Source organism: Kitasatospora sp. NPDC028961 (assembly GCF_055564815.1).
In genome coordinates this window covers 1-57,105 of the sequence record NZ_JBVHVO010000037.1, presented here as the reverse complement: position 1 = coordinate 57,105, position 57,105 = coordinate 1, and the positions used below count along the sequence as shown (strand labels likewise).

Here is a 57,105-nt window from a genome sequence, read left to right as displayed (position 1 = left end):
GGTTCGACGGTTGGATTCCCAAACCCACTCCCCTCTAGTGAGTTCGGCTTTCCAACTACCCTCGTGCCCCGGGCCCGACCGCCCGGAGCCCCTCGCAGAGGAAGGCGGCCGTCATGCGTGACGCCGTAATCGTCGAAGCTGTCCGCACCCCCATCGGCAAGGGCAAACCGGGGGGCTCGCTCTCCGCCGTCCACCCGGTGGAACTGCTCGCGCACACCCTCCGGACCCTGGTCGGACGCAGCGGGATCGACCCGGCCCTGGTCGACGACGTGATCGGCGGCTGCGTCGACCAGGTCGGCGAGCAGGCCATGAACACCACCCGCTACGCCTGGTTGGCGGCCGGCCTGCCGGAGTCCGTCCCGGCGACCACCGTGGACCGGCAGTGCGGCTCCTCCCAGCAGGCCGTCCACTTCGCCGCCCAGGGCGTGATCGCGGGCGCGTACGACCTGGTGGTGGCCTGCGGCGTCGAGTCGATGAGCCGGGTGCCGATGTGGTCCAACGTGCCGCCCGGCGCGGACCCGTTCAGCGCCGCGATCAACGCCCGCTACCCCGGCGGGCTGATCCCGCAGGGCGTCAGCGCCGAGCTGATCGCCGCCAAGTGGTCCGTCACCCGGGAGGCGATGGACGCCTTCGCCCTCGACTCGCACGCCAAGGCCGCGCACGCCCACGCCGCCGGCTGGTTCGAGGCGGAGCTGGCCCCGGTGCCGACGCCCGCCGGGATCGTCACGAGGGACGAGTCGGTGCGTCCGGGCAGCACACCCGAGGTGCTCGCCGGACTGCGGCCCTCCTTCACCGACCCCGCCATGGCCGAGCGGTACCCGCAGATCCAGTGGTCGGTGACGCCCGGCAACAGCAGCCCGATCAACGACGGCGCCTCGGCGGTGCTGATCACCAGCAGCGAGACGGCCGCCCGGCTGGGCCTGCGCCCGCTGGCCCGGCTGCACTCCTTCGCGGTGACCGGTTCGGACCCGCTGCTGATGCTCACCGGCGTGCTCCCCGCCACCGAGAAGGTGCTGCGGCGGTCCGGGCTCTCGCCGGCGGACATCGACCTGTTCGAGGTGAACGAGGCGTTCGCCTCGGTGGTGCTGGCCTGGCTCCAGGAGACCGGGGTCGAGCCGGCCAAGGTCAACGTGAACGGCGGCGCGATCGCGCTCGGCCACCCGCTCGGGGCGAGCGGCACCCGGCTGATGACCACCCTGGTGCACGCGATGCGCCGGCGCGGCGCGCGCTACGCCCTGCAGACCATGTGCGAGGCGGGCGGCCTGGCCAACGCCACCGTCCTGGAGGCGCTGGACTGACCTCGCGGGACCGACCGCGGTGGCGCGCCCCCGTCCCGCCCCGAGCGGCCGGGGCAGGGCGGGCGGCAGCGCCCCGGCGGAGTGCGCGGGGCGGGGGTGCGGGGGCCGTGGGAAGATGGCAGGGCTGGCAGAAACGATCTCCGGGCGGTTCTCTGGCCATGGTGAACGAGCAACGTGATACCGGCGGCTCCGAGGGGCCGCGCCCGGGCGCCGGGGGGTCGCGTCAGGACGCCCTGCTGATGGTCCCGATCGCGACCGCCCTGATCGAGGCGGACGGGCGGATCCTGCACTGGAGCAGTGACGCCGAGGCCTTGCTCGGTTACAGCGCCGAGGAGGCGATCGGCTCGCTGGCCGCGCAGCTGCTGGCCACCGACGACCAGCGGCCCGAGGTCCTGGAGCTCTTCCAGGAGATCGTGGACGGGCGCGGCTGGTCGGGCGTCTTCCCGGTCCGGCACCGGGACGGCCACTACGTGAACCTGGAGTTCCGCACCCACCCGATCTCCGGCCCCGGCGGCAGTCCGCTGGTGCTGGCCGTCGCGTCCGACGTCACGACGCTGCGCCGGATCCAGGCGGACCTCGCCGTCCTGGACGGGTTCTTCACGCAGTCCCCCGTCGGCATGGCCGTGTACGACAGCCGGCTGGCCTTCGTCCGGCTGAACGACGCACTGGCCCGGGTCAACGGCCTGCCCGCCGAGGCGCACCTGGGCCACCGCCTCACCGAACTGCTGCCCGGCATCAACGGCGCCGAGAGCGAGGAGGTGATGCGGCAGGTGCTGGAGAGCGGGGATCCGGTCGTGGACGCCCGCTCGCACGGCCGCACCCCCGGCGACCCGACGCACGACCACGCCTGGTCGGCCTCCTACTTCCGGCTGGAGGACCCGGGCGGCGAGGTCCTCGGGGTCAGCTCGACGCTCATCGACATCACCGAACGGTTCCGCGCGGACGCCCGGGCCGCCCGCGCCCAGGAGCGGCTGGCGCTGCTCGTCGACGCCACCGCCTCCATCGGCACCACCCTGGACCTGCGGCAGACCGCCCGGGAGCTGGCCGACGCGATGGTGCCCAGGGTCGCCGACATCAGCGGGGTGTTCGCGCTGGAGGCCCTGGTCGCCGGGCGCACCGTGGAGCCGCTCGACCCGTCCGTCCCGCACCTGGTCCGGCGGCTGGCGCTCGCCACCACCGACCCGCTCTACCCCGCCGAGGCGCTGCCGGTGGACTCGGTGTACGAGCTGTCGCCGGACTCCCCGTACGGGAGGGCGCTGGCGACCGGGCGGACGGTGGTGACGCCGTCCTGGGAGCTGCCGCCGCTCAGTTCGGCGATCACCGAGAGCCGCCGACAGGCCTACCTCGGCGACCGGCCCCGCTCGGTGCGGATCACCCCGCTGGTGGCGCGCGGCACCACGCTCGGCATGGTGGTGTACTCCCGGCGCGGCGAGCGGGAGGCGTTCGCCGAGGCGGACATCACGCTCGGTGACGAGCTGGCCTCGCGAGCCGCCGTCGCCATCGACAACGCCCGGCTCTACCTGCGCCAGCACCAGACGGTGCTCGCCCGCCAGCAGGCGCTGCGCGAGGCGAAGGCCGCGCAGGAACGGCTGGCCCTGGTCAACGTCGCCTCGGCGCGGATCGGCACCACCCTCGACCTGGCGCAGACCGCGAAGGAGCTGGCCGAGGTCGCGACGCCGCGGCTGGCCGACACCGTGGTGGTGGAGGTGCTGGACGACCTGGTGCGCGGCGAGCGCGAGGTCCGCGCCCCGGCGGACGGCTCCGCCGTGCTGCGCCGGATGGCGTTCCACTCGGCGCACGGCTCGACGCTGGAGCCGATCGACCGCACCGGCGGGGTGCAGCGGTTCGCGCCCGGCTCGCCGTACGCGTGGAGCCTCGCCCACCGCAAGCCGGTGCTGGTGCCGCGGATGGACGAGGAGGGGATGGCCTGGTTCGCCGACGACCCCGTCCGCACCGCGGCCGCGCGGGAGCAGAACGTCCTCTCGTTCATGGTGGTGCCGCTGATCGCCCGCGGCTCGCCGGTCGGCGTCGCCGCCTTCTACCGGACGGTGGTCGAACGACCCTACGAGGACGACGACCTGGCGCTCGCCGGGGAGCTGGCGGTCCGGGCGGCCGTCTCGATCGACAACGCGCTGCTGTTCACCCGGGAGCGCGACGCGGCCGCCGCCCGCCAGCGCGCCCTGGACGAGGCCTGGGCGGCCCAGCAGCGGCTCTCCCTGCTCAACGAGGCCAGCACCCGGATCGGCACCACGCTCGATCTGCACCGCACCGCCGAGGAGTTGGTGGAGGTGGTGATCCCGCGGTTCGCCGACTTCGTCACCGTCGACCTGCGCGACGCGGTGCTCGGCGGCGAGGACCCGAGCCCGGTGCCGGACGACGGCTCCGTCCTGATGCGGGCGGTCGCCGTCGGCGAGGCCGGCCCGGACGGCACCATGGCGGCCGCCGCCGACCAGGTGGGCGCCACCTCGCAGTCCGCCCAGGTGTACGCGCAGAGCCTGCGCACCGGCCGGTCGATCCTGGTCTCGGAGGTGGACGAGACGGCGCTGCGCGGAATCGTGGCCGCGCCGGACCGGGTGCAGCCGGGCCTGGACGCCGGGGTGCACTCCTATCTGATGGTGCCGCTGCTGGCCCGCGGGATGGTGCTGGGCGGCGCGGAGTTCCTGCGGACCAGGAACCCGGTGCCGTACGGGCCGGCGGACCGCGCCCTCGCCGAGGAGCTGGCCGCGCGGACGGCGCTCGCGATGGACAACGCCCGGCTCTACCGCCGCGAACGGGACACCGCACTCACCCTGCAGCGCAGCCTGCTGCCGCAGGAGATCCACCGCGCGATCGGCCTGGAGATCGCCTACCGCTACCTGCCCAGCAGCGTGGTCAGCGAGGTCGGCGGCGACTGGTTCGACATCGTCCCGCTCTCCTCCGGCCGGGTCGCGCTGGTGGTCGGCGACGTGATGGGCCACGGCATCCGGGCCGCCGCCACGATGGGCCAGCTGCGCACCGTGGCACGGACGTTGATCACCCTCGACCTCGACCCGGAACGGGTGATGCACCGGCTCGACGAGGCCACCGCGGAGATCGGCGAGGGCCAGTTCGCCACCTGCGTCTGCGTGATCTACGACCCGGTGGACCGGCGCTGCACCGCCGCCTGCGCGGGCCACCTGCCGCCGGTGGTGGCCGACGCCGACGGCCGGGCCCAGCTGGTCGAACTGCCCCCGGGCGCGCCGCTCGGCGTCGGCGGGGTCCCCTTCGAGAGCATCGAGTTCACGCTCCCGGAGGACGGCATCCTGGCGCTCTACACGGACGGCCTGGTCGAGCGCCGGGGCCGCGACCTCGACGAGGGCCTGGACCTGCTCTGCCGGACCGTCGGCGACCGGCACCGCACGCTGGAGCAGACCTGCGACGCCGTGCTCGCCCAACTCACCGGCCGCACCAGCGAGGACGACATCGCGATCATCCTGGCCCAGGCCCGGCCGACCGGCACCGACCGGATCGCCACCCTCTCGCTCAGCGACGACCACGCGATGGTCGCGCACTCCCGCCGCTTCACCCGAGAGACGCTGACCGGCTGGGGCCTGGGCGCGCTCGCCGACTGGACCGAACTGCTCACCAGCGAGCTGATCACCAACGCGCTGGTGCACGCCGGATCCCCCGTCCAGCTGCGGCTGTTCCACAACCGGGTGCTCACCGTGGAGGTCGCCGACCGGGACAGCGAGTCGCCGCGGATCCGCCGCGCCCAGGAGGAGGACGAGGGCGGGCGCGGCATGCACCTGGTCAACGAACTCGCGCACCGCTGGGGCACCCGCCGCACCCGGGAGGGCAAGGTGGTCTGGTTCGAGCTGGAGCTGCCGCCCGGCAGCCGGCCCTGGTAGCTCCTCCCCCGGCCGCGCACCTGCCCCGGCCTGGTACGACAACCGATCCTTGTCGCCGCCCTCACCGGGTTGTTGGCCCGCCCGGCGGCCGGGCGGTTGGCTTGGTCCCACAGGACGGCGCGGCCGGGCGAGGGGCCCGGCGACCGTCCCGGACCGCAACCCGAGGAGCCGTCGTGAACCGAGCCGTCGTGAACCGAGCCGTCGTGAACCCGCTGGACCCCCGCGCCGTCGTGGAGCGCTACGTCAGCGCCATCGCCGAGGGCGACCTGCCCACCGCGGCGGCCTCGTTCGCCGAGGACGCCACCTGGTCCTACCCGGGCGACCTGCCGCTGTCCGGGGTCTGGCGCGGCCGGACCGCCATCCTCGACGACTTCCTCGGCTCGGTGGGCACGCTGTTCGCGCCCGGCACCCCGCTGGAGGTGACGCTGACCGGTCTGCTCGCCGACGGCCCGCAGGTGGTCGCCGAGTGGACCGCGCGGGGGACGGCGGCCAACGGCGCCGCGTACCACAACCGGTGCCTGGGCGTCTTCACCGTCGAGAACGGCCTGATCACCGCCGTCCGCGAGTACCTCGACACCGACCACGCGGCGCGCACGCTCTTCGCGCCCGCGACCGGCTGACGGCCGGCCGCCGCCCGGCCGGGCCTAGTCCGGCAGCAGCAGGTTGACGTCGCCGAACTCGTGCCACAGGTAGCGCTCGTGGACGGCCGCCGCGTAGCAGCGTTCGAGCAGCGGCCGGCCGGCCACCGCGGCGAGCATCAGCAGATGGGACGCCCGGGGCTCGTGCCAGCCGGTGAGCAGGCCGTCCACCGCGCGCACCCCGCGCTCGGGGGTGACCACCAGTTCGGTCCAGCCCTCGGCCTCCCGGACGCTCCCGTCCGGCCCGACCGCCGACTCCAGGGCCCGGACGGCGGTGGTGCCGACCGCGATCACCCGCCCGCCACCGGCCCGGACGTGGCCGACCAGCCGGGCCGTGGCGGCCGGTACCCGGAACCACTCGGCGTACGGCGCCTCGTGCGCCTCCGGCGAGGCGACACCGGTGTGCAGCGTGATCGGCGCGACCAGCACGCCCCGCCCGGCCAGCCGGGCCACCACCCCGGCGGTGAACGGCCGGGCGGCGCTGGGCATCTCGCTGCTGCCCGGAACGGTGGCGAAGACCGTCTGATAGGCCTCGATCGGCCAGTCCCGGTCCACGTAGCCGTACCGGATCGCCTTGCCGTGGCGGCCCAGGTAGGCCACCAGCGGTTCGGGCAGGGCGAGTCGGGCGTGCCAGAGCCGGGGCGTGAACGCCTCGACCAGGTCGGCCGCGGCGCCGCCCGGCAGCCCCACCCGTAGCCCCGGCCGGGCCGGGGACTCCTCCGGCGGCCAGAAGGCGGCCGCCGCGCCGGGGGCGGGGCGGCGCAGCTCGACCAGGAAGGCCCCGCGCCGGTCCGGCCGGGCCGAGGAGAGGTGCAGCGCCACGGGGGTGCCGTCGGCCAGCCGGCCGGGCAGCGCGGCGGGCAGGGTCGCCGAGTTGTTCACCACCAGGAGGTCCCCGGGGCGCAGCACCTCGGGCAGCTCGGTGAAGCGGCGGTGCCCGACGGCCGGCCCGCTCCGGCGGCCGACCAGCATCCGCACGCCGTCGCGGGCGGTGCCGCGCGCCTCCGCCGGGGCCCGGGCGGAGAGTTCGGGCGGGACGGTGACGTCGATCCCGGGGTCCGCGGCGGCGGTCATCGCGCGGCCCGCGCACCTGCCGGGAGGTGCGCGGCACGGTAGCGGCCGGAGGGCCGGCTGCCGCCCACCAGGGCGAGCAGCGCGGGCACCACGGTCTCGGGGAGCGGCTCGCCGGAGATGTCCTCGCCCGGGCAGGCGTCCTGGTACATCCGGGTGCGCATGCTGCCCGGGTCCACCGCCCAGACCCGCACCGCCTCCTCCTCCCGGGCCAGCACGGCGGAGGCCTGGTCCATTGCCGCCTTGCTGGCGCCGTAGCCGCCCCACCCGGGATAGGCCTCGACGGCCGCGTCCGAGCTGATGTTCAGGACGGCCCCGCCGTGCCGGCGCAGCTGGGGCAGCACGAGCTGGGTGAGCGCGATCGGCGCCAGGGCGTTGACCTCGAAGGTCTCCAGCAGATCGGGCAGCGGGACGTCGGCGAGGCGGGGCAGCGGGACGTCGGTCGTGTCGGAGCCGTTGAGCGTGCCGGCGTTGTTGACCAGGAGCCGTGCTCCGCCGAGGCCGGCGGCCGCCTCGGCGAGGCGGGCCCGGTGGCCGTCGTCGACGACCGAGCCGGCCGGTGCGACCACCGTGGTGACGGCGGCGAGTTCGGCCTCGACGGCGGAGAGTTCGGCCGCGTCGCGGGCGGTGATCACCAGCTGCCAGCCGTCGGCGGCGAGCGCCCGGGCCAGCGCCCGGCCGAGGCCGCGCGAGGCACCGGTGACCACGGCGACGGGGGCGGCGGATCCTGCGGTGTGCTGAGGTGCGTTCATGGCACCACGATCGCTCCGGGGCGGTCCGGTGCGGATCGGCCCGCAGGCCGGGGGGCCGGTGGTCCGTTCGGCCTAGATCGCCGGACCGAGGCCCGGGCCGTGGTCCCGGTCCCGGTCCCGGTCCCGGTTGGTGTCCCTGTCGGAGCCCCGGTCCGGGTCCCGAGCCGGACGGGGTGCGGGGACCGGCGCGTCGGCGGCCGCCCAGGACTGCGGATCGGCCCAGGCGGCCAGGGTGCGGCGGGTCTCGAAGCGGTGCGGCCGGCCGGTCAGCGGGTCGGTGAACTCGACCACGGAGGCGAGCAGTTGCAGCGGCCGGCGGAAGTCGTCCGGGGCCGGCTCGGGCAGCACCACCGGGTACACCGGATCCCCCAGGATCGGCACCCCGAGTCCGCTCATGTGCAGCCGCAGCTGGTGGGTGCGCCCGCTGAGCGGCCGCAGCCGGTAGCGGCCCAGACCGTCCCGGTGCTCGACCAGGTCGATCCGGCTCTCGCTGTTGGGCGGGGCGTCCAGCTCGCGCGCCGCGATCACGCCGCGCTCCTTGACGATGTGGCTGCGGACCGTACGGGGCAGCGCGAGCGCCGGATCGTGCGGGGCGACGGCCTGGTACTCCTTGCGCACCAGCCGGTCCCGGAAGAGCGTCTGGTAGGCGCCCCGGTCCTCCGGCCGCACCACGAACATCGCCAGGCCCGCCGTCAGCCGGTCCAGCCGGTGCGCCGGGCTGAGCGCGGGCAGGTCGAGCCCGTGCCGCAGCCGGGAGAGCGCCGTCTCGACGACGTGCCGGCCGCGCGGGGTGGTGGCCAGGAAGTGCGGCTTGTCGACCACCACCAGGTGGTCGTCCCGGTACAGCACCTCCAGCTCGAACGGGACGGGGACCTCCGCGGGCAGGTCCCGGTAGAGCCAGAGGTGACCGGCGGGGCGGAACGGCTCCTCCGGCCCGATCGGGCCGTCCACGCCGACGATCTCGCGCCCGCGCAGCAGCGCGTCGATCCGCGCCGGGTCGACGGTCGGCAGCCGCTCGGCCAGGTAGGCGCGCACCGTCGGCCACGGCCCCTCGGCGGGCAGCCGCAGGTGCACCGGGTCCACCCCGCGGCGCTGCGGGAGGGGTGCGGTCGGTGCCTTGCGCTTGCGTCTCATCTCACCGCCACCCTAACCGGGGCCACCGCGGCTCCCGGGGCCCGGCCGGATGCCCGAGGTGCCGGGGACGGCCGGGCCGGTGGAGAGTGGACAGTGGGCCCCGCCCACCGGAGGTGTACGCGTGACCAGAGACGGCCCGGAGGACGCGCTGCCGGCGTTGCGCCTGCCCCGGCGGGCCAAGCGGCTGCTCGGCTGCGCGTTCCTGCTGCTGGTCGCGGCCGTGGTGGCCGACCTGATCACCGGGCCGGGGACGACGCTCTCCCCCGTGCTCGCGGTGGCGCCGATGCTGGCGGGGGCGATCACCCGCTCGGCCCGGGTACCCCTGTTCGCCGGGGCGGTCGCCACCGCCGCCGTGGTGCTGCTGGAGCTCAGCAACAGCGGGCTGCCGCTGTCCGTGCACCTCGCCGCGCTGATCACCGTCCTGGCCGCCACCCTGGCCAGTGCCGCCAACGTCGTCCTGGTGGCGGCCCGGGAGCGCGAACTCACCCAGGTCCGGACGGTGGCCGAGGCGGCGCAGCGGGCGCTGCTGCGCCCGCCGCCGGAGCGGATCGGACCACTGCGGGTGGCCGTGCGGTACGCCGCCGCGGCGGCCGAGGCCCGGATCGGCGGGGACCTCTACGAGGTGGTGGACACCCCGCACGGGATCCGGATCCTGCTGGGGGACGTCCAGGGCCACGGGCTCCCGGCGGTGGAGACCGCCACGGACGTGCTGGGCGTGTTCCGGGAGGCCGCGCGGACCGAGCCCGACCTGGTCCGGGTGGCGGAGCGGCTGGACGCCGCGCTGTCCGAGCGCCGGGTCAACGAGCGCTTCGCGACCGCCTTCCTGCTGGACGTGGCACCGGCCGGCGGGCCGGCCCGCTTCGTCAACTGCGGGCATCCGCACCCGCTGCTGCGCCGCGCCGGCCGGGTGACCGAGCTGGCTCCGCCGCTGCACGCCCCGCCGCTGGGCCTGCTCGGGCTGATCGGCGGGCACTACCGGGCGGGCGGCTTCGAGCCGCTCCCGGGGGACCTGCTGATCCTCTACACCGACGGCGTCTCGGAGGCCCGCGACACCGCGGACCGGTTCTACCCGCTGGCGGAGCGGCTCGCCGCGCTGCCGGCGACCGGCCCCGGGGACGTCCTGGACGCGCTGCTCGCCGAGGTGGGCGACTGGGTCGGCGCCGCCGGGCCGACCGACGACGCGGCGCTCCTCGCCCTGCGCTGGGAGCAGTGAGCGCTGTCCGGGAGCGGTGAGCCCCGGCCTGGGTGCGGTGACCGCCCGCCGTCCGGGCCGTTGTCGGTCCCCCGTGCCAGGCTGTGGACGCGACCGGCGCGGTGCCGGCCGAGCAGCGGCGTCGAGGGGACAGTGCCATGGGCCGGAGCACGCACGGATCGTTCCAGCTGACCGCCTTCGAGCCGGAGGAGACGGACGAGCAGCCGGGCGCCACGCTCGGCCGGATCCGGATCACCAAGGAGTTCACGGGCGGCCTGACCGGCAGCAGCGTGGTGCGGATGCTCTCCGTGCTGGACGGCGCGGGCGGACCGGCCGCGTACGTCGCGGTGGAGCGGTTCACCGGCGAGCTGGACGGGCGCAAGGGCTCGTTCGTGCTCCAGCACGCGGCGCCGGGCAGCCAGGGCGAGCCGCTCGCCATCCGGGTGGTGGCGGGCACCGGGGCGGGTGAGCTGGCCGGGATCACCGGCACCTTCGAGCTGTCGGTGGACGACGAGGGCGGCCACACCTACGCCCTGGAGTACGAGCTGGGCTGACGGCACCGGGCGCCCACCGGCCCGGCCTCCGCGCGGCGCCCGACCGTTCACCCGGGCCGCTGTCACGATGATGCGATCAGTGCACGATCGACATCGGAGGGTGACGCATGCCCGGTACGGCGGCCTCGGTGACGGGGGCTCCAGCGACGGTGACGGCGGCAGGGGCACCGGCAACGCGGAGGGTCGACGAGGTGCTCGGCCGGCTGCGGGCGATCGGGGCCGGACTGCCCCCGGACGACGGCGTGGCGGTGTTCAACCGGATGTACCTCACCGTCACGGACGCGGTGCGCCGCCGACTGGCGCGCCCGGAGCGCTCACGCGGCGCCCCGGACCGCCCCGGCCGCCCGTACTTCGCCGACCCGGCCGGGATGGCCGAGCTGGACGTCGTCTTCGCCGGGCGCTACCTGCTGGCCCTGGACGCCGAGGCGGCCGGGCGGCCGGTACCGGCCTGCTGGCGGCCGCTCTTCGCCCTGCGGGCGCACCGGGGCGTGCACCCGCTGCAGTTCGCGCTGGCCGGGATGAACGCCCACATCCAGCACGACCTGCCGCTCGCCGTGCTCGACACCTGCCGGCGGCTCGGCTGCGGGCCCGAGCGGCTCGCCGGGGACTACCACCGGGTCAACGACCTGCTGGCCGGGGTGGAGACGGCCGTCCGGGAGCAGCTGATGCCCGGGCCGGACGCCCTGGAGCGGGCCGAGCCGCTGACGCACCTGCTGGGCACCTGGTCGGTCGACACCGCCCGCGACGCGGCCTGGGCGACCGTCCGCGCGCTCTGGCAGCTGCGCGGCGTGCCGTCGGCCGCCGCGGCGCTCGCCGCCGCGCTGGACACCTCGGTCGGCCTGCTCGGCCGCGCCCTGCTCACCCCGCTCGGCCCGGACCGGCCCGGCGCCGGGGGCGCGGCACCCCCGGCGGACGGGCCGCCCGCTCCCGAGCGGCCGACGGCCGGCCGGCTCCCCGTGGCGAGGAACCGGCCGGCCGTCGGTTGACCGTGCGTCGGGCGCCTGGTCCCTACTCGGTCTGGACCTCCGCGATCAGGCCCAGCTGGAGTGCAGCGGCTTGCCCTCGGCGTAGCCGGCCGCGCTCTGGATGCCGACCACGGCCTTCTCGTGGAACTCCTCCAGGCTGGAGGCGCCCGCGTAGGTGCAGGAACTGCGCACCCCGGCGACGATCGAGTCGATGAGGTCCTCGACGCCCGGGCGGGCCGGGTCGACGAACATCCGGGAGTGCGAGATGCCCTCCTCGAAGAGCGCCTTGCGGGCGCGGTCGTAGGAGGAGTCCTGCGACGTGCGGTTGCTCACCGCGCGCGCCGAGGCCATCCCGAAGCTCTCCTTGTACTGGCGGCCGTCGGCGGTGGTCTGCAGGTCGCCCGGGGACTCGTACGTCCCGGCGAACCAGGAGCCGATCATCACGTTGGACGCGCCGGCGGCCAGCGCCATCGCGACGTCGCGCGGGTGGCGGACGCCGCCGTCGGCCCAGACGTGCTTGCCGAGCCGGCGGGCCTCGGCCGCGCACTCCAGGACGGCGGAGAACTGCGGCCGGCCGACGCCGGTCATCATCCGGGTGGTGCACATCGCGCCGGGGCCGACACCGACCTTGAGGATGTCGGCGCCCGCCTCGACCAGGTCGCGGACACCGTCGGCGGAGACCACGTTGCCGGCCACGATCGGGATCCGCGGGTCGAGCCCGCGCACCGCGCGCAGCGCGCTGATCATGGACTCCTGGTGACCGTGCGCGGTGTCGACCACCAGCACGTCGGCGCCGGCCTCGATCAGCGCCTTGGCCTTGCCGGCCACGTCGCCGTTGATGCCGACGGTGGCGGCGACCCGCAGGTGGCCCCGCGCGTCGACGGCCGGGGTGTAGAGGGTGGCGCGCAGCGCGTTCTTGCGGGTCAGGATGCCGACCAGGCGGCCGTCCGCGTCGACCACCGGCGCGAGCTTGCGGTGCGCCTCGGTGAGCTTGTCGAAGGCGGCGCGCGGGTCGATGCCCTCCTCCAGCAGCAGCAGGTCGCGGGACATCACGTCGGCGAGGCCGGTGAAGCGGTCGACGCCCTGGCAGTCGGAGTCGGTGACCACGCCGATCGGCTTGCCGTCCTCGACCACGACCAGCGCGCCGTGGGCGCGCTTGTGCAGCAGCGAGAGGGCCTCGGCGACGGTGGCGCCCGGGGCCAGCGTGATGGCGGTGTCGTGCACCAGGTGGCGCTGCTTGACCCAGCCGATGACGTCGGCGATCACCTCGGTCGGGATGTCCTGCGGGATGGCGACCAGACCGCCGCGGCGGGCCACGGTCTCGGCCATCCGGCGGCCGGCGATGGCGGTCATGTTGGCCACCACCAGCGGGATGGTGGTGCCGGTGCCGTCGTTCGAGGAGAGGTCGACACCCTGCCGGGAGCCCACGGCGGAGCGGCTGGGGACCATGAAGACGTCGTCGTACGTGAGGTCGTACGAGGGCTTGAGGTCGTTCAGGAAGCGCATGAAGGAAGGGCTCTCTGGCTGGGAGAAGGTACACCTCGGGTGCGGTTGCGGCGAGGCCGCCGGGCGCACTCGGGCGCCCGGCACCCAACGTTCGATTCTCCGGCACGGGGCGGCCAAAAGCCAGTTCGACCCCGATCGCTGGCACAGTGCACAACACATGATCAGCAGCGCGGGCCCCGACTTGGAGCTTCCTCCAAGTGATCGCCTTTTCGCCCCGGCCAGGGCCGCTCCCGTAGCATTCACGCGGTAACGGCGAGGCAATCCAGGAAAGCGGCAGCGGGCATCATGACGGCGGGCGTGGACATCGAGCAGGGCATCGAGCAGGGCGGCGGCACGGAGGTCAGCACCGAGGAGGAGATCGACTACGGTCCCGGCCTCGACCCCGAGCGGCTCCGGCTCTGCCTGGACGTGATCGCCGAGCTGGACCAGCTGCACGTCGACCACCCGGACGCGATCACCGTCCGCCAGGCCGTCGGCGGCATATTCCGCACGCTCAAGCAGCGCCGCCGCCAGGAGACCCGGGCCCGCAAGACCGCGAACGACCGCGAGGTCACCGCCCGCACCGCCACCGGCGCGCCCAGCCGGATCGACGACGAGACGGCCGGCGCGTTCGGCCTGACCACCGTCACCACCACCGAGATCGCCGGCATCCTGGAGCGCCCGCGCTCCTGCTACACCTGCAAGCAGCGGTACGTCGAGGTGGACGCGTTCTACCACAACCTCTGCCAGACCTGCGCGGTGAAGAACCGCGCCCGCCGGGACGCCCGCGCCGACCTCACCGGCAAGCGCGCGCTGCTCACCGGCGGCCGGGCCAAGATCGGCATGTACATCGCGCTGATGCTGCTCCGCGACGGCGCGCACACCACCATCACCACCCGGTTCCCCAACGACGCCATCCGCCGCTTCACCGCGATGCCGGACAGCGCCGACTGGCTGCACCGCCTGAAGATCGTCGGCATCGACCTGCGCGACCCGGCCCAGGTCCTGGCGCTGGCCGACGAGGTCGCCGCCGACGGCCCGCTGGACATCCTGATCAACAACGCCGCGCAGACGGTGCGCCGTCCGCCGGAGTCGTACCGCGAGCTGGTCAACGCCGAGTCCGCGCCGCTGCCGGCCGGCGAGCTGCCGCAGTCCACCACCATCGGCCGCTTCGGCAGCGGCAGCGTGGACCTGCCCGCGCTGCCCGCCCAGGCGACCGGCGTCGGCGAGCGGATCTCCGCCGAGGACGTCACCTCCCTCGCCCTGGTCACCGGCTCCGCCACGCCCGCCCGGATCGAGGCCGGCACCGCGATCGACGCCGGCGGGCTGGTGCCCGACCTCGCGCCCACCAACAGCTGGGTGCAGACGGTCAACGAGGTCGGCCCGGTGGAGCTGCTGGAGGTCCAGCTCTGCAACTCCACCGCGCCGTTCATCCTGATCAGCCGGCTGCGCCCGGCGATGGCCGCCTCGGCGTCCCGCCGCAAGTACGTGGTCAACGTCTCCGCGATGGAGGGCGTCTTCGCCCGCGGCTACAAGGGCGCCGGCCACCCGCACACCAACATGGCCAAGGCCGCGCTGAACATGCTCACCCGCACCAGCGCGCAGGAGATGTTCGAGTCCGACGGCATCCTGATGACCGCCGTCGACACCGGCTGGATCACCGACGAGCGCCCGCACCCGGACAAGATGCGGCTGGCCGACGAGGGCTTCCACGCCCCGCTCGACCTGGTCGACGGCGCGGCCCGGGTGTACGACCCGATCGTCCGCGGCGAGCAGGGCGAGGACCTCTACGGCTGCTTCCTGAAGGACTTCGACCGCGCCGCCTGGTAGGCCCCACCGTCCGGTGGACCCCGCCGTCCGGTAGACCCCGCCGTCCGGTAGACCCCGCGAGGAGGACCGAGTTGACCACCGCACCGCTGATCGGCGCCGGCGTGATCGTGCCCACCGGTGACGGCCGGGTGCTGCTCGGCCACCGGATCACCGCCGGCGAGCCGCCCACCTGGAGCCTGCCGGGCGGCAAGGTGGACGACCCGGGCGAGTCCTTCGAGCAGGCCGCGGCGCGCGAACTCGCCGAGGAGACCGGCATCGTGCTGCCGGCCTCGGCGATGCGGGTGCTCGCCGTGCTGCTCGACCACGAGCTCGGCCGCCCCCGGCTGACCGCGGCCGTACTCGCCCCGCCGAGCCTGGCCGCGGCCCTGGTCACCGAGCCGCACGCCTGCGCGGGTTGGGAGCGCGTCGCGATCGACGCGCTGCCCGAGCCGATGTTCTACCCGTCGGCGCTGGTCCTCGGCAGCTGGCTGCCGCACCTCCCCCCGGTGATCCGGGCCGGGACGCACGCGTACCCCGTCGCCGGGTAGGGCGACGGGGTACGCGGCCCGGGCGGGCCTGCCGCGGGCGGGTTCGGCGGTGGGCAGTTCGGCGGTGAGCAGTTCGGCGGTGAGCGGGCCAAGCCGTGGGCGGGTCGAGCCGTGGGCGGGCCGGCTGAGGGCGGGTCAGCCGTTGCGGGCCGCCTCCGGGCCGGTCAGCCGCCTCAGCAGCGGGAGCGTCGAGGCGATGATCCCGAGCGAGGCCGCCAGCCCGAGCGCCACCAGCGCGAAGTACACCGCCCCCGGTGACACCAGGTCGTAGTGCATCTGCGACCTGAGGAACATCGCCGCCGCCCCGAACCCGGTGCCGGTCGCGATCACCGACACCACCAGCAGCGGCAGCGCGCTCTCCAGCCCGACCACCCGTCGCAGCAGGCCGAGCGGCGCCCCGGTGAGCCGCAGCATCGCGAACGGGCGCCGGCGGTCCGAGAGGCCCGCCACCACGCTGACCGCGAGGCTGCACCCGGCGATCGGCAGCGTGGTCAGCAGCACCACGTTGGCCAGCTGCCGCCAGCCGGCCAGCTGCTTCTGCTGGCTGGAGCCCCAGTCGCCGACCGTCCGCGCCCGGTACTGCGGGTACGCCTCGGTCAGCAGGGTGCGGGTCCGCTCCATGGCCGCGACGGAGCCGTCGGTGGACACGTAGACGTTGCGCACCGGGAGCGCGGCCGCCTCCTCGGCGGAGACCGGCGCGGCCGGCCACTCGTGCGCGGCATTGGACCTCAGGTCCAGGAAGGCCCACTGCGGGACACCCGCGACGCTCGCACCGGCCGGGCAGTGGCCGGCCACCGGGGTCTGCGCGAGGTCGCCGCAGAGCACCAGGCTCGGGGAGAAGCCGGGCCGCTCGCCCGGCTCGGCGCCGAGCGCCCGCGGGTTGTCGTGGCCCACCGCGAGGCCCCGGAACCCCGGCACCGCCCGGAGGTCCGCCAGCAGTCGCTCCGGCAGCGCGTCCGTCATCGGCGGCTCGTCGACCATCGCGCCGTGCTCCACCACGACCCGGGTCTGCGGATCCCCGCTGAGCGCGCCGCGGTTCTCGTTGATGGTGCCGATGATGCAGACCGTGGCCGTGGTGACGAAGAGGGCGAGGACGAGCCCGGCGACCGAGCGGAACCCGGCCTTGGGGTCGTCCGCGAGCCGCCGCACCGCGATCAGGGTGGCCGGGCGGCTGGTGCGGGCGGCGACGGCCCGGGCCGCGACCATGGTGAGCCAGGGCCCGGCGACCACCAGCCCGAGCATGATCAGCAGGAAGCCGGTCAGATAGGCCGCCGTCTGCTGGCCGGTGGTGTCCGGGTGGCGGTTCACGAAGAAACCGAGCTCGGCGAGGCCGGCCAGCAGCGGGACCAGCCGCCAGTGGGTCGGCGGCCCGGGGGTGACCCGGCGGGTGACCCCCAGCGGGGAGACGGTGACCCGACGCAGCGCCAGCCGGGCCGCGACCGCCGCCGCCACCGGAACGCCGACGGCCACCGCCACCGCCTGGAGCGGGGTGAGCGTCAGGTCGTCGAGGAAGAACCGGTCACCGGTGAACGGGACGGTCGCCACCAGCGGGCGCAGCGCCAGGTGGAGGCCGAAACCGAGGACGGTGCCGACGGCGGCGGCCACCGTGGACTCGACCGCCGAGATCAGCGAGATCTGCCCCGGGGTGGCGCCGACCAGCCGCATCGCCGCGTAGCGCTGCTCGCGGGTGGCGGCGGAGAGCCGGGTGGCGGTGCCGATGAAGACGACCACCGGGAAGATCAGCGCCCCGGCCACGACCGAGAGGATCAGCGTCATGGCGTCGCCGCGCGTGCCCTGCCCCGGGCAGTCGTTGCCGCAGCTGGGCGGCAGGGCGGTGGCGATGGTGGTGACCTGCCGCGCCCCCGGCACGGTCGCGATCTCCGCCGCCGTCCGGCCCGCGACCACGAACAGGGAGTCCGGGGAGGGCAGCGCCGCGTCGCCGAGGATGCCGGCCGGCCGGCCGGGGAAGCGGTCGCCCAGCTCGCCGGCCGGGGTCCTGCGCAGCAGTTCGGCCAGCGCGGGCGAGACGTAGTACTCCCCGGGCGCGGGCACCGCGTCGAGCCCCGGCGGGACGGGCGCCGTCGGCCCGGTGGCGGCGACGTCGACCCGCAGGATCTGCTCGCCGTCGTAGTAGTCCCCGTGGGCCCACCACCAGAGCGGGTCCACGGGGGCCGTCTCGGTCCGGCTCGCCGCGCCGGTGTTGGTCCACACGGCCCGGTCGTTGGCCCGGCCGACGGCGTTGATGCTCGCCAGCGTGGAGAGCAGCAGACCGACGCCGATCGCCACGGCGGCGGCGATGACGGCCAGCCGGGCCAGGGCCTCCCGCCCGCCGCTGACGGCGAGGCGCAGCGCGAAGGCGATCATCGGCCCACCGGGTCCGCCGAGAGCGAGGTGGCCCGGCCGTCGCGCACGATCGCCTCGCGGTCGGCGTAGGCGGCGACCCGGGGCTCGTGGGTGACCAGGATGACGGTGGTGCCCTGCTCGCGGGCCGCGCCGACCATCAGCTCCATCACCTGCTCACCGGTCAGCGAGTCCAGCGCGCCGGTCGGCTCGTCGGCGAACAGCACCCGGGGGCGCGCCACCAGGCCGCGGGCGAGCGCGACGCGCTGCGCCTGACCGCCCGACAGCTCACCGGAGCGGCGCTTCCCCAGGCCGTCCAGCCCCAGCCGGGCGAACCAGGGCCGGGCCTCGGCCAGCGCCGCCGCCCGCCGGGTGCCGCTCAGCAGCAGCGGCAGCGCGACGTTCTCCTCGGCGGTCAACTCGGGGACGAGCTGGCCGAACTGGAAGACGAAGCCGAACCGGTCGCGCCGCAGGGCGCTGCGCCCGGCCTCGTTCATGGTGTCGATCCGCTGCCCGTCGAACAGGACCTCGCCGGAGGACGGGGTGAGGATGCCGGCCAGGCAGTGCAGCAGCGTCGACTTGCCGGAGCCGCTGGGGCCCATGATCGCGAGCACCTCGCCGGCGCCGACGGCCAGGCTCGCGCCGCGCAGGGCCGGGGTCTCGCCGTAGGCGAGCGTGATGTCGCGGGCCTCGATCAGCGGCGTCATGACCGCACCGCCTCGGCGAGCGCGTCCAGGCGGGCGGTGGTCAGGTCGATCCAGCGCAGATCGGCCTCCAGGTGGAACAGCCCGTGGTCGGCGAGCAGGGCGTCGACCAGCTCGCCGCCCCGGCGCAGCTCGGTGAGTTCGCGCATCCGCCGCAGGTGGGCGGCGCGCTGGGTGTCGAGGTACACCTCGGCGTCGCGGCCGAGCATCAGGGCCAGCACCACCTTGGTGAAGAGCACCGTCTGCAGGCTGGGCTCGGGCGCGACGGGCTCGGTGAGCCAGTGCTCGAACTCCGTCACACCTGCCTCGGTGATCACGTAGCGCTTGCGCTCGGGGCCGTCGCCGGGCTCGGCCTCGCCGGGCACCACCTTGCCGTCCCGGGCCAGTCGGCCGAGCGTGGCGTAGACCTGGCCGTAGGGCAGGGGCTTGCCCCGGCCGAAGAAGGTGTCGTAGTCGCGCTTGAGGTCGTAGCCATGGCTCGGCTCTCGCTCCAGCAGCCCGAGAAGGGTCAGGGGAACACTCATAGGAGGACCATACACCCGACGTATACTCCGAGTGTATAGCTGGCGAGAATACGGCTCCGAGCTGCGAAGACGCTGATCCGTTGGAGGAAATCGGCCTCCCGGGAACCGGCGGGGCGGTGAGCGGGAGGCGGCCCCGCACCGCCTCCCGCGCCACACCGGTGGCCCGACCTGCCCCCACAGCGGGCCGGGCCGACCGCGTCCCGACACCTCTCGGACGCGGCACCCACCAGCCTGCCCCGGCCACCCCTCCCCCGCCGAGGGCCGAACGTCCCGGTCGCGCGGCGGGCCCCGGTCCTGACGGCCGGTCGGCGGGCGGGCGCCGCGGTACGAGCGCGCACGACTCTTGTGCCGCGGCCGGAGCGGAGGGAGATTGAGAGCCGGAGCCCGGCGGACGATCCCGGCCGGGCGCCCGAGCGCCGCTGCGACCTACCACCCGAGGAGCACGCATCGTGTCCAGCACCTCCGGCCCGGTCCGGCCCGCGTCGCTCCCGCGGCGGGCCGGACGGCAGCTGCGGCAGGCCCTCGGCAGCCACCGCTCCCCCCTGGTCCGGCCGCTGGACCGGTCCCGCGGCCGGGCCTGGTGCACGGCCGCGCTGGCGATCCTGCTCGCCCTGACCGCCGCCGTCGTCGGCGCGCTGCTCGGCTACCGGACCGTCGGGCGGGACGCCGACGCGGACCTGGCACGGCTGCGCCGGGTCGACGCCGTCGTGCTCTCCACCGACCGGCACGGAGCCGCCGTGGGAAGCCGCTCGGCGGGCGGCTACCAGGGCAGGGTGGCCGCCGAGGCCACCTGGACCGCGCCGGACGGGCAGTGGCGCACCGGCACCATCGAGGTGCACCGGACCGCCGTGGTCGGAACCACCGTCCCCGTCTGGGTGGACGAGGCCGGGCTGGTGACCGATCCCCCGACCACCCGGGCGGGCGTGGCGATCGAGGCGGTCTGCGTGGGCCTCGCGGGCTTCACCGTCGTCGGCGCGGGCATCGTGGCCGCCCTCGCCCTGCGCCTGCGGACCCTCGACCGGCGGGCCGACCTCGCCTGGCAGCGGTCCTGGAGCAGGCTCGAACCGCTCTGGAGCGGCCGCGCGAGCCACAGCCCCGACGGGGCGCAGGGCGACTGACCCCGGCCGGGGGCCGCCGGGCCGGCCCGGCGGCCCCGAAGTCCGCCGCCCGGACCGGGACCGGGTTCGGGTCCTCCGCCCGACCGTCGGCGCCTCAGGACCCGCCGTCCCACCCGGTCCAGGCCGGGGCGGGGAGGCCGGCGGACGCCCGGTGGGTGAGCACGGCGACGGCCACCAGGAGGGCCAGCGCCAGGGCGAGGGCGATCGGCACATCGGCGTTCAGGACCAGCGCGGCGCCCAGGACGGCGCCGCCGAACATCCAGACCGCCGAGGCGAAGCGGCGGACCCCGGCCAGGTCGGCGGCCAGGCCGGTCAGGGTCATGGTGAGCACGGTGGTGGTGAGGTCGGGCACCTTGAGGGAGCGGACGACGGCGTTCTGCAGCCCCATCGCGAACCCGAGCAGACCGGTCAGCGCGTAGCGCGCGGGCTCACCGGTGTGGCCGGCCAGCGCCGCCAGGGCGGTGCCGAGGGCCAGCAGCACCGCCTGGACGGCGGCGGAGACGACCAGCAGCCGGCCCCGGTGGCCGGGCAGGCGTTCGCTGAGCCGGCCACCGGCGAGCGCGCCCGCCAGGAAGGCGCCCAGCGCGGTGAGCGAGGCGGTGGCGGAGAACCCGGCCGCGCCCGCCAGGGCGAAGCCCAGGAAGACCACGTTGCCCGTCATGTTGGCGACGAAGACATGCCCGAGGGCGAGGTAACTCACCGCGTCCACCAGCCCGGTGACGACGGTGAGCAACAGCAGCATCGGCACCAGCGGGCCGTGCCGGGGGTCGCTCCACACAGCTGTCCTCCTCCGGTTCGCGCGCTCCGGTGGGCTCCGGCGCTCCGTCCGTTCTACGCCCGTCCGCCCACCCGGGGCACGCCGAACCCCCGCCGGTGCCCGAACGGCTCCACCGCGCCCACCGGGAGAGCGCCGGACGGGCACCTCGACCGCCGCCCGTACGATGGGCCGGTGGGCGGCCGGGCAGGGCGGCCGGGTGCGGAGGGAAGGGGCGTTCGGGCGGTGTTGCGCGGGTTCGGCGATCTGGAGGCCGAGATCATGGACCGGCTCTGGTCCTGGGGCCGGGCGGCCACCGCCCGCGAGATCGTCGACGACCTGCAGCTGCGGCGGCCGCTCGCCTACACCACCGTCACCACCGTGGCCGACATCCTGCACACCAAGGGGTGGCTGCGCCGGGAGAAGGTCGGCCGGGCGTGGGTGTACGAGCCGACCTGCACCCGCGAGGCGTACACCGCCCAACTGATGCACCAGGCACTGGAGACCACCTCCGACCGGGCCGGGGCCCTGCTGCACTTCGTCGACCGGATGAGCGGGGACGAGGCCGCGGCCCTGCTGGCGGCCCTGGAGCAGGTGAAGGAGCGGGACACCCCGTGACGCTCGCGCTGCTCGCGCTCCACCTCGTCCTGGTCGGCGCCGTCCTCCCCCGGTGGCTGGCCGGTTCGCGCCGGCTCCAGGCCCGGCCGGCGGCGGGCGTCGCGGTCTGGCTGGCACTGATGGCCTCCTTCGGGACCGCGCTGCTGCTCGCGGCGCACCACCTGGCGGCGACGCTCGGCCACCGGCCGGCCGCGCTGGCCGGACTGCTCCCGCACGTCGAGGCCGGTCCGGCCACCGACCCGCACGCGCACGGCTGGTGGGCGCCGGCCGCGGTGGCGCTCGCCCTGGGCGGGGTCGCCGTGACCCTCGGGACGCGGGCCGCGCGGCTGCGGAGCCGGCACCGCGCGGTGCTGGACGTGGTCGCGGTCCGCGACCGGCACCACCGCGCGCTGGTGCTCGACGACGCCCGGCCGGCCGTCTACTGCCTGCCCGGCCGCCGGGCCCGGGTGGTGGTGTCGCGCGGCGCGGCGGAGCTGCTCGACGAGCGCCGGCTGGCCGCCGCGGTCGCGCACGAGCGCGGCCACATCCGGGGGCGCCACCACCTGGCGCGGCTCGCGGTGGACACCTTCGCCCTGCCCCTCGGCCGGCTGCCGCTGGCCCGCACCGGCCGGGCGGAGGTGGCGCTGCTGCTGGAGATGGCCGCCGACGACGCCGCGCTGGCGACCGCGACGCGATCCGAACTGGCCTCCGCCCTCTGCCTGCTGGCCACGGCCGGCCCGGCCGGCGGGCCCGCCTTCGCGGCGGCCGCCACCGGCGTCCTCGCCCGCGTCCAGCGCCTGGGCCGACCCGAGGTCACGCCCCGCCCCTGGGTCTCCGTCTGCCGCGTCGGCGCGGCCTCCGCCCCCCTGCTCCCCTACCTGCTGGCCTGCGCGCAGCACCCGTAGGGCCCCGGGCCGGAGCGATCCGGCCATGTCCGGGTGCGGCCGGCGGGGCGGGAGTGGCGGCGCGGGAGCGCGTCGGGCCGGGGCCGGCGACGCGGTGGTGGCGACCTGCTCCGGGCATGCCTGCCGGATCGTCGGTCGGGCGCTCCCCGGGGCATGCTCGGTCCCCAACCCCTCCCTTCTTGCGGAGTGCCTGTCAATATTTTGCGCATATCCATGGACTTCATGCAGGAGCGCCCCTAGTGTTCCCCTCGCTCGGCCTCCCACCCACGCCAGTGAGGACGTCGCCCATGCCACCTCCCGCCTTCCGCCGTCTGCGGGCACCGCTCGCCGCGCTGACCGCCGCCGCCCTCTCCGCGGCCGCCCTGCTCACCGTCACCTCCCAGCCCGCGCACGCCGCGGCCGTGCCGACCCTCTCGCCGCTGGACGTCCCCGGCCGGGGCGCCGCCGTGAAGTTCAAGGAGCAGGAGGCCGAGTTCGCGGCCACCAACGGCACGGTGATCGGGCCCGAGCGCCGCTACGGCACGCTCCCCTCGGAGGCCTCCGGCCGCCAGGCCGTCACGCTGTCCGCGACCGGCCAGTACGTCGAGTTCACGCTGACCGCCCCGGCCGACGCGATGAGCTTCCGCTACAGCCTGCCGGACAGCGCGGACGGCCGGGGCCGGGACGCCTCGATCGACCTCCTGGTCAACGGGTCGAAGCTGAAGTCCGTCCCGGTCACCTCGAAGTACGGCTGGTACTACGGGGGTTACCCCTTCAACAACAACCCCGGGGACACCGACCCGCACCACTTCTACGACGAGACCCGGACCATGTTCGGCTCCTCGCTGCCCGCCGGCACGAAGATCCGGCTGCAGGTCTCCTCGACCGCGCAGTCCCCCGCCTTCACCGTCGACCTGGCCGACTTCGAGCAGGTCGGCGCGCCGATCGGCAAGCCCGCCGGGGCGATCGACGTGGTGGCGGACTTCGGCGCCGACCCGACCGGGGCCGGCGACAACACCGCGCGGTTCCAGAGCGCGGTCGACGCCGGCCGGGCCCAGGGCCGGACGGTCTACATCCCGCCGGGCAGCTACACGCTGTACGACCACGTGGTGGTGGACGGCGTCACCCTGGCCGGGGCCGGGCCCTGGTACAGCGTGCTCGGCGGCCGCGACCCGGTCAACCGCAACCGGGCCGCCGGGATCTACGGCAAGTACGTGGCGGGCGGCGGCTACGGCGGGGCGGTCCGGCCGCAGGAGGCCAACGGCCCGAGCCGGAACGTCACCCTGCGGGACTTCGCCGTCATCGGCGACATCCGCGAGCGGGTCGACGACGACCAGGTGAACGCGCTCGGCGGGGCGATGAGCGACTCCACCGTGGACAACCTGTGGATCCAGCACACCAAGGTCGGCGCCTGGATGGACGGGCCGATGGACCGGTTCACCATCCGGAACAGCCGCATCCTGGACCAGACCGCGGACGGCGTGAACTTCCACACCGGGGTGACGAACTCGACGGTGACCAACACCTTCGTCCGCAACACCGGTGACGACGGGCTCGCCTCCTGGCCGGAGCGCGTCCCCAACGTGGGCGACAGCTTCACCCACAACACCGTGGTCGTCCCCGTGCTGGCCAACAACATCGTGACGTACGGGGGCCGGGACTTCACGATCTCCGACAACGTGATGGCGGACACCGTCAGCAACGGCGGCGGCCTGCACATCGCCAACCGGTACCCGGGGGTCGGCTCGGGCTGGGGGACCGCCGTCGCGGGCACCGTCAACGCGCTCCGGAACACCCTGATCCGGACCGGGAACAGCGACTACAACTGGAACTTCGGCGTCGGGGCGGTCTGGTTCAGCGGCCTCAACGAGCCGATCAGCGGCGCCGCGATCACCATCGGCGACACCGACATCCTGGACAGCTCCTACGAGGCGATCCAGACCATCGAGGGCTCGTCCAGCGGGATCGCCTTCACCGGCGTGACCATCGACGGCGCGGGTACCTACGCCATCCAGGCGCAGGCCGAGTCGACGATGCGGTTCACCGGTGTGAAGGCCCGCAACATCGCCCAGTCCGCCACCCCGACCCACAACTGCGTCGGCGCCGGCTTCCGGATCACCGACGGCGGCGGCAACTCCGGCTGGGCGGGCTCCACCTGTAGCGGCACCTGGCCGGTCCCGCAGTTCACCTACGGCGGCCGGCCGGGCGGCGGCCCGGGCACCCCGAGCCCGTCCGGCACCCCGAGCCCCTCGACCACGCCTACGCCCACCCCCACCCCGTCGACCACGCCCACCCCGACCACGCCGCCCGGCACGGTGGACCTGCTGCACGGCAGGGCGATCGCGGCGAGCAGCTACACCGACGTCTACCCCCCGCAGCGGGCCGACGACGGCGACCGGGCCAGCTACTGGGAGAGCGCCAACAACGCCTTCCCGCAGTGGATCACGGGTGACCTCGGCAGCCCCGTCGCGGTCGGCCGGCTGGTGCTCACGCTGCCGCCCGGCTGGGAGGCGCGGACCCAGACCCTGACCGTCCAGGCCTCCACCGACGGCGGCTCCTGGAGCACGGTGAAGCCCTCGGCCGGGTACCGCTTCGACCCGGCCACCGGGAACACCGTCACCGTCCAGGTGCCCGGGACGACCGCCCGCTACCTGCGGCTCACCTTCACCGGAAACACCGGCTGGCCGGCCGGCCAGCTCTCCGAGTTCCAGGTGTACGGCCCCTGACGGACCGGCACGGACGGAGGCCCCCGGAGACCGACACGGTCTCCGGGGGCCTCCCCGTCTCGGTCAGGACCGGGCGCGCGGCGGCGCCGTCGACCCCCGGACCACCAGTTCCGGCTCGAACAGCAGCTCGTCGTGGGTGATCCGGGCTCCGCCGATCTCCCCCACCAGGAGGTCCACCGCGGCCCGGCCCATCGCCTCGATCGGCTGCCGGACGGTGGTCAGCGGCGGATCGGTGCAGGTCATGAAGGACGAGTCGTCGTAGCCGATCACCGACACGTCGTCCGGCACCGAGAGACCGGCCCGGCGGGCCGCCCTGATCGCGCCGAGCGCCAGCGGGTCGCTGGCGCAGATGATGCCGGTGACGCCCTCGCGGAGCAGCCGGGTGGTGGCGGCCTGACCGCCCTCCAGGGTGAACAGCGCCCGCTCGACCCGGCTCTCCGGGAGGTCGAGGCCGGCCTTCGTCGCCGCGGCCCGCGCGGCGGCCAGCTTGCGCCGGGACGGCACGTGGTCGGCCGGGCCGAGCACCAGCCCGATCCTGCGGTGGCCGAGCTGGCGCAGGTGCCCGACGGACTGCTCGACGGCGACCGCGTCGTCGCAGGACACCCGGGCGAAGTCGAGGCCCTCGATGGCCGCGTTCAGCAGCACCGTCGGCAGGCTGCGCTCGGCCAGCCGGTCGTAGTGGTCGTGGGCGGCGTCGGCCTGGGCGTAGAGGCCGCCGAAGAAGACCACGCCGGAGACCTGCTGGGAGAGCAGCAGGTCGACGTAGTCCGCCTCGGACACCCCGCCGGCGGTCTGGGTGCAGAGGACCGGGGTGAACCCCTGGCCGGCCAGCGCGCCGCCGACCGCCTCGGCGAAGGCCGGGAAGATCGGGTTCTGCAGCTCCGGCATGACCAGGCCCACCAGCCGGGCGCGTTCGCCGCGCAGCTGGGTGGGGCGCTCGTAGCCGAGCACGTCCAGGGCGGTCAGCACGGCGGCCCTGGTCGCCTCCGAGACGCCGGGCTTGTCGTTCAGCACCCGGCTGACGGTGGCCTCGCTGACCCCGACCTTCTGCGCCACCTGGGCAAGTCGTCGTGTCATGGGGGGAGTGTACGTCGTTCCTCGCAAGAATTTGCGTCTTCTTGCGCTCTCTTGAACCGCCTTGCGCTCGCCCCAACCGCCCCGGAGCGCCCGACGGCGGACAGCCCGAGGTGCCGCCGGGACGGGGGTCCGTCCCGGCGGCACCGGTGTCGGATCGCTTCGGGGCTACGGGTTGACGGTGATGGTGAAGGTGGAGGTGGTGTTCCTGATGTCCTGGTCGTTGCCGGCCAGGCGCAGGTGGTTGAAGAGCACCGAGCCGACCGCCGGGCCCTGACCGGGCTCGGCCGACTCGTTCGCCCAGATCCCGACGCCGGACCTGGCGTCGAAGGCGTCTCCGCTGCGGCGCGCCCCGGTGATCGAGACGTTGCTGAAGACGGTGTCCTTGACCGGGAACTGCGGCTGCCCGCCGGAGTAGTTGGTCTGGAACATGATGCCGTGGTACGTCGGGTCGACGATGTCCACATCGCTCACCCGGATGCCCTGGAACACCTTGGAGGCCGAGAACACCCAGATCGCGGGGAAGGTCTGGGAGCCCCAGAAGTGGCCCCCGGCCCGGACGATCGAGATGTTCTGCAGGGCCGTCGGTTCGGTGCCGAAGCCGTTCATCGGGTACCCGAAGTCCAGCGAGCTGATGGTGACGCCCGAGTAGACCAGGGTGTCGGCGATGTAGATGTTGCGGAACGTGTTGGCGTAGCCGCCGTACACGGCGACCCCGGCCGCCCGCCAGGTGAGGATCGAGGTCAGGTTCTCGAAGACGTTGTTCTTCTCGTCCGCGCCGCCCGCGTCGATCGCGGAGAACAGCGCGAAGGAGTCGTCCCCGGTGGCCCGGGCCTCGTTGTTGGTGATCAGGTTGTCGGTGGAGCCGTTGGTCATGTTGACGCCGTCCGCGAAGGTGTCGCGGATCCGGCTGTTGCTGATGGTCATGGAGTCGGTGTTGGCCCCCCAGTAGAGGCAGACCATGTGCTCGGCCCAGATGTCGTCGATCACCATGTGGGCGACGTTGGCGAAGTCGAAGACCTTGCCGGGGCCGTCGATCCGGGAGGTGTAGTTACCGAAGTAGGCGAACCCGGCGAAGGTCGAGCCGTTGGCCGTCGCCTCCGCGCGGAAGCCGACGTCGGTGTTGCTCTGGGTGGCGGGCGCCCGGAACCGGGTGAACCAGGGGCCGGCGCCGATCACCTTGACGGGCTTGCCGTAGACCTGGAACTTGCTCGCCGTCTGGTAGTCGCCCGCCGGCAGGTAGACGCCGACCAGGGTGCCGGTGGTGTCCATCCGCACCTTGTCCAGGGCGTTCTGCACGTCCTGGTGGGTGAAGCCGGCCGGGACGGCGTAGTGCGCCGGGTCCGGGTTCGGCGCCGCGGTGGCCTGCTCCAGGCTGACGAAGTCGATCGCGTAGCGGGAGGTGTCGCCGCCGTCCTTCTGCAGCCTGATCCGGCTGCCGGCCGGCACGGTGGTGCCGAGCAGCACGTTCGCCTCGTCGTAGACGTGCCGCGGGGCGCCCGCGCCGGGCGAGTTGCCCGGCGCGGTCTCGGCGCCGTACAGCCAGGCGTACTTGGAGGTCAGGTCGATCTTCTTGAGGAAGGCGCCGTCGACGTAGACGCTGAGCGTGGCGTCGGTTCCGTCGCCGCCGGCGGCGTCCGGGATGGAGAACCGGGTGACGAGCGTGTTGGTCGGCGCCCGGGTGGTGAACTCGACCGAGGCGCCGGTGGAGTTCAGCGTCACCGCGCGCCGGCCGCTGGCCTCGCCGGCGAGGTCCCCGACGACCCGGTTCGGGCCGACCAGGCCCGCGCCGCCGGCCAGCACGCCGTCCTCGGCCTCGTAGGTGTCGTAGGGCATGTTCGCGCCCCGGCCGACGTGGAGCGGCTGGGTGGAGGTGTTGTCGGTCTGCTTGGCCGGCGGCTCGTTGGCGTCCGCCGCGATCACCGTCTTCACGGTGTACCGGCCGTTCGCCGCCGTCCAGGTGCCGAGCGTCACCGGCGCGGTGGTCGCGCCGGGGGCGATCGTGCCGGTGTAGGCGCCGGACAGCGTCTTCACCACGGTGCCGGCGGCGTCGGCGACCGTCAGGGTGATGGCGTGGGCGCCGCCGGCCGAGGCCGTGGTGCCCTGGTTCTTCACCGCCACCGAGAAGGTGACGGTGTTCCCGGCGGCCGGGTTGGCCGGGGACCAGGCGGTCGGGGCGGCGAGCAGGTCGGAGCCGGGGGCCCGGGCGACCACCAGGGGGGCCGGCGCGGTGGCGGTGTTGTTGGTCTCGTCCCGCTCGATCACCGCGTTGGCCTCGTCGACCTTGGCGGAGAGCTGGTAGCTGCCGGCCGCGCGCACGCCGGCGTCCAGCGTGACGGTGCCGGAGGCCCCGACGGCCAGCGGGCCGACCTGGGCGGTGCCGACCTTGGTCGAGCCCAGGTAGAAGCCGACGGCGGTCGCGGCCGACGGCAGGGTGCCGAGGTTGCGGACCGTCGCGGAGAGCGTGACCGGGTCGGTCTCGACCGGCGCGGCCGGGGTGGCGGAGACGTCGGTGACGGTGAGGTCCGGGTTGGCCGCCGGAGTGCCGATCACCTGGAACTCGGCCACCTGGCCGCCGGTGGACCCGGTGTTGGCGGTGATCCGCAGCTGGACGTCGGCCGCGGTGGCGCCGACCGGGACGGTCACGGAGTTCCCGGCGGGCTGGACGAAGTCGTAGCCGCGGGCCGGCACCAGGGTGGTGAAGCCGGTACCGGACTGGTCCCGGCCGAGCACCTCGATCGTCTGGCTCCGGCTGGACCAGGCCGTGGCCGGGTTCAGCTTGACCACGACGGAGTCCACCGCCGCGTTGGAGCCCAGCGCCACCGTCAGGGTGTCGGGGTAGCTGTTGGCGTTGCCCTCCCAGTAGGTGGCGGTGTCGTTGTCGTTGGCGTTCGCCGCGACGAAGGTGTTGATCACCGAGGAGGCGCTGATCGGCTTGCCGGCCGCCAGGTTGGTCCCGCTCCCGCCGCTGCCGGCCCGCACCACGGTGTTGCTGCTCGCGGACTGGTTGCCGGCGGCGTCCCGGGCCTTCACGTAGTAGGAGACGGTGGCGCTGTCCGGCTGGCCGTCGGTGTAGCTCAGCACGGCGGCGGCCACGCTCGCCCGGAGCGCGCCGTTCGCGTAGACGTCGTAGCCGGTGACCCCGGTGTCGTCGGTCGAGGCCGACCAGGTCAGACGGATCCGGCCCGCCGCGGGCTGGTCGTAGCCGAGGGCGCCGGGCGCGGACGGCGCCTGGGTGTCGCCGCTCTGACCGGTCCTGGTCACCGTGTTGCTGCTCGGCGACTGGTTGCCGGCGGCGTCCCGGGCCTTCACGTAGTAGGAGACGGTGGCACTGTCCGGGCGGCTGTCGGTGTAGCTCAGCACGGTGCCCGGCACGCTGGTCAGCAGCGCGCCGTTCGCGTAGAGGTCGTAGCCGGTGACGCCGGTGTCGTCGGTCGAGGCCGACCAGGTCAGGTGGATCCGGCCGGGCGCGGGCCGGTCGTAGGCGAGGCCGCTCGGGGCGGTGGGCGCCCGGGTGTCGCCGGTGGCCGGGCCGTACACCTCCAGTTCGGCCAGTTGGGCGGCGGCCCAGCCGGTGTTGGCGGTCACCTCGACCCGCACGAACCGGGTGGTGGTGGCCCCCAGGTCGAGGACGACGGCGTTCCCGCTGGCCGGGTCGAAGACCCGGGCCGCCGAGGCGGCCAGGTCGGTGAAGGCGCTGCCGTCGGTGCTGCCGCGGACGGCGAGCGTCTGCGTCCGGCGCTCCCAGCCGGCCGGCAGCCGCAGCGCCACGCGGTTGACCGCCACGGCGGCGCCGAGGTCGACCTGGATCCACTGCGGCAGCGCGCCGTTGGCGCTCTCCCAGTAGCTGGCCGCGTTGCCGTCACCGGCGTTGGCCGGGGCGTAGGCCTGGCTCTGGCTGCCGGCGCTGAACGGCCGCCCGAGCGCCAGGTTCGCCCCGGCGGCGCCGGCCGCGTGCACCTCCAGCTCGGCGATCTGGGCGGCCGGCCAGCCGGTGTTGGCGGAGACCGCCAGCCGCAGGTAGCGGGTGCTCGCCGCCGGGAAGGCGATCCGCACGGTGTTGCCGGTACCGGGCGCGAAGGCGTAGCCGGCCGAGCCCACCAGGGTGGTGAAGCCGGTGCCGTCGGCGCTGGCCTGGACGGCGAGCGTCTCGGTGCGGCTCTCCCAGGACGCGGGGAGCTTCAGCACCACCTCGTCGACCGCGGCGGGGGCGCCGAGGTCGACCTGGACCCACTGCGGCAGCGCGCCGTTGGCGCTCTCCCAGTAGGTGGCGGCGTCGCCGTCGTTGACGGCGGTGACCGGCCGGCCGGCGGTGCTGCTGCTCGCGGCGGCGGGCCGGCCCGCTGCCAGGTCGGGGCCGCCGGCCGCGGCGGCGGTGGTGGCCGGCAGCAGCGGGCCGGCCAGGGCCAGCAGGCCGGTGGCGAGCGTGCCCGCCAGCCAGCGGAAGATCGGTGCTCGGGTTCTCACGGGGTCCTCTGTCTCGTCTCGTCCGAACGCGTGGATGGGGGTGGGGGGGTGGGGCCCTGTCCGGCCGTCAGGACCGGGTGCGTGCGGGGGTGAGCGGGCCATCCGTGGCTCCGGGAGGGCAGCGGCGGGCCGGGGCGGCGCCCGGTCCGGGGGCGGACCGGGCGGGGGGGTGTCCGCCCCGGGCGGTCAGGCGACGCGCAGCCAGACCGCGGTGTCGGGCGGGAGCAGCCCGCCCGCGGTGAGCGGGCCGCTGGCGAGCAGGACCGCGCGGTGCGCGGGCAGCGGGTGCGGCGCGGCGCCGAGGTTCACCACGCACTGGAAGCCGGCGCCGCGGTGGAACGCCAGCACCTCGCCGGGAGCGGTGGTCCAGCCGAAGGCCTCGCCGCGCAGGGCGTCCTCGGCGCGGCGCAGCCGCAGCGCGGCGCGGTAGAGCGCGAGCATCGAACCAGGGTCGGCCGACTGGGCCTCGACGGTGAGCGGGGCCCAGTCGGCCGGCTGCGGGAGCCAGGGCTCGGCCGGAGCCTGGCTGAACCCGTACGGGGGTCGGTCGCCCGACCAGGGGAGCGGTACCCGGCAGCCGTCGCGGCCCGGGTCGGTACCGCCGGAGCGCAGGTGCATCGGGTCCTGGAGGCGGTCGGGCGGCAGGTCCTCGACCTCGGGCAGGCCGAGTTCCTCGCCCTGGTAGAGGTAGACCGCGCCGGGCAGGGCCAGCGAGAGCAGCGCCGCCGCCCGGGCCCGGCGCCGGCCCAGCTCCCGGTCGGTCGGGGTGCCCCAGGCCTTGGCGGCGAAGTCGAACCGGGTGTCCCGGCGGCCGTAGCGGGTGACCGTCCGGGTGACGTCGTGGTTGGCGAGCACCCAGGTGGCCGGGGCGCCGACCGGGGCGTGCAGCCCGAGCGTGGTGTCGATCGACTCGCGCAGCGCGGCCGCCTCCCAGGGGCGGGCCAGGAAGTCGAAGTTGAAGGCGGTGTGCAGCTCGTCCGGGCGCAGGTACCGGGCGAAGCGCTCGGCGTCCGGCAGCCAGACCTCGCCGACCAGGATCCGGGTGTCCGGGTAGCTGTCGGCGATGGCCCGCCAGGAGCGGTAGACGCCGTGCAGCTCCTCGCGGTCGGTGAACGGGTGCGGGTCGCGGCCCTTGACGAAGTCGGGCAGCGCCGGGTCCTTGGCCAGCAGCGCGGCGGAGTCGATCCGGACGCCGGCCGCGCCCCGGTCGAACCAGAAGCGCAGGATCTCCTCGTGCTCGGTGCGCACCCGGGGGTGGGCCCAGTTGAGGTCGGGCTGCTGGGCGGCGAACAGGTGGAGGTACCACGCGCCGTCCGCCGTCCTGGTCCAGGGGCGGCCGCCGAACTCGGAGACCCAGTCGTTGGGCGGCAGTTCGCCGTCCGGGCCGCGCCCGGCGCGGAAGTGGAACAGCTCGCGCTCCGGACTGCCGGGGCCCGCCGCGAGCGCGGCCCGGAACCACGGGTGCTGGTCCGAGACGTGGTTCGGCACGATGTCCACGATGGTGCGGATGCCGTGGCCGAGCGCCTCCGCGATGAGCTGCTCGGCGTCCGCGAGGGTGCCGAACAGCGGGTCCACGCCCCGGTAGTCGGCGACGTCGTAGCCGCCGTCGGCCATCGGGGACGGGTACCAGGGGTTGAACCAGACGGCGTCGACGCCGAGGTCGGCCAGGTAGGGCAGCCTGCTGCGGACACCGGCGAGGTCCCCCGTGCCGTCGCCGTCGGCGTCGGCGAAGCTGCGCGGGTACACCTGGTAGATCACCGCGTCGCGCCACCAGTGCGGGGTCTCGAACGGGAGCCGGGATTGCTGTCCCACGGTGGGTCCTTTCGGATCGGCGCCCGGGCCGGTCAGCCTTTGAGTCCACCCGAGGTGAGCCCGGACATGATGTTGCGTTGGAAGATCAGGAAGAAGACAACGGTCGGCGCCGAGGCGATGGCCAGGGCCGCGATGACGACGTTCTGCGGCACGCCCGTGGAGAGCGACTTGATGCCGATGTTGAGGGTCTGCCGGGCCGGGTCGGGCTGGACGAGCATCGGCCAGAGGAAGTCCTTCCAGACGTTCACCACGGCGAAGATCGAGACCACGCCGAGGATCGGCCGGGACATCGGCAGCACGATGGAGCGCAGGGCGCGCAGCGGGGTGGCCCCGTCGATCGCGGCGGCCGCCATGAGGTCCTCCGGGATGGAGTCGAAGAACCGTTTCAGCAGGAAGATGTTGAAGGCGTTGGCCACCGTCGGCAGCCAGATCGCCCAGGGCGTGTTGATCAGGTTGACGTGCAGCAGCGGCAGGTCCAGGACGGTCAGGTACTGCGGGACGACCAGCACCGCGGCCGGGATCATCAGGGTGGCCAGCATCATGCCGAGGATCAGATTGCCCAGGACGGGCCGCAGCTTGGACAGCGCGTAGGCCGCCGCCACGTCGAGGACCAGCTGGAAGGCGAGCGCGCCGAAGGCGTAGTACAGCGTGTTGAAGAGCAGCCGGCCGAGGCCGAGCCTGCTCCACGCGGTCGCGTAGGTGTCCGGGTGGAGCTCGGCGGGGAAGAGCGTGGGCGGGTTGCGGACCACCTCGGCGGTGGACTTCAGGCCGCCGGTCACCAGCCAGTACAGCGGGCCGAGGAAGACCAGGGTGAAGACCACGACGGTCACCACCAGGGTCAGCCGGTAGAGCAGTCGGCCGCGTGGGCGGTCGAGTTGGGTCTGCGAGATCAGCGTCCGGGTCTGCGGCTGCACCGGGGCTCCCATGGGTCTGGTCGGGTGTGGTCCGGGACTGGACGGCCCCGGGTCGGCCCCGGGGCGGTCGGCCCCGGGTCAGTCGGCCTCGCGCGACAGCCGCGCGTACAGGGCGGAGAATCCGGCCAGCACCAGCAGCATGATCAGGCCGAGCGCCGAGGCGGCGCCGTAGTTGTTGAAGTTGAAGGCGTACTGGTAGACGAGGTGGACCACGGTGATGGTGGAGCCCTGCGGCCCGTTGCCGCCGGTCAGCAGGTAGGGCTCGACGAACACCTGCATGGTGGCGACGATCTGGAGCAGCAGCAGGAGCGAGAGCACCAGCCTGGTCTGCGGGACGGTCACGTGCCAGATCCGGCGCCACAGGCCGGCGCCGTCCAGTTCGGCCGCCTCGTAGAGCTCCCCCGGGATGCCCTGGAGGGCCGCCAGGTAGATCAGGGTGGCGCCGCCCATGTTCATCCAGGTGGAGGCGATGACCACCGAGAGCAGCGCGGTGTCGGGCGAGTCGAGCCAGGCCGAGGTCGGCAGGTGGAGCGCCCGCAGCACGCTGTTGAACAACCCGTGGTCCGGGTCGTAGAAGTACTTGAAGAGCAGCACGGAGGCCACCGGCGGCATCATCACCGGCAGGTAGACCAGCACCCGCAGGTAGGCCTTGGCGTGCCGCAGCTCGTTCAGCAGCACGGCGACCAGGAACGGCACCGCGAAGCCGAACACCAGCGCCAGCAGGGTGAACACCAGGGTGTTGCGCCAGGCCTGCCAGAACGCCGGGTCCTGGAGCAGCTGGTCGACGTTGTCCAGGCCGACCCAGCTGGTCCGGCCCCGCCTGGTCCGCTGGAAGCTCATGACGACTTCACGGACCATCGGGTACCAGGTGAAGAAGCCGAAACAGAGCAGTGCGCCGAGCAGGAAGCCGTGCGCGGTGAGGTTGCGCCGCAGCCCCCGCCCCAGCCGGCCGCGCCGCCGGGGCTCACTGGTGGGCCGGGCCGCCTTCCCGGCGACACTGATCGCTGCCATCCCTCGTTCTCCGCTTCGTCGCTGTCCGTCGCTGTCCGTCGCTGTCCGTCGCTGTTCACCGGTGGCCGTCGGTGGCCGGGGGCCGTGAGCCGGCCCCGCCCGTTCGCTACTGGAGGCTGGCCAGTACCTGGTTGACCTGGGTCTCGGCGTCGTTCAGCAGCTTGGCGACGTCGGCGCCCTTGTCGGTCAGCACGGCCGACATCGCGTTGTCGAGCACCTTGTAGATCTGCTGCGCGTGGGCCGGCTCGGTGCGGCCCGGCACGGACGCGGCGAGGTAGGGCGCGTAGTTCTGGACCGGGACGGTGGCGCTGGCCGCCTTCGCCCGGTTGTCCTGCTCCAGCGAGGCGCCGGTGAGGAAGAAGGGCTGCGGGAGGCCGACCGGCAGGCCGTCCGCCTTGGTCCGGGCGTAGTCGAACTGGCCCTTGCCCTGGGTGAGGAACTTGAAGTTCACCCAGGCGACGGCCGCCCTGATCTGGTCCGGGCTGGAGCCCTTCTTGACCATGTAGTCGTTGCCGCCGAGCAGCGCGGCCTTGCCACCGGGCATCGGCCCCATGCCGTAGTCGGCGTAGTCCCCGTTGAGAGTCTGCACCATGTAGGTGATGTCGTCCGGGGCGCCGATGTACATCCCGAGCCGGTCGGTGGACATCTGGGTCATCAGGTCGGGCCACTTGAGGCTCTGCGCGGAGCCCATCGAGTCGTCGGTCCAGCGCATGTCGTACAGGGTCTGCAGGACCTGCCGCCCCTCGGCGGTGTTGAACGCGGCCTTCCGGCCGTCCTCGCCGACCATCCGGCCGCCCAGCCCGTACAGCTCGGCGGTGAAGTGCCAGCCGCCCTGGTTGGTCGCGCTGTAGTCGCCGTAGCCGTTGATCCCGTTGCCGAGCGCGGCGATCCGCTTCGCGGCCTCGCGGATCTCCGGCCAGGTCGTGGGGGGCTTGTCCGGGTCGAGCCCGGCCTGCTTGAACAGCTTGCGGTTGTAGAGCAGGCCCAGCTTGTAGTTCGAGGTGGGCAGGCCGTAGAGCTTGTCGCCGTCCTTGAGCGTGGCGAGCACCGAGGGGTCGATGTCCTTCAGCGCCGGCACGGTCGTCTCGTCGACGTAGCCGGAGATGTCCTCGGCCGCGCCCTCGTCCAGCACCTGGTCGAGGTCGGTGAAGTAGGTGTAGAAGACGTCGGTCTGGGTCCGGCCCTTCAGCTGGGCGGTGAACGGCGCGGGCTCCTCGCAGGGCGAGGCGTCCTTGCTGGTGATCGTGACGTTCGGGTAGCGCTGGTGGAACGCCTCGACGTCCTCGGCCCACTGCTTGCGCTCGGCGGCCTTGGTGACCGGGGGCTGGCAGTCGACACTGATGGTGACCTTCGCGTTCGGGTCCAGGGCCGAGCCGGCACCGCCGGACGGCGCCGCGCCGGCTGCCCCGCTGTCGTCCGAACTGCCGCACGCGGCAGAGGAGAAGGCCAGTCCTGCGGCCACGGCGACGGCGGCGGTTCTCCGGCGGAGCCCGGTTCTGTTCATGGCGGACGGCCCTTCTGCAGGCATGGGTGGTGGGGGCGCCGCGGTGCTCGTCCGGCGGCTCCGCCACTTAACCACCGCGCAACAGAGGGCCACAAGATGTCGACAGGACTTTGCAAGAAATCGACTTCATAACGTCAGATCAACACCAGGGATGCCGAACGGCAAACGCCCCCGGTCGGAACCGGGGGCGTTCGGCGGGTCGGACGGCGGGTCGGCGCGGGGCGGGTGGGCAGGTCGGACGGCGGGTCGGCGCGGGGCGTTCGGCGGGTCGGACGGCGGGTCGGCGCGGGGCGGGTGGGCAGGTCGGACGGCGGGTCCGGCCCGCCGCTACAGGCGGACGGCGCCGACGTACGGCATCACGTCGATCGGCAGCACCTCGACGTTCTTGCCGGTGCGCGGCGCGTGGATCATCTTGCCCTCGCCGATGTAGAGGCCGACGTGGTGCAGGTCCGGGTAGAAGAAGACGAGGTCACCGGGCTGGAGGTCGCCGCGGGCGACCCGCTGGCCGGTCTTCCACTGGTCCTGGGAGATCCGGGGCAGCTTGACGTCGGCGGCCCGCCAGGCCGCGCCGGTCAGACCGGAGCAGTCGAAGCCGGAGGGTCCGGTGGCGCCCCAGACGTAGGGCTTGCCGAGCTGCGCGTAGGCGAACCGGACGGCCGCCGCGGCCCGGCCGGTGGCCGGGCCGTCGTAGGCGGGGCGCTCGGTGGCCCGGGACGCCCGGCCGGCGGCGTCCTGGGCGTTGACCTTGGCCCGGTCGGCGGCACTGAGCCGGTTCAGCAGCGCCTGCGCCGCGGCGAGCTTTCCCTGGATCGCCTTCTTCTCCGCGGCCAGCGCGGTGCCGGCCGCGTCGAGCTCGGCAAGGGTGGCGGCGGCCTCGGCGCGGTCCTGGTCGAGCCGGCGCTGCTCGCTGCGGGCCTGCGCGAGCAGCGCGGCCTGGGAGTCAAGGACCTGGTTCTGCGCCGAGGCCTTCGCCAGGTAGCCGCCCGGGTCGGAGTCGAGCATCAGCCGCACGGACGGGTCGATGCCGCCGGTGCGGTACTGCTCGGCGGCGACGGCGCCCAGCCGGGTGCGCAGCTCGTTCATCGCCTCCTGGCCCCGGACGACCTCGTCCTGGATCCGGTTGGCCTCGCCCTGGAGCCGCTGCTGCTTCTCCTGGAAGCCGTTGTGGCGCTCGATCGACTGTTCGGCCTCCTCGTTGAGGCGGTCGACCTGCTCCTTGACGGCGTCGGGCGTGGGCGCGGGCTCGGCCTGCGCGGTACCGGCCGCGAGCACCGCGCCGCCCGCCAGCGCCGTGCTCATGACCGCCATCCGGGCCCGACCGGGCGGGCTGGGCTTTCGGCGCTTTCCCATGGCGGTGGGCTCCTTCACGTGGCACGGCGGCACGACGGCGCGTCACCCCGGCCGGCGGGCCCCGCGAACGGGACCGGACGGGACAGGAGTGGGCAGGGCAGGGCGAAGCAGGCGCAGGGGTACATCCCCGACGGCTTCTACTAAGCAACTTAATAGATAGCCGGCACGGTTCCGCAACCCGCCCGCCGTAGCGCGCCCCCCGGCCCGGCCGCGCCACTGTCCACACCCTGAGAAACTCCCCGACCGCTTTCCCCGCAGTTGGACGCCGCCGACCCCTCTGAAGTGCGAGGAAGCGGAAAGCGAGGGCAAGGTCACACCCTCGGCCTCTGCTGCGCCGACGCAAACGAGCGCTAACCTGCGGGGCATGACGGTCCCGCCCGAAGGGCTTCCCCTGGCCGCCGAATTCCCGGCCGCACACCGCGAGCAGTGGCAGCACCTCGTCGAGAGCGTGTTGCGAAAGTCGGGTGCGCAGCCCGCGGACGGCGCAGCGGCCGAGCAGGCGCTCACCACCGCACTCCAGGACGGGCTGCGCGCCCGCCCGCTGTACACCGCCGAGGACTCCCCGGCCGAGCCCGGCTACCCCGGCTTCCCGCCGTTCGTCCGCGGCGGCCGGCCGCAGGGCAGCACGGTCTCCGGCTGGGACGTCCGCCAGCGGCACACCGATCCGGACCCGCGCCGGGCCAACGAGGCCGTGCTGGCCGATCTGGAGAACGGCGGCAGCTCGCTCTGGCTGGAGCTGGGCGGCGACGCCCTGCCGGTCTCGGCCCTGCCCGACGTGCTGACCGGCGTCTACCTCGACCTGGCCGGCATCGTGCTCGACGCCGGCCCGGAATTCGCCGAAGCCGCCGAGCAGTTGTTCAAGCTCTACGAGGAGCGCGAGGTGTCCGCCGGCGCCGCCGCGGGCAACCTCGGCGCCGACCCGCTGGGCCTCCAGGCCCGCACCGGCCAGGCCGGGCGCACCGAGGCGCTGCTCACCGGGGCCACCGCCCTCGCGGCCCGCTGCGCCGCGGGCTTCCCGGGCCTGCGCGCCCTCGTCGTCGACGCCCTCCCCTACCACGAGGCCGGCGCCTCCCCCGCGCAGGAGCTCGGCTGCTCCCTCGCCACCGGCGTCGCCTACCTGCGGGCCCTCACCGCCGCCGGGCTGCCGGTCGACGCCGCGCTCGGCCAGCTGGAGTTCCGCTACGCGGCCGACGCCGACCAGTTCCTGACGATCGCCAAATTCCGGGCCGCGCGCCGGCTCTGGGCCCGGGTGGCCGAGGTGTCGGGGGCCGCGCCGGAGGCCTCGGCGCAGCGCCAGCACGCCGTGACCTCCGCCGTGATGATGACCGAGCGCGACCCGTGGGTGAACATGCTGCGCACCACGGTGGCCTGCCTGGCCGCCGGGGTCGGCGGCGCGGACGCGGTGAGCGTCCAGCCGTTCGACAGCGCGGTCGGCCTGTCCGACGCCTTCGCCCGCAGGATCGCCCGCAACACCCAGGCGATCCTGCTGGAGGAGTCGCACCTGGCCCGGGTCGTCGACCCGGCCGGCGGCTCCTGGTACGTGGAGCGGCTGACCGACGAGCTCGCGCACGCCGCCTGGGCCTGGTTCCAGGAGATCGAGCGGGCCGGCGGCCAGCAGGCCGCACTGGGCTCCGGCCTGGTCGGCGAGCGGATCGCCGCCACCTGGGCGGAGCGCTCGGTGGCGCTCGCCAAGCGGCGCGAACCCATCACCGGCGTCAGCGAGTTCCCGAACCTCGGCGAGCAGCCGCTGGTCCGCGAGCCGGCCCCGGCCGGGCCCGGCGGCGGTCTGCCGCGGGTGCGCCGGTCCGAGGCCTACGAGGCGCTGCGCGCCCGCTCGGACGCCCGGCTGGCCGCCACCGGGGCCCGGCCGGCGCTCTTCCTGGCCTCGCTCGGGACGGCCTCCGCCCACACCGCGCGGACCACCTTCGCGGCCAACCTGTTCCAGGCCGGCGGCATCGCGACCACCGCCGCCGAGACCGCGCTGACCGGGCCGGACGTCGCGGCCGCGGCCGCCGGGGCGTTCACCGCCTCCGGCGCCCGGGTGGCCTGCCTCTGCTCCAGCGACCAGGTGTACGGCGAGCACGCCGAGGCGGTGGCCGCGGCGCTCAAGGCCGCCGGCGCCCGGCGGGTGCTGCTGGCCGGCCGGCCCGGCGAGCGGCGCGAGGCGTACGAGCGGGCGGGCGTGGACGGGTTCGTCTTCGCGGGCGGCGACGCCGTCGCGGTCCTGACCTCGCTCCTGGACGAGATCACCGACGAAAGCGGAGTGGCCTGATGATCCCCGACTTCACCGGAATCGGGCTGGACGCGGACGACCGCTCGGACGTCACCGGCGAGCAGTGGCGCGCCTCCTGGCGGCAGGCGACCGGCAAGGACGTCGACGAGCAGCTCTGGGACACCCCCGAGGGCATCGGCGTCAAGCCGCTCTACACCGCGGACGACCTGGCGGGCCTGGACTTCCTGGGCACCTACCCCGGCATCGCCCCGTACCTGCGCGGCCCGTACCCGACGATGTACGTCAACCAGCCGTGGACGGTCCGGCAGTACGCCGGCTTCTCCACCGCCGAGGAGTCCAACGCCTTCTACCGCCGCAACCTGGCGGCCGGCCAGAAGGGCCTGTCGGTCGCGTTCGACCTGCCGACCCACCGCGGCTACGACAGCGACCACCCGCGGGTCACCGGCGACGTCGGCATGGCCGGCGTGGCGATCGACTCCATCTACGACATGCGCCAGCTCTTCGACGGCATCCCGCTGGACAAGATGTCGGTGTCGATGACCATGAACGGCGCGGTACTGCCCGTCCTGGCGCTGTACATCGTCGCGGCCGAGGAGCAGGGGGTGGCGCCCGAGAAGCTCGCGGGGACCATCCAGAACGACATCCTCAAGGAGTTCATGGTCCGCAACACCTACATCTACCCGCCGCAGCCGTCGATGCGGATCATCTCGGACATCTTCGCGTACACCTCGCAGAAGATGCCGCGGTACAACTCGATCTCCATCTCCGGCTACCACATCCAGGAGGCCGGGGCCACCGCCGACCTGGAGCTGGCCTACACCCTGGCCGACGGCGTGGAGTACCTGCGGGCGGGCCTGGACGTCGGGCTGGACGTGGACGCCTTCGCGCCGCGCCTGTCGTTCTTCTGGGCGATCGGGATGAACTTCTTCATGGAGGTCGCCAAGCTGCGCGCGGCCCGGCTGCTCTGGGCCAAGCTGGTCAAGCAGTTCGACCCGAAGAACGCCAAGTCGCTGTCGCTGCGCACCCACTCGCAGACCTCCGGCTGGTCGCTGACCGCGCAGGACGTGTTCAACAACGTCACCCGCACCTGCGTCGAGGCGATGGCGGCCACCCAGGGCCACACCCAGTCGCTGCACACCAACGCGCTCGACGAGGCGCTGGCGCTGCCGACCGACTTCTCCGCCCGGATCGCCCGCAACACCCAGCTGCTGCTCCAGCAGGAGTCCGGCACCTGCCGGTCGATCGACCCGTGGGGCGGCTCCGCGTACGTCGAGAAGCTGACCCACGACCTGGCCCGCCGCGCCTGGCAGCACATCCAGGAGGTGGAGGCGGCCGGCGGCATGGCCAAGGCCATCGACGCGGGCATCCCCAAGCTGCGCGTGGAGGAGGCCGCCGCCCGCACCCAGGCCCGGATCGACTCCGGCCGCCAGCCGGTGATCGGCGTCAACAAGTACCGGGTGGACAGCGACGAGCAGATCGACGTGCTCAAGGTCGACAACTCCTCGGTGCGCACCCGCCAGATCGAGAAGCTGCGCCGGCTGCGCGAGGAGCGCGACGAGGCCGTCACCCAGGCCGCCCTGCACGCGCTCACCCGGGCCGCCGAGGCCGGTCCGCAGCGCGGCGGCGGCCTGGACGGCAACCTGCTCGCGCTGGCCGTGGACGCGGCCCGCGCCAAGGCCACCGTCGGCGAGATCTCGGACGCCCTGGAGAAGGTGTACGGCCGGCACTCGGGCCAGATCCGTACCATTTCCGGTGTGTACCGAGACGAAGCCGGGCCGTCGGCCCCCCTCCAGCGCACCCGTGACCTGGTCGAGCGGTTCGAGCGGGCCGAGGGCCGGCGTCCGCGCATCCTGGTCGCCAAGATGGGCCAGGACGGTCACGACCGCGGCCAGAAGGTGATCGCCACCGCCTTCGCCGACCTCGGCTTCACGGTCGACGTCGGTCCCCTGTTCCAGACCCCGGCGGAGGTCGCCCGCCAGGCCGTCGAGGCGGACGTGCACATCGTCGGCGTCTCCTCGCTGGCCGCCGGCCACCTCACCCTGGTGCCGGCGCTGCGCGCCGAACTCGCCGAGGCCGGCCGGGAGGACATCACCATCGTGGTCGGCGGGGTCATCCCCCCGGGCGACTTCGAGGCCCTCTACGAGGCCGGGGCGGCCGCCGTCTTCCCGCCCGGCACGGTGATCCCGGAGGCCGCCTTCGACCTGCTGAAGTCGCTCGCCGCCGACCTCGGCCACGAGTTGTGAGCCGCTGAACGATGGCGCCCCGGACGATCGACCTCGACCAGTACGCCCAGGGGGTGCGGGAGGGCTCGCGCGCGTTCATCGCGCGGGCCATCACCCTCGTGGAGTCCACCCGGCCCGACCACCGCGCGCTGGCGCAGCAGTTGCTCACCCGGCTGCTGCCGCACGCGGGCGGCGCGGTCCGGGTGGGCATCACCGGCGTCCCCGGTGTCGGCAAGTCGACCTTCATCGACGCCTTCGGCACCCGGCTCACCGCCCTCGGGCACAAGGTCGCGGTGCTCGCCGTCGACCCGACGTCCAGCCGGACCGGCGGCTCGATCCTGGGTGACAAGACCCGGATGGAGCGGCTCGCGGTCGACCCCGCGGCGTTCGTCCGCCCCTCCCCCACCTCCGGCACGCTGGGCGGGGTGGCCCGGGCCACCCGGGAGTCGATGGTGGTGATGGAGGCCGCCGGCTACGACGTGGTCCTCATCGAGACGGTCGGCGTCGGGCAGTCGGAGACCGCGGTCGCGGGCATGGTGGACTCCTTCCTGCTGCTCTCGCTGGCCCGCACCGGGGACCAGCTGCAGGGCATCAAGAAGGGCGTGCTGGAGCTCGCCGACGTGATCGCCGTCAACAAGGCGGACGGCCCGCACGAGATCGACGCCAAGGCCGCCGCCCGCGAACTCGCCGGCGCGCTGCGGCTGTTGCAGGCCCCGGACGCGCCGTGGACGCCGCCGGTCCTCACCTGCAGCGGCCGCGACGGCACCGGCCTGGACACCCTGTGGGAGCGGTTGCAGCAACACCGCAAGGTCCTCGACGCGACCGGCGCGCTGGAGGCCCGCCGCCGCGACCAGCAGGTCGAGTGGACCTGGGCGATGGTCCACGACCAGCTCTTCGCCCAGCTCCACGAACACCCGGAGGTCCGCCGCCTGGCGCCCGCCCTGGAACGCGAGGTCCGCGAGGGCACCCTCCCGGCGAGCCTGGCCGCCCAGCGCCTCCTGGACGCCTTCCGCACCCCCTGACCAACGGCCGACGGCCCCGGACCGCACGCGGTCCGGGGCCGTCGCGCTACCGCCCGCGCCGGATCAGGCCGAGCGGCTCCGCGTCGACACTCGGGCCACCGCCGCGCCCGCCCTCACTCGTCAGCGGTCCCACCCCATGCCGAACCCGGCCGTCACAACGGCGGAGAAGAAGAACCACCACACCAGGCGTGCGACGGTCGACCTGTCGAGGCCCGCCACTACGCCGCCTCGGGCAGCGCGCGAAGGCCGTACGCCGTGCCCCACCCGCGGGTGGGGCACGGCGGTTCACGACTCTCCAGGAACTCGAACCAGACCACCTTGCCCGCACCCACCGGCTGCCACCCCCAGGCGTGCGCCAACGCCTCCACCAACAACAGTCCGCGGCCACCGCACGATTCGGCGTCACGCTCCTGTCGCGGGAGCACCACGGACCCATCGGCGACCTCCACCCGCAACCGTCCGGCACGGCGCCGGACGGTCACCACGCAGCGCTCCGCGGTGTGCACCAGCGCGTTCGCGATCACCTCGCTCGCACAGAGTTCCACGTCCTGGAGCGCATCGGCTGGGAGCGGCACGCCCCAGTCCCGCACGATCGCCATCACCATCCGCCGCGCCGCCGGTACCGCCTCCACCCCCGGCGGTACACCCCACTCCAACGGAACCGGAAACCGCGCGGTGCCGAGCGGACTGACGATCATGTTCCACCCCATTGCTCCTCCATCGCTCCGGGTGGATCGGAGCGCCAACGGCCCTCCGATCCACCCACGGGGTAGTGGCCACCGGTGGACGGCGGCGAAAAGGAACTCCACCAGTCGCACTCGGCGACCGACTCGCGACCCAAAGTAGTCACAGGGAATCTGCGAGTCAAGAAGCTCTGCTACTCGCAGTCCTTCATCGAGTCGTGCGAGACTCAGCCGATACAGGAAGGGGAGTTCCATGGGATTCGGTCTTGTTGTGCGCTTCGTCGCTCGCGACGCGGCGGCGGCCCAGGCCTTCGACGAGCTGGCGGGGGAGGCGCTCGAAGGGATTCGTTCCGAGGAGCCCGGCACCCTCGTCTACGTCAACCACGCGGTGCCGGAGGAACCACACGTTCGAGTCTTCTACGAGCTGTACGCCGACCGCGAAGCGTTCGAGGCGCATGAACGCCAACCGCACGTCCGCCGGTTCCTGGCAGAGCGCGGCCAGTACCTCGAATCGTTCGAGGTCACGTTCCTGGACGAGATCGCCGGTAAGGGCTCGTCCGGCGACCTGGCCGCCCGGTGAACCCTGAGGAGCGGCGGGCCTTCGGCATCCGGGTCGCCCAGCTCCGCAAGAGTCGCGGGCTGAAGCAGGAACAACTCGCCGCTGCCATCAGCCGAACCGCCAGCTGGGTGTCGCAGGTCGAGCGGGGTGTTCAGCCGGTGGTCCGCCTCGACGTCCTCCAGTTGCTGGCGAACGGCCTCGGCGTGTCGATTCAGACGCTGCGGCCCGAGGCACCGTCGCCCGCTGCACCCGCGCTCTCGACGGCGGACCGGTCCAACGACCTTGACCTGGTACGGCTGTCGCTCTCGGGGCATCCAGCTCTCGATCTGCTGCTCGGTGAGAGCCTCCTGCCGGAAGATCCCGACCTCGACGGGCTCGCCATCGCCGTCCAGGACCTCTGGGACCTGACACACAGCGCGCGATTCGCCGAGTTGAGCACGGCCATCGCCGATGTCATGCCACGACTGGAAAGGGCATCACGGACGGCGGCCCCGGCAGCACGCCCAGCGGTCCACATCCTCCTCAGCCAGGCCTACCAGGCTGTCGCAGCCGCGTTCGTCCGCCAGGACGAAGCCGATGCGGCGTGGGTGGCAGCCGATCGAGCCGTCCATGCGGCCGAGAAGTCCGGGCAGCCCCTGCACGTGTTCGCCGGCATCTATCGGCTGGCCCACGCGTTCGTCCGGCTTCAGCGGCTGGACCAGGCAGAACACGCGGCCGGAGGTGCGGTGGCCGCCCTGCGGTCATACGTCTCGGCAACCGACCCGCCGCCGGAGGCCCTCTCCGTACTCGGCGCTCTCCACCTGGTTCTCGCGTTGGCCGCGGCTCGCGCCGGCCAACGCGACCGGGCACGGAACGAACTCGACAACGCCCGCGCGGTCGCGGCTCGACTCGGCGAGGACCGCAACGACTTCCATCTGGAGTTCGGCCCCACCAATGTCGAGATCCAGGCCGTCTCGACGGCCGTCGAGCTCGGCGACGCGGGCGAGGCCCTGGACCTGGGCCACCGCATCGACGCCGGGCGACTCTCGCCCGAGCGGAGGTCCAGGCTCCTGGTCGACCTCGGAAGAGCGCACGCGCAGAGGCGCCACCTCGGCGAGGCCCTCGACTGCCTGCTGCGCGCCGAGGAGCTGGCCCCGGAGAACGTCCGGACCCATGTGGCGGCACGGGAGACCATCCGTGAACTCATCCTCGTCGCAGGCCGAGGCGCACCACCGGAGCTGGTGAAGCTCGCCAAACGCACGAACGCGGCGGGGTGACGGGATCACGGGCCATCGCGGGCTGACCATCGAGGTCGAGGATCCGGTCCGGCGGCTGCCTGCGGACGCCCACTCGACGGGTGATCCGAGCCGGCCGACCGTCGCCTCCCGCATCGCGGACGGCACCCCCTGACCAACGGCCGACGGCCCCGGACCGCACGCGGCCCGGGGCCGTCGCACTACCGCACGCGCCGGATCAGGCCGCGGTGGCCGCCGCGAAGCGGGTGGAGACGTCCTGCCAGTTGACGACGTCCCAGAGCTTGGTGACGTAGTCCGGGCGGACGTTGCGGTACTGCAGGTAGTACGCGTGCTCCCAGGCGTCGAAGGCGAGCAGCGGGGTGGTGCCCTGGCCGACGTTGCCGTGGTGGTCGTAGACCTGCTCGACGATCAGGCGCTGGCCCAGCGGCTCCCAGGAGAGGATGCCCCAGCCGGAGCCCTGGAGGCCGGTGGTGGCGGTGGTGAGCTGCTTCTTGAAGGCCTCGAAGCCGCCGAAGTGCTCGGTGATGGCGTCGGCCAGCGCGCCCTCGGGGCGGTCGCCGCCCTCCGGCGAGAGGTTCTCCCAGAAGAGCGAGTGCAGCACGTGGCCGGACAGGTGGAAGGCGAAGGTCTTCTGCAGGCCGACCAGGCCGCCGAACTGCTCCTTGTCGCGCGCCTCGGCGAGCTGCTCCAGGGTGTCGTTGGCGCCCTTGACGTACGCCGCGTGGTGCTTCGAGTGGTGCAGCTCCAGGATCTCTGCGGACATCGCCCGCTCCAGCGCGGAGTAGTCGTACGGCAGGTCGGGAAGCGTGTAGGTGCCCATCAGGACACGGCCCCTTTCGGCGAGTTCAACGATGACGATCGTGCCGGAAACACACTATTGCGTATCAGTTGCAGAAACGAAGCATGGGCTCCTGCATATTCCGAACACCCCGGGGGATGCCCCGCGCCACACCTATTGCACAATGGTCGCAACTGCGTAACCAGTGCAGTCTTGGTCGGAGCAACGAAGGTCGGGTGGACGAGGGTGGCCGGATCGCCGGTGGTACTGGGGATCGAATCGTCCTGCGACGAGACCGGCGCCGGGCTGGTGCGCGACGGCGTCCTGCTGGGCCAGGCGGTGGCGTCCAGCATGGACGAGCACGCCCGCTTCGGCGGCGTGGTGCCCGAGATCGCCGCCCGCGCGCACGTGCACGCGATGGCGCCGGTGGTCCGCGAGGCGCTCGACCGCGCCGGGCTCACCCTCGCCGACGTCGGCGCCGTCGCCGTGACGGCCGGCCCCGGGCTCTCCGGCGCGCTCCAGGTCGGCGTGGCCGCCGCCAAGGGGTACGCCTTCTCGCTCGGCGTCCCGCTCTACGGGGTCCACCACCTGGCCGGGCACGTCGCCGCCGCGACACTGGACGGCGGGCCGCTGCCGAACCCGTGTGTGGTGCTGATCGTCTCCGGCGGCCACACCTCCCTGCTGCTGGTCCGCGACCTCGCCCGGGACCGGATCGTCCACCTCGGCGACACGCTGGACGACGCGGCCGGCGAGTGCTTCGACAAGGTCGCCCGGATCCTCGGCCTGCCCTACCCCGGCGGCCCCGCCGTCGACCGCGCCGCCCGCGACGGCGACCCGCGCGCCGTCCGGCTGCCGCGCCCGCTCACCGGGCCGCATGACGATCCGTACGCGTTCTCCTTCTCCGGCCTCAAGACCGCCGCCGCCCGCTGGGTCGAGGCGCGGCGCGCCACCGGCGGCGAGCCGAACGTCCCCGACGCGGCCGCCGCGCTCCAGGAGGCGATCGCCGACGTGCTGACCCGCAAGGCCGTCCGCGCCTGCACCGACCACGGCATCACCACCCTGGTGGTGGTCGGCGGCGTCGCGGCCAACTCCCGCGTCCGGGAGCTGGCCGAGCGGCGCTGCGCCTCGGCCGGGATCACCCTGCGGGTGCCGCCGCTGCGGCTGTGCACCGACAACGGCGCGATGGTCGCCGCCATCGGCGACCTGCTGGTGCGGGCGGGCGCCGAGCCGGCGCCGGCCGACCTCTCCATCGACCCGTCCGCCCCGCTGGAGTTCGCGGCGCTCACCCCGCTCGCCGCGACCCGGGCCGCCTGACCCGCTCCCTCCGCGCCGACCCTGCCCCGACCGCCTCCTGACAACGTTTCGGTTGCGGCGGGGGGCAATCCGATCCGGGGTCTTCCCGCCGCCGTGCGACATGTGCCATTTTACATGTCACACATCGGCGGTCGCGTCCCCAACAACGCGGCCACGAACGGCCCCGGAGGCCCCCACAGATGCGTCCCTCCCGGATATCCAAGGCCACCCTGCGCGGAGTGCCCGCACTCGGCGCGGCCTTCTTCCTCGCGCTCGGCCTGTTCGCCCCCCAGAGCCACGCCGCCCCGGTCGGCCCGGCCGCGCCCGCCAAGGCCGCCGCCGCCGGAGCCACCCCGGCGGCCGCGCCGAAGGCGATCCCGGTGCCCAAGTCCCCCGACGCGAGCACCGGCGACCGCCCGCTCGCCGCCGAGAGCACCGGAAGGGCGAGCACCGCCCACCCGGCCACCGAGGCCGCGCCGGCCGCCGACAGCAAGGGCGGCAAGAGCGCCAAGCAGTTCTCCGCGGCTCCGGCGGCCGTCGACTGCAACCTCTCCGGCGTGCTCGGCGCCTCGGGCGGCGCACTGGTCCAGCAGCTCACCGCGCTCCCCGACGTGACCTGCACCTACCCGCTGTTCAACCTCACGGGGGCGGACGCGGGCAAGGTCTTCCGCGAGGCCCAGATGGTGACCGTCGCCGACGCGCTGCGCACCGCCTCGGCCGGCTACGCGGGCAACAACAGCGCCTCGATCGGCCAGCTGGTGATGTTCCTGCGGGCCGGCTACTACGTGCAGGAGAACAACGCCGCCTCCGTCGGCGGCTACGGCGCCCCGCTGCAGACCTCGATCCGCGGCGCGCTGGACGCCTTCTTCGCCGCCCCGCACAGCCAGGACGTCACCGAGGCCAACGGCGCCACCCTCAACGAGGCCGTCACGCTGATCGACAGCTCGCACGAGAACGGCCGGTACGCCGGCGTCGTCAAGCGGCTGCTCGCCGGCTACAACAGCACCTGGCCGGCCTCGATGGACCTCGCCGTGCAGCACGTCGAGTGGGTCATCGAGAGCGGCTTCGACCTGGAGCACGGCGACCGCGGCTTCGTCGCCGCCCTCCAGGCCGACCCGTCCATCGCCACCGCCTGGGCCGGCTTCGTCACCCGCAACGGCGCGATGCTCAACGGCGGCGACGTCGTCACCCGGATCGGCATGCAGCTCGGCAACCTGGTCGCCGTGGACGGCCTCCGGGCCCAGGGGCGCCCCCTGGTCAAGGACCTGATCAACCGCTACCCGCTGGTCGGCGCCACCGGCCCGCTCACCATGAACCTGGTCTGGTTCACCGAGAAGAAGGACGCCGGCAACTGCACCGTCTACGGCACCTGTGACCTGCCGAAGCGGCTCGTCCCGCTGGTGCTCACCGTCGACCACACCTGCAACGCCAACCTGCGCATCCGCGCCCAGGACATGACGGCCCAGCAGCTGGCCGACACCTGCACCAGCCTGGTCAACGAGGACGCCGCCTTCCACAAGGTCATCAAGGACAACGGCCCGATCCCCGGCGACCTGAACACCAGCCTGGAGGTCGTCGCCTTCGACGACTACTACAACTACTCGCTGTACGCCTGGCTCATGTACAACATCGCGGTCGACAACGGCGGCATGTACGAGGAGGGCAACCCGGCCGCGGCCGGCAACCAGGCCCGCTTCATCGCCCACGAGGCCGACTGGCTGCGCCCCGCCTTCCAGATCTGGAACCTCAACCACGAGTACACCCACTACCTCGACGGCCGCTACAACATGGCCGGTGACTTCGAGGCCGGGATGACCACCCCGACCATCTGGTGGGTCGAGGGCATCGCCGAGTACATCTCGTACAGCTACCGCGGCGAGCGCTACGCCGCCGCCATCACCGAGGCCGGCAAGGGCACCTACAAGCTGAGCGCGCTCTTCGACACCACCTACGACAACGCCGACTCGACCCGGATCTACAACTGGGGCTACCTGGCCGTCCGGTACATGCTCCAGTCGCACCCGCAGGACGTCAACGCGCTGCTCGCCAAGTACCGGGTCGGCGACTGGGCCGGCGCCCGCACCCTGCTCACCTCCACCATCGGCACCCGGTACGACGCCGACTTCGCGAGCTGGCTGACCGCCTGCGCGGCCGACAACTGCGGCACCCTGCCCGCCGACCAGGCCCCGCTCTGCGGCGCCGCCGACACCCGCCAGTTCGACAAGAACTGCCGCCGGGACAACGTCGCCGCCGCCACCGGCAACTACAGCTACAGCTTCCTGTACCTGCCCGCCGGCGTGAAGCAGCTGACCGTCACCACCACCGGCGGCTCCGGCAACGCCGACCTGTACTACAACGGCGGCAGCTGGGCCACCACCGGCTCCTACCTGGCGAAGTCCGCCAACGCCGGGAACGGCGAGACGCTGACGATCACCAACCCGCCGTCCGGCTGGGTCTACTTCAGCCTCTACGCCCAGCAGGGCTTCAACGGCGCCACCGTCACCACCCAGTACCAGTAGGCACCGAGCAGTACCAGTAGGCACCACGCAGTACCGGTAGCACCACGCAGTAGGCACCGCTCGCACCCGGCACGGCCGGCGAAGGGCCCCGCTCCCGGCGGGGCCCTTCGCCACGTCCCGGCACCGGCCGTCAGGCTCCGGCCCCGGCCCCGGCCGGTCCGGCGGACCAGGCGACCAGCGGCGGCCGGACGGCGGCGCAGAGCGGGTGCCCCTTGACGTCGGTCAGCCCGAGCCGGGCCACCAGGGTGCCGCCGCGCACGGCCGCGTCGGCGGTGTCCGGATCGACCGCCGCCAGCATCAGCTTGGCCCGGCGGAACATCGTGAAGCCCTCCGGCCCGGCCGCGACCCCGTCCGTGCGGCCGCTCGCGATCCAGGAGAGGTAGACGAACCGCGCCCCCGGACCGCCCTGGACGTACGGGCCGAGCAGGTCCACTCCCGACGGGAGCGGCTTCGCGGCGCACTCCAGGGTCCAGCCCGCCCGGGCCGCGTCGCCCGGCTGCGGGTCGAGCAACTCGCCCGGCCGGCCGCGCCGTTGCACGGCGACATGGATGTCCTGGTAGCCCGGGAACCCCGGCGCCGCGGGGCAGCTGCGCCCCGGGAGGTCGGTGGCCTCGATCCTGATCCGCACGCTCGTGTTCGCCATGGGCACCATCCTCGCGCGCCGGACCGGCCCGGCGTCCGCACCGGGGCGGGGGCCGCGGGGACACCCGCATTCCTGTGGCAGGCCCGCCCGCCCGCCGTCAGGATGGGAGGCCAGGGAACACAGCCCCGACCCGATCGGACCGCGATGACCGACCAGCACAACGTCGTCCTGCTCACCTTCCCGGACCCGTCCGCCTGCCGGCCCGCGTTCGAGGAGGCCGAGCACCTGCCCGGACTCCGGCAGGCCGCCGTCCTGGAGCGCTCCGCCGACGGCCTGCTGGAGACCAAGGACGGCTACGCGCGCGGGGCCGGGGTGGCCACGGTGGGGTCGGGCGTGGTCGGCGGCCTGATCGGGCTGCTCGGCGGGCCGATCGGCTCGCTGCTCGGGTTCGCGGCCGGCGCGGCGCTCGGCAACGCCGCCGAGGAGGGCCGCGCCGCCACCGGCGGGGCCGGGCTGATCGTGCTCTCGCCGCGGGTACCCGACGGAGCGGCGGTGCTGGTGCTGGACATCCGCGAGGCGTCCCCGGCCGCCGCCGACGAGTTCGCCGCCCGGCACGGGGCGACGGTCGAGCGGATCGACGCGGAGGACTTCGCCGGGCAGGTCCGCGCCGCCGAGGAGCGCGCCGAGACCCCGGCGGACGACGGGCCGGACGGCCCCGGCACGGACGGTGGGCCGGGCGCGGCGGACGGGCCGCAGCGGGCGGGCGGCGCCGGGGCCTGACGGCGGCCCGCGCTACGGCGCGGGGCGGACGATCCGCCGGACCAGATCCGCCGTCCACTCCACGTACTCGATCTCGGCGCCGTCGGCGTGCCGGGCGTAGAGGAAGCGGCCGGTCGGCGCGGGCGTCTCGGGCGTGGTGATCACCGCCCCGGCGGCCAGCAGGGTGGCCCGGAGCTCGTCGAGGTCGGTGACCACGACGGTCGCGGTGGCGTGCGCGTACCGGGCGCGCTCCCCGGCCGTACCGGCGATCACCAGGAAGTCCCCGACGGCCGCCAGCTCGACGGCCTCGAAGCCCAGTCGCAGGTCGGGCTCGGCGCCGGTGAGCGTCCGCAGCAGCGGCAGGGCCGCGTCGAGGCTGTCCACCCAGAGGCGGGCGTAGGTCTTCAGGATGGCCATGGGTGCTCCGTATCGTCCGGACCGCGGCGGCACTCGCCGCCGATCGCCCGCTCACCCTAGGCACGGGAGGCGCGGGCGGAGAAGAACGCACTTTCAGGTGACCGGGGCACCTTCCGGTGACCGACCCCCCGTCACGGACCGGCCGGGCGCGGGGCCACGGCCGCCGGGTGCGGCGGCTCAGTCGTGCTGCCCTCAGTCGTGCGGCGGCTCGGTCGTGCGGTGGCTCAGTCGTGCGGCGGCAGCCCGCTGATCTGGTGGTCGGCGACATTGAGCGCCTCGTTGACCAGCCGGCGCAGATGCCCGTGCCGCAGGGCGTAGACCACCCGCCGCCCGTCCTTGCGGGTGGTGACCAGGCCCGCCAGCCGGAGCTTGCCCAGGTGCTGGCTGACCGACGGCCGCGCCGCACCGCACGCCTCGGTCAGCGTGGTCACGTCGGCCTCGCCCTCGCCCAGGCGCTGCAGCAGCGCGAGCCGGGTGCGGTCGGCGAGCAGCGCGAGGACGGCGGCGGCGGTCTCCAGCCGCTCGTCGCCGGGCGGGCGCTCCGCGTCGTCCGGCCGCGGCCCGCCGACCGGCTGTTGCGACCGATGTGCACCTGACAGCCGCACGCTCCCGCTCATGGCCACATCGTAGAGCGCTCACCCGTTCGCGCGCGGCGCGGGACGGCGGCACGGGCGGCTGTGCGGACGGCGGCGCCCTCGGGGCCGCCGGCGGTCTCACCGCTCCCGCAGGTCCACCACCCGGCGGATCTTCCCCACCGAACGCTCCAGGGTGTACGGCTCCACCACCTCGACCTCCACGGTGACGCCCACGCCGTCCTTCACGCCCCGGGCGATCGCCGCGGCGGCGGCCTCGCGCTGCTCGGGCGCGGCGTCCGGGCGGGCCTCGACCCGGACCGCCATCCGGTCCAGCCGGCCCTGCCGGGTGAGCCGGAGCTGGAAGTGCGGCGCCACGGCGGGGGTGCGCAGCAGGATCTCCTCGATCTGGGTCGGGAAGACGTTCACCCCGCGCAGGATGATCATGTCGTCGCAGCGGCCGGTGACCTTCGCCATCCGCCGGAAGGCGGGCCGGGCCGTCCCAGGCAGCAGCCGGGTGAGGTCGCCGGTGCGGTACCGGACGACCGGCAGCGCCTCCTTGGTCAGCGAGGTGAACACGATCTCGCCGCTCTCGCCGTCGGGCAGCACCCGGTCGGTGAGCGGGTCGACCACCTCCGGGTAGAAGTGGTCCTCCCAGATGTGCAGCCCGTCCTTGGTCTCCACGCACTCCTGGGCGATGCCCGGGCCCATCACCTCGGAGAGGCCGTAGATGTCGACGGCGTGGATGTCCATCCGCTCCTCGATCTCGTGGCGCATCGCCTCCGTCCACGGCTCGGCGCCGAAGATGCCGACCCGCAGCGAGGTGCTCCGCGGATCGACGCCCTGCTTCTCGAACTCGTCGAGCAGGGTGAGCAGGTAGGAGGGGGTGACCATGATGATCTCGGGCCGGAAGTCCTGGATGATCTGCACCTGCCGGGCCGTCATCCCGCCCGAGGCGGGGATCACCGTGCAGCCCGCCCGCTCGGCGCCGTAGTGGGCGCCGAGACCGCCGGTGAACAGCCCGTACCCGTAGGCGACGTGCACCTTGTGGCCGCGCCGGCCGCCGGCCGCCCGGATGGAGCGGGCCACCACGTCGGCCCAGACCGAGAGGTCGTGCTCGGTGTACCCGACCACGGTGGGCCGGCCGGTGGTGCCGCTGGACGCGTGGATCCGGCGGACCTCCTCCACCGGGACGGCGAACATCCCGAAGGGGTAGCTCTCCCGCAGGTCGGCCTTGGTGGTGAAGGGGAACCGGGCGAGGTCACCGAGCGTGCGGCAGTCCTCGGGGGCCACCCCGGCCGCGTCGAACTTGCGCCGGTACAGCTCGACGTGGTCGTACGCGTGGCGCAGGGTGGCCCGCAGGTGCCGCAGCTGGTGCTCGGCCAGCTCCCCGGCGGTCATCCGCTCCCCGGCGTCGAGCAGCTCGGCCGGGAGCGGCTCCCCCCGGCGCCCGCCCGGCGGGTTCGGGCCGGTCGTTCCTGCGCTCATCGCGTCTCCTCCGCCGTCTCCGCCCCAGCTCAGCTGCCGACCGATCATTCGGTCAGTGTTCGACGGGCCAAGTAATCCAGCAGCCGAACCGGCTGTCAAGGGACGCGGCCCCGGGCGGCCGGCGATCCCTCACCAGGTGCGGGCGGCCGCCAGCAGGTGGTCCCGGACCCGGGCTACCCGGCCGTCCGGGTCGGCGCCGGGGCGTTCGACGAGGTAACCGGTGTTGATCGGCGGGTCCTCCGGGTCGTCCAGCAGCACCAGCCGGCCGTCGGCCAGCCGGTCCGCGCAGAGGTAGCGCGGGACGACCGCGAAGCCCGCGCCGGCGGCCACCGCGGCGACCACCCCGCGCAGGTCGGGCACGGTCAGGGCGGCCCGGCAGGCGAGCCGGCGGCCGAACACGTGGCGCCAGTAGCGGCGGACGATCGGCAGGTCCTCGGCGTAGGCGACCAGCGGTACCCCGTGCAGGGCGGCCGGGCCCTCGGCCGCGAGCCGCCCGCCCAGGCGCTCGGCCCAGACCGGCGCGGCGACCAGGACGAACTCCTCGTCGCCCATCGGCACGGCCGACAGGGCGCGCCCGCGCGGTCTGCTCGTCGCGATGACCAGGTCGTGGCGGCCCGCGCGCAGCTCCTCCAGCAGCGGCTCGGTCAGGCCCGCGGTCACCCGCAGCCGCACGCCCCCGGCGACCAGCGGGGCGAGCGCGGGAAGGACGAGTGTGCCGAGCAGTTCGGCGGGCCCGGCCAGGTGGACCGGCTCGCCCTCGGCCTCGGGGCGCGCGCCGGGGCCGGTGGCGGCGGCGAGCGCGTCCAGCGGACCGGCGATCCGGGCGGCGAGTTCGTCGGCGACCGGCGTCGGGGCCACCCCGCGCGGCAGCCGCTCGAACAGCTCGCGCCCGCCCTGGCGCTCCAGCGCCCGGATCTGGGTGGTCACCGTGGGCTGGGAGAGGCCCAGCACCTGGGCGGCGGCCGTGAACGACCCGGCCCGGTGGACGGCCAGGAAGGTGCGCAGCAGGTTGAGGTCGGCGGGCCCGGCCGGCAGCGGTGGCGGCACCGGTGGCACGGCGGACTCCTCGGCGTCGGGGCGGTTCACCCGGCAAGCCTATTCCCCGGCACCCATTGGAATGCCTATGGCAGCCATCGGATCAGCCATTGGTGACACCCGGGACACCCGGCCTATCGTCGGGTCCATCGCCGAACTGACGGTCCGGACCGGAAACGTCAGTGCATCCAGGGCGTCAGACCGTCCACCGGGCCCGACGGCCCCTCCCGCAGAGAAGAGCCCCCAGCATGTCGAAGATCCTCTTCGTCCTCACCGGCGCCACCTACTGGACGCTGGCCGACGGCACCCAGCACCCCACCGGCTTCTGGGCCGACGAGGCCGTCGCCCCGTACGAGGCGTTCCGGGCCGCGGGCCACACGGTCACCGTCGCCACCCCGGGCGGGGTGATCCCGACCGTCGACTCGGGCAGCCTGGCCCCCGAGTTCAACGGCGGCGAGGAGGGCGCCGCGAAGGTCGCGGCCGCGCTGGACACCTTCGTGGAGCTGCGCCACCCCGTGCGGCTGGAGGACGTGGACCTCGCCGACTACGACGCCGTCTTCTACCCGGGCGGCCACGGCCCGATGGAGGACCTCGCCGTCGACCCCGTCTCCGGCCGGCTGCTGGTCGCCGCCCTGGCGTCCGGCAAGCCGCTCGGCGTGGTCTGCCACGGACCGGCCGCGCTGCTGGCCGCCGGGCTGCCGGACGGCTCCAACGCCTTCGCCGGCTACCGGCTGACCGGCTTCACCAATGCCGAGGAGACCCAGGCCGGCCTGGCCGGCAACGCGAAGTGGCTGCTCCAGGACCGCCTGGTCGCGGCGGGCGTGGACTTCCAGGAGGGCGAGCCGTGGGCCCCGAAGGTGGTCGTCGACCGCAACCTGGTCACCGGCCAGAACCCAGCCTCCGCCGCCCCGCTCGCCGTCGAGCTGCTGAAGAAGCTGGCCTGACGGCCGTGGCCGCCGACCGGCTGGACGAAGTCCTCGACGCCGCCTACGCCTGCCTCACCCGGTACGGCGTGCGGCGCACCACGATGGACGACATCGCCGGTGCCATGGGCGTGTCCCGATCGGCGGTCTACCAGTACGTCCGGGGCAAGGACGACGCCTTCCGCCGGCTCGCCGAGCGCCTGCACCGGCAGGCGCTCGCGCGGGCCCGGCGGGCCGCCGCCGCGCCGGACGCCCCCCACGCCGAGCGCGTCCGCGGCGTGCTCGCCGCCAAGCTCGACCTCGCCCTGACGCTCGCCGGGGACTCCCCGCACACCGCCGAACTCCTGGACGGCGGGGCCAGGTTGTTCGCCCCCGCCTGTGCCGCCTTCGGCGCCGAGCTGCGGGGCCTGCTCACCGGGCTGTTCACCGAGTGGTTCGCCGAGGCCGGACTGGCCGCCGACGCCGCCGCGCCCGCCGGTCCGGGCCGGTCCGCGCGGGTGGGGCCGGCCGAGGCCGCCGAGATCGGCCTCGCCCTGGTGCGCGGCCTGGAGTCCGCGCCGAACGCCCGGCACCTCCTCGGCCCGGCCTCCGACGCGCTCACCGCGGGCCTGCTGCGCCCCTGAACCGGCCCGGGGTGAGCGCGTCGGAGGCCAGGGGCTCAGGCGGCCGGGGCGCTCAGGCGACGACCGGGGGGCCGAACTCGCGGACGGCGTCGGCCACGATGGCGTCGAGCGTCGCGTGGTGGGCGCCCCGCCAGTAGGCCTGCCCGCAGTCGGTGCACTGCGCGAACGCGTCGTACGACCGCTCGGTGCCGTCCCGGAGCTGGTCCTGCACCGAGGTCTTGGCGACGGTGCGCAGCGTCCCGTTGCAGGTGGTGCACCTGCTCCAGGGGGCGAGCGGGGGCGCGAAGCGCGAGAGCACGTCCCGCAGCTGGTCGGCGGGCCGGTGGCTGTAGACGTAGGCGCCCGCCCAGAGTTCGCGGCGGCGCAGCAGGCCGCGGTCGCGCGACAGCATCACGCGCTGTTCGGCGGCCGAGCGGGCCGCCAGCGCGGCGTCGCCGATGTCCGGGTTCTCGTAGGCGGCGTCGACGCCCAGCAGCCGCAGCCGGCGCGCGAGCGTGCCGAGGTGGACGTCGAGCAGGAACCGGGGCGGCTCGGCCGATGCCTGCGGCCTCCGGACGGCCCGCACCGACACCAGCTCGCCGTCCCCGGGGATGTGCGCGGCGGCCACCGGCCGCCCGTCCACGAGCAGTTCGCCGACCTCGGTGAGCGGGACGCCGAGTGACTCCACCACGTGTCCGAGCGTCGCGGCCCCGTCGGTCCGCAGCGCGGACCGCTCCGCCCGCCGCCCGGCGGGGAGGAAGACGTGCAGGTCGGGGGCGAAGCTCAGCCAGATCTCCGGTCTCTCCACCCGGCCAGCATGCCAGCGGGTGGGCGGTGGCGGCCAGCACTTTTCGACGGCCGTGGCGGGCCGCCGCGCCGCCGGCCCCGGCCCGCTCCCGGGGATGCCCGGCCGCTCCCCACCCGTCGGGGGGTGGGGAGCGGCCGGGCGGTGCGGGCGGGCGTCAGCGGAAGGTCCGGAGCCGGAGGCTGTTGCCCACCACGAAGACGGAGGAGAAGGCCATGGTGGCGCCGGCGATCATGGGGTTCAGGAGGCCGGTGGCGGCGAGGGGGAGGGCGGCGAGGTTGTAGCC

Annotated in this window: 45 protein-coding genes; 22 read left to right on the top strand and 23 right to left on the bottom strand. The window is 74.3% G+C overall.

Annotation, left to right across the window (positions count from 1 at the left end; genetic code table 11):
- Positions 1-113 precede the first annotated feature (113 nt).
- The 3 genes from ACZ4UX_RS34515 (at position 114) to ACZ4UX_RS34505 (ending at position 5,784) form a co-directional block, all read left to right on the top strand.
- Complete coding sequence (locus tag ACZ4UX_RS34515; protein ID WP_465709529.1) at positions 114-1,298, top strand: thiolase family protein; 1,185 nt, start codon at positions 114-116, stop codon at positions 1,296-1,298.
- A 239-nt stretch (positions 1,299-1,537) separates the two neighbouring features.
- A complete protein-coding gene (locus ACZ4UX_RS34510) occupies positions 1,538-5,164 on the top strand; it encodes a SpoIIE family protein phosphatase (RefSeq protein WP_465709528.1) in 3,627 nt (1,208 codons plus the stop codon).
- A 173-nt stretch (positions 5,165-5,337) separates the two neighbouring features.
- Positions 5,338-5,784 carry a nuclear transport factor 2 family protein gene (locus tag ACZ4UX_RS34505; protein ID WP_465709527.1) on the top strand — a complete coding sequence of 149 codons (447 nt, stop codon included), beginning with the start codon at positions 5,338-5,340 and terminating at the stop codon, positions 5,782-5,784.
- 24 nt (positions 5,785-5,808) lie between these two features.
- Here ACZ4UX_RS34505 and ACZ4UX_RS34500 read toward each other — a convergent pair whose 3' ends face one another.
- From ACZ4UX_RS34500 to ACZ4UX_RS34490, 3 genes are all read right to left on the bottom strand, one after another.
- Positions 5,809-6,876 carry an S-adenosylmethionine:tRNA ribosyltransferase-isomerase gene (locus ACZ4UX_RS34500; protein ID WP_465709526.1) on the bottom strand — a complete coding sequence of 356 codons (1,068 nt, stop codon included), beginning with the start codon at positions 6,874-6,876 and terminating at the stop codon, positions 5,809-5,811.
- Complete coding sequence (locus ACZ4UX_RS34495) at positions 6,873-7,625, bottom strand: SDR family NAD(P)-dependent oxidoreductase (RefSeq protein WP_465709525.1); 753 nt, start codon at positions 7,623-7,625, stop codon at positions 6,873-6,875. The genes ACZ4UX_RS34500 and ACZ4UX_RS34495 overlap by 4 nt, the downstream gene beginning before the upstream one ends.
- Positions 7,626-7,697: 72 nt before the next feature.
- A complete protein-coding gene (locus tag ACZ4UX_RS34490; protein WP_465709524.1) occupies positions 7,698-8,759 on the bottom strand; it encodes a pseudouridine synthase in 1,062 nt (353 codons plus the stop codon).
- Positions 8,760-8,880: 121 nt separating this feature from the next.
- Here ACZ4UX_RS34490 and ACZ4UX_RS34485 point away from each other — a divergent pair, with 121 nt between their 5' ends.
- The 3 genes from ACZ4UX_RS34485 to ACZ4UX_RS34475 all read left to right on the top strand — a co-directional run bounded on the left by ACZ4UX_RS34485 (position 8,881) and on the right by ACZ4UX_RS34475 (position 11,491).
- On the top strand, positions 8,881-9,972 hold the full coding sequence (locus ACZ4UX_RS34485) for a PP2C family protein-serine/threonine phosphatase (protein WP_465709523.1): 1,092 nt from the start codon (positions 8,881-8,883) through the stop codon (positions 9,970-9,972).
- Positions 9,973-10,109: 137 nt separating this feature from the next.
- On the top strand, positions 10,110-10,505 hold the full coding sequence (locus ACZ4UX_RS34480) for a DUF3224 domain-containing protein (RefSeq protein ID WP_465709522.1): 396 nt from the start codon (positions 10,110-10,112) through the stop codon (positions 10,503-10,505).
- A gap of 191 nt (positions 10,506-10,696) precedes the next feature.
- Positions 10,697-11,491 (top strand): DUF5995 family protein, encoded by a 795-nt coding sequence (locus tag ACZ4UX_RS34475; protein WP_465709521.1) that lies wholly within the window; start codon positions 10,697-10,699, stop codon positions 11,489-11,491.
- A gap of 45 nt (positions 11,492-11,536) precedes the next feature.
- Here ACZ4UX_RS34475 and ACZ4UX_RS34470 read toward each other — a convergent pair whose 3' ends face one another.
- A complete protein-coding gene (locus ACZ4UX_RS34470; protein ID WP_329486545.1) occupies positions 11,537-12,976 on the bottom strand; it encodes a GuaB1 family IMP dehydrogenase-related protein in 1,440 nt (479 codons plus the stop codon).
- A 285-nt stretch (positions 12,977-13,261) separates the two neighbouring features.
- On the opposite strand from ACZ4UX_RS34470, the gene ACZ4UX_RS34465 reads away from it, so the two are divergent.
- Both ACZ4UX_RS34465 and ACZ4UX_RS34460 read left to right on the top strand, forming a co-directional pair.
- Positions 13,262-14,785: an SDR family NAD(P)-dependent oxidoreductase gene (locus ACZ4UX_RS34465; protein ID WP_465709520.1), complete on the top strand. Its 1,524-nt coding sequence runs from the start codon at positions 13,262-13,264 to the stop codon at positions 14,783-14,785.
- A 71-nt stretch (positions 14,786-14,856) separates the two neighbouring features.
- A complete protein-coding gene (locus ACZ4UX_RS34460) occupies positions 14,857-15,312 on the top strand; it encodes a nucleotide triphosphate diphosphatase NUDT15 (RefSeq protein WP_329486546.1) in 456 nt (151 codons plus the stop codon).
- 135 nt (positions 15,313-15,447) lie between these two features.
- Here the strand turns inward: ACZ4UX_RS34460 and ACZ4UX_RS34455 are convergent, their stop codons facing one another.
- The 3 genes from ACZ4UX_RS34455 to ACZ4UX_RS34445 are packed head-to-tail and all read right to left on the bottom strand — an operon-like array spanning position 15,448 to position 18,880.
- Complete coding sequence (locus ACZ4UX_RS34455; RefSeq protein ID WP_465709519.1) at positions 15,448-17,676, bottom strand: ABC transporter permease; 2,229 nt, start codon at positions 17,674-17,676, stop codon at positions 15,448-15,450.
- The gene (locus tag ACZ4UX_RS34450; RefSeq protein ID WP_329486548.1) at positions 17,673-18,359 is read right to left on the bottom strand and encodes an ABC transporter ATP-binding protein; all 687 of its coding nucleotides are present in this window, start codon (positions 18,357-18,359) and stop codon (positions 17,673-17,675) included. Before ACZ4UX_RS34450 ends, ACZ4UX_RS34455 begins: the two co-directional genes overlap by 4 nt.
- The gene (locus ACZ4UX_RS34445) at positions 18,356-18,880 is read right to left on the bottom strand and encodes a PadR family transcriptional regulator (RefSeq protein WP_329486549.1); all 525 of its coding nucleotides are present in this window, start codon (positions 18,878-18,880) and stop codon (positions 18,356-18,358) included. Before ACZ4UX_RS34445 ends, ACZ4UX_RS34450 begins: the two co-directional genes overlap by 4 nt.
- A 449-nt stretch (positions 18,881-19,329) precedes the next feature.
- On the opposite strand from ACZ4UX_RS34445, the gene ACZ4UX_RS34440 reads away from it, so the two are divergent.
- Positions 19,330-19,998 (top strand): Rv1733c family protein, encoded by a 669-nt coding sequence (locus tag ACZ4UX_RS34440; RefSeq protein WP_465709518.1) that lies wholly within the window; start codon positions 19,330-19,332, stop codon positions 19,996-19,998.
- Positions 19,999-20,092: 94 nt separating this feature from the next.
- Here the strand turns inward: ACZ4UX_RS34440 and ACZ4UX_RS34435 are convergent, their stop codons facing one another.
- Positions 20,093-20,740 carry a YoaK family protein gene (locus ACZ4UX_RS34435; RefSeq protein ID WP_359808153.1) on the bottom strand — a complete coding sequence of 216 codons (648 nt, stop codon included), beginning with the start codon at positions 20,738-20,740 and terminating at the stop codon, positions 20,093-20,095.
- A gap of 261 nt (positions 20,741-21,001) precedes the next feature.
- Between ACZ4UX_RS34435 and ACZ4UX_RS34430 the strand changes: the two genes are divergently transcribed.
- The 3 genes from ACZ4UX_RS34430 to ACZ4UX_RS34420 all read left to right on the top strand — a co-directional run bounded on the left by ACZ4UX_RS34430 (position 21,002) and on the right by ACZ4UX_RS34420 (position 24,959).
- Positions 21,002-21,370: a BlaI/MecI/CopY family transcriptional regulator gene (locus ACZ4UX_RS34430; RefSeq protein ID WP_465709538.1), complete on the top strand. Its 369-nt coding sequence runs from the start codon at positions 21,002-21,004 to the stop codon at positions 21,368-21,370.
- Positions 21,367-22,254, top strand: coding sequence for a M56 family metallopeptidase (locus ACZ4UX_RS34425; protein ID WP_465709517.1), 888 nt, complete (start codon positions 21,367-21,369; stop codon positions 22,252-22,254). The genes ACZ4UX_RS34430 and ACZ4UX_RS34425 overlap by 4 nt, the downstream gene beginning before the upstream one ends.
- Before the next feature lie 287 nt (positions 22,255-22,541).
- Complete coding sequence (locus ACZ4UX_RS34420) at positions 22,542-24,959, top strand: galactose-binding domain-containing protein (protein WP_465709516.1); 2,418 nt, start codon at positions 22,542-22,544, stop codon at positions 24,957-24,959.
- Between the two features lie 63 nt (positions 24,960-25,022).
- Here ACZ4UX_RS34420 and ACZ4UX_RS34415 read toward each other — a convergent pair whose 3' ends face one another.
- The 7 genes from ACZ4UX_RS34415 to ACZ4UX_RS34385 form a co-directional block, all read right to left on the bottom strand.
- Positions 25,023-26,036, bottom strand: coding sequence for a LacI family DNA-binding transcriptional regulator (locus ACZ4UX_RS34415; RefSeq protein ID WP_465709515.1), 1,014 nt, complete (start codon positions 26,034-26,036; stop codon positions 25,023-25,025).
- 165 nt (positions 26,037-26,201) lie between these two features.
- Complete coding sequence (locus tag ACZ4UX_RS34410; RefSeq protein WP_465709514.1) at positions 26,202-30,500, bottom strand: discoidin domain-containing protein; 4,299 nt, start codon at positions 30,498-30,500, stop codon at positions 26,202-26,204.
- Positions 30,501-30,686: 186 nt separating this feature from the next.
- A complete protein-coding gene (locus ACZ4UX_RS34405; protein ID WP_465709513.1) occupies positions 30,687-32,312 on the bottom strand; it encodes a glycoside hydrolase family 13 protein in 1,626 nt (541 codons plus the stop codon).
- Positions 32,313-32,344: 32 nt separating this feature from the next.
- Positions 32,345-33,238, bottom strand: coding sequence for a carbohydrate ABC transporter permease (locus tag ACZ4UX_RS34400; protein WP_352288653.1), 894 nt, complete (start codon positions 33,236-33,238; stop codon positions 32,345-32,347).
- 66 nt (positions 33,239-33,304) lie between these two features.
- Entirely contained in the window at positions 33,305-34,237 is a 933-nt protein-coding gene (locus ACZ4UX_RS34395) for a carbohydrate ABC transporter permease (protein ID WP_465709512.1), read from the bottom strand.
- Positions 34,238-34,343: 106 nt separating this feature from the next.
- Positions 34,344-35,741: an extracellular solute-binding protein gene (locus ACZ4UX_RS34390; protein WP_465709511.1), complete on the bottom strand. Its 1,398-nt coding sequence runs from the start codon at positions 35,739-35,741 to the stop codon at positions 34,344-34,346.
- 327 nt (positions 35,742-36,068) lie between these two features.
- Positions 36,069-37,091 (bottom strand): C40 family peptidase, encoded by a 1,023-nt coding sequence (locus ACZ4UX_RS34385; protein WP_465709510.1) that lies wholly within the window; start codon positions 37,089-37,091, stop codon positions 36,069-36,071.
- Positions 37,092-37,455: 364 nt separating this feature from the next.
- Here ACZ4UX_RS34385 and ACZ4UX_RS34380 point away from each other — a divergent pair, with 364 nt between their 5' ends.
- From ACZ4UX_RS34380 to meaB, 3 genes are read left to right on the top strand one after another with little or no spacing between them, the layout of a single operon-like run.
- Positions 37,456-39,363, top strand: coding sequence for a methylmalonyl-CoA mutase subunit beta (locus ACZ4UX_RS34380; RefSeq protein ID WP_465709509.1), 1,908 nt, complete (start codon positions 37,456-37,458; stop codon positions 39,361-39,363).
- Entirely contained in the window at positions 39,363-41,567 is a 2,205-nt protein-coding gene (gene scpA / locus ACZ4UX_RS34375) for a methylmalonyl-CoA mutase (protein ID WP_465709508.1), read from the top strand. Before ACZ4UX_RS34380 ends, scpA begins: the two co-directional genes overlap by 1 nt.
- Before the next feature lie 11 nt (positions 41,568-41,578).
- The gene (gene meaB / locus ACZ4UX_RS34370; RefSeq protein ID WP_465709507.1) at positions 41,579-42,568 is read left to right on the top strand and encodes a methylmalonyl Co-A mutase-associated GTPase MeaB; all 990 of its coding nucleotides are present in this window, start codon (positions 41,579-41,581) and stop codon (positions 42,566-42,568) included.
- A gap of 218 nt (positions 42,569-42,786) precedes the next feature.
- Here meaB and ACZ4UX_RS34365 read toward each other — a convergent pair whose 3' ends face one another.
- Positions 42,787-43,266 (bottom strand): ATP-binding protein, encoded by a 480-nt coding sequence (locus tag ACZ4UX_RS34365; protein WP_465709506.1) that lies wholly within the window; start codon positions 43,264-43,266, stop codon positions 42,787-42,789.
- 238 nt (positions 43,267-43,504) lie between these two features.
- Here ACZ4UX_RS34365 and ACZ4UX_RS34360 point away from each other — a divergent pair, with 238 nt between their 5' ends.
- Together ACZ4UX_RS34360 and ACZ4UX_RS34355 are read left to right on the top strand one after the other, a co-directional pair.
- On the top strand, positions 43,505-43,831 hold the full coding sequence (locus ACZ4UX_RS34360; protein ID WP_465709505.1) for a putative quinol monooxygenase: 327 nt from the start codon (positions 43,505-43,507) through the stop codon (positions 43,829-43,831).
- Positions 43,828-45,066 (top strand): helix-turn-helix domain-containing protein, encoded by a 1,239-nt coding sequence (locus tag ACZ4UX_RS34355; RefSeq protein ID WP_465709504.1) that lies wholly within the window; start codon positions 43,828-43,830, stop codon positions 45,064-45,066. The genes ACZ4UX_RS34360 and ACZ4UX_RS34355 overlap by 4 nt, the downstream gene beginning before the upstream one ends.
- Before the next feature lie 196 nt (positions 45,067-45,262).
- Here ACZ4UX_RS34355 and ACZ4UX_RS34350 read toward each other — a convergent pair whose 3' ends face one another.
- Complete coding sequence (locus tag ACZ4UX_RS34350; RefSeq protein WP_465709503.1) at positions 45,263-45,865, bottom strand: superoxide dismutase; 603 nt, start codon at positions 45,863-45,865, stop codon at positions 45,263-45,265.
- A gap of 204 nt (positions 45,866-46,069) precedes the next feature.
- Between ACZ4UX_RS34350 and tsaD the strand changes: the two genes are divergently transcribed.
- Together tsaD and ACZ4UX_RS34340 are read left to right on the top strand one after the other, a co-directional pair.
- Positions 46,070-47,137 (top strand): tRNA (adenosine(37)-N6)-threonylcarbamoyltransferase complex transferase subunit TsaD, encoded by a 1,068-nt coding sequence (gene tsaD / locus ACZ4UX_RS34345; protein WP_465709502.1) that lies wholly within the window; start codon positions 46,070-46,072, stop codon positions 47,135-47,137.
- 179 nt (positions 47,138-47,316) lie between these two features.
- A complete protein-coding gene (locus tag ACZ4UX_RS34340; RefSeq protein ID WP_465709501.1) occupies positions 47,317-49,635 on the top strand; it encodes a M9 family metallopeptidase in 2,319 nt (772 codons plus the stop codon).
- Positions 49,636-49,765: 130 nt separating this feature from the next.
- On the opposite strand, the gene ACZ4UX_RS34335 is transcribed toward ACZ4UX_RS34340, so the two are convergent.
- Positions 49,766-50,278: a DUF5990 family protein gene (locus tag ACZ4UX_RS34335; RefSeq protein ID WP_465709500.1), complete on the bottom strand. Its 513-nt coding sequence runs from the start codon at positions 50,276-50,278 to the stop codon at positions 49,766-49,768.
- Positions 50,279-50,422: 144 nt separating this feature from the next.
- Between ACZ4UX_RS34335 and ACZ4UX_RS34330 the strand changes: the two genes are divergently transcribed.
- On the top strand, positions 50,423-50,998 hold the full coding sequence (locus tag ACZ4UX_RS34330) for a histidine kinase (protein ID WP_465709499.1): 576 nt from the start codon (positions 50,423-50,425) through the stop codon (positions 50,996-50,998).
- A 12-nt stretch (positions 50,999-51,010) separates the two neighbouring features.
- Here ACZ4UX_RS34330 and ACZ4UX_RS34325 read toward each other — a convergent pair whose 3' ends face one another.
- From ACZ4UX_RS34325 to ACZ4UX_RS34310, 4 genes are all read right to left on the bottom strand, one after another.
- On the bottom strand, positions 51,011-51,394 hold the full coding sequence (locus tag ACZ4UX_RS34325) for a VOC family protein (protein ID WP_465709498.1): 384 nt from the start codon (positions 51,392-51,394) through the stop codon (positions 51,011-51,013).
- A 224-nt stretch (positions 51,395-51,618) separates the two neighbouring features.
- On the bottom strand, positions 51,619-52,011 hold the full coding sequence (locus tag ACZ4UX_RS34320; RefSeq protein ID WP_465709497.1) for an ArsR/SmtB family transcription factor: 393 nt from the start codon (positions 52,009-52,011) through the stop codon (positions 51,619-51,621).
- Between the two features lie 96 nt (positions 52,012-52,107).
- Positions 52,108-53,454 (bottom strand): phenylacetate--CoA ligase PaaK, encoded by a 1,347-nt coding sequence (paaK, locus tag ACZ4UX_RS34315; RefSeq protein WP_465709496.1) that lies wholly within the window; start codon positions 53,452-53,454, stop codon positions 52,108-52,110.
- A 129-nt stretch (positions 53,455-53,583) separates the two neighbouring features.
- The gene (locus ACZ4UX_RS34310) at positions 53,584-54,489 is read right to left on the bottom strand and encodes a LysR family transcriptional regulator (RefSeq protein WP_352297971.1); all 906 of its coding nucleotides are present in this window, start codon (positions 54,487-54,489) and stop codon (positions 53,584-53,586) included.
- 248 nt (positions 54,490-54,737) lie between these two features.
- Here ACZ4UX_RS34310 and ACZ4UX_RS34305 point away from each other — a divergent pair, with 248 nt between their 5' ends.
- Positions 54,738-55,433, top strand: coding sequence for a type 1 glutamine amidotransferase domain-containing protein (locus tag ACZ4UX_RS34305; protein WP_329486573.1), 696 nt, complete (start codon positions 54,738-54,740; stop codon positions 55,431-55,433).
- Between the two features lie 5 nt (positions 55,434-55,438).
- Positions 55,439-56,035 carry a TetR/AcrR family transcriptional regulator gene (locus ACZ4UX_RS34300; protein WP_465709495.1) on the top strand — a complete coding sequence of 199 codons (597 nt, stop codon included), beginning with the start codon at positions 55,439-55,441 and terminating at the stop codon, positions 56,033-56,035.
- Between the two features lie 52 nt (positions 56,036-56,087).
- Here the strand turns inward: ACZ4UX_RS34300 and ACZ4UX_RS34295 are convergent, their stop codons facing one another.
- Positions 56,088-56,822: a Mut7-C RNAse domain-containing protein gene (locus tag ACZ4UX_RS34295; RefSeq protein ID WP_359808149.1), complete on the bottom strand. Its 735-nt coding sequence runs from the start codon at positions 56,820-56,822 to the stop codon at positions 56,088-56,090.
- Positions 56,823-57,105: the final 283 nt, after the last annotated feature.

Bases quoted from the DNA above. Each gene is read 5' to 3' on its own strand.
- ACZ4UX_RS34340 (WP_465709501.1), top strand. From the start codon at position 47,317: ATGCGTCCCTCCCGGATATCCAAGGCCACCCTGCGCGGAGTGCCCGCA.
- scpA (WP_465709508.1), top strand. From the start codon at position 39,363: ATGATCCCCGACTTCACCGGAATCGGGCTGGACGCGGACGACCGCTCG.
- ACZ4UX_RS34455 (WP_465709519.1), bottom strand. From the start codon at position 17,676: ATGATCGCCTTCGCGCTGCGCCTCGCCGTCAGCGGCGGGCGGGAGGCC.
- ACZ4UX_RS34385 (WP_465709510.1), bottom strand. From the start codon at position 37,091: ATGGGAAAGCGCCGAAAGCCCAGCCCGCCCGGTCGGGCCCGGATGGCG.
- ACZ4UX_RS34365 (WP_465709506.1), bottom strand. From the start codon at position 43,266: ATGATCGTCAGTCCGCTCGGCACCGCGCGGTTTCCGGTTCCGTTGGAG.
- ACZ4UX_RS34325 (WP_465709498.1), bottom strand. From the start codon at position 51,394: ATGGCCATCCTGAAGACCTACGCCCGCCTCTGGGTGGACAGCCTCGAC.
- ACZ4UX_RS34400 (WP_352288653.1), bottom strand. From the start codon at position 33,238: ATGGGAGCCCCGGTGCAGCCGCAGACCCGGACGCTGATCTCGCAGACC.
- ACZ4UX_RS34500 (WP_465709526.1), bottom strand. From the start codon at position 6,876: ATGACCGCCGCCGCGGACCCCGGGATCGACGTCACCGTCCCGCCCGAA.
- ACZ4UX_RS34510 (WP_465709528.1), top strand. From the start codon at position 1,538: ATGGTCCCGATCGCGACCGCCCTGATCGAGGCGGACGGGCGGATCCTG.
- ACZ4UX_RS34465 (WP_465709520.1), top strand. From the start codon at position 13,262: ATGACGGCGGGCGTGGACATCGAGCAGGGCATCGAGCAGGGCGGCGGC.
- ACZ4UX_RS34305 (WP_329486573.1), top strand. From the start codon at position 54,738: ATGTCGAAGATCCTCTTCGTCCTCACCGGCGCCACCTACTGGACGCTG.
- ACZ4UX_RS34320 (WP_465709497.1), bottom strand. From the start codon at position 52,011: ATGAGCGGGAGCGTGCGGCTGTCAGGTGCACATCGGTCGCAACAGCCG.
- ACZ4UX_RS34335 (WP_465709500.1), bottom strand. From the start codon at position 50,278: ATGGCGAACACGAGCGTGCGGATCAGGATCGAGGCCACCGACCTCCCG.
- ACZ4UX_RS34515 (WP_465709529.1), top strand. From the start codon at position 114: ATGCGTGACGCCGTAATCGTCGAAGCTGTCCGCACCCCCATCGGCAAG.
- ACZ4UX_RS34350 (WP_465709503.1), bottom strand. From the start codon at position 45,865: ATGGGCACCTACACGCTTCCCGACCTGCCGTACGACTACTCCGCGCTG.
- ACZ4UX_RS34360 (WP_465709505.1), top strand. From the start codon at position 43,505: ATGGGATTCGGTCTTGTTGTGCGCTTCGTCGCTCGCGACGCGGCGGCG.
- ACZ4UX_RS34450 (WP_329486548.1), bottom strand. From the start codon at position 18,359: ATGACGCCGCTGATCGAGGCCCGCGACATCACGCTCGCCTACGGCGAG.
- ACZ4UX_RS34330 (WP_465709499.1), top strand. From the start codon at position 50,423: ATGACCGACCAGCACAACGTCGTCCTGCTCACCTTCCCGGACCCGTCC.
- ACZ4UX_RS34445 (WP_329486549.1), bottom strand. From the start codon at position 18,880: ATGAGTGTTCCCCTGACCCTTCTCGGGCTGCTGGAGCGAGAGCCGAGC.
- ACZ4UX_RS34470 (WP_329486545.1), bottom strand. From the start codon at position 12,976: ATGCGCTTCCTGAACGACCTCAAGCCCTCGTACGACCTCACGTACGAC.
- ACZ4UX_RS34415 (WP_465709515.1), bottom strand. From the start codon at position 26,036: ATGACACGACGACTTGCCCAGGTGGCGCAGAAGGTCGGGGTCAGCGAG.
- ACZ4UX_RS34395 (WP_465709512.1), bottom strand. From the start codon at position 34,237: ATGGCAGCGATCAGTGTCGCCGGGAAGGCGGCCCGGCCCACCAGTGAG.
- ACZ4UX_RS34480 (WP_465709522.1), top strand. From the start codon at position 10,110: ATGGGCCGGAGCACGCACGGATCGTTCCAGCTGACCGCCTTCGAGCCG.
- ACZ4UX_RS34435 (WP_359808153.1), bottom strand. From the start codon at position 20,740: ATGCTGCTGTTGCTCACCGTCGTCACCGGGCTGGTGGACGCGGTGAGT.
- ACZ4UX_RS34490 (WP_465709524.1), bottom strand. From the start codon at position 8,759: ATGAGACGCAAGCGCAAGGCACCGACCGCACCCCTCCCGCAGCGCCGC.
- meaB (WP_465709507.1), top strand. From the start codon at position 41,579: ATGGCGCCCCGGACGATCGACCTCGACCAGTACGCCCAGGGGGTGCGG.
- ACZ4UX_RS34390 (WP_465709511.1), bottom strand. From the start codon at position 35,741: ATGAACAGAACCGGGCTCCGCCGGAGAACCGCCGCCGTCGCCGTGGCC.
- ACZ4UX_RS34495 (WP_465709525.1), bottom strand. From the start codon at position 7,625: ATGAACGCACCTCAGCACACCGCAGGATCCGCCGCCCCCGTCGCCGTG.
- paaK (WP_465709496.1), bottom strand. From the start codon at position 53,454: ATGAGCGCAGGAACGACCGGCCCGAACCCGCCGGGCGGGCGCCGGGGG.
- ACZ4UX_RS34380 (WP_465709509.1), top strand. From the start codon at position 37,456: ATGACGGTCCCGCCCGAAGGGCTTCCCCTGGCCGCCGAATTCCCGGCC.
- ACZ4UX_RS34420 (WP_465709516.1), top strand. From the start codon at position 22,542: ATGCCACCTCCCGCCTTCCGCCGTCTGCGGGCACCGCTCGCCGCGCTG.